This is a genomic window from Enterococcus durans NBRC 100479 = LMG 10746 (genome assembly GCF_001544215.1).
GTDB classification, from domain to species: Bacteria; Bacillota; Bacilli; order Lactobacillales; family Enterococcaceae; genus Enterococcus_B; species Enterococcus_B durans.
In genome coordinates, this window is the sequence record NZ_BCQB01000006.1 from 1 (window position 1) to 57,671 (window position 57,671).

A 57,671-nucleotide genomic window follows, 5' to 3' on the forward strand; every position below is an offset into this window, starting at 1 on the left:
TTTTTTAACTCAATCGTTCGTTCCATTAACCAAACATTCAAAAGTATCTTCTTATAGCATTGGCATAATCAGGTTTGTCCAGAGCCAACTCAACGGCATGATCACGATCATCGCCGGTATCATATCTGCAACTGGGAACATCTTGACATTGATCATTCGGAAACCTGTCGCTACCATCAAGAATCCTCCACATGCTTTAAAATCTAAAATCATATCAGGTGTTGTCAACGGATAAATGAATTTAGCCAATAAGAATAAAATATAGAAAATAATAAATTGCGGAATCGCCACTACCGAAACAACATAACCGAGATTACATGCAAAAATAGCTGCTGTAAAAAAATCCAACACAGATTTTGAGATCAAAATCGTGCTATCCCCAGTCATCCCAGAATCTAAACTACCGTAAATACCTGTTCCACTAGCACAGAACAAAACAATAACTGTTACTAATGTAGTGATAAATTCTTCGTGGGACATCCCTAATCTTTCGCTAGGGAAAATCTTAGAAATTGGTTTTTGCATTAGGGCTGCCCCTTTATTGATTCCGTGTCCTAAATGGATGATCAGTCCAATCGCTGTACCGATAACCAAGGCGAAAATAACTGCGGGCATATTTTTCATCGGTGCAATCGAATAGATTCCCATTCCCATTGAACAGACACCGAAAACCATTGTCAACTGTGCTTTGAAATTTTCACTTAACTTATTACCCGCCAGACCTCCGATCAATCCGCCAAATAATACAGAACCTGCATTAATCAACACTCCTGTTGGCATGCTAAAAAACTCCTCTCATCTTCTTGTATGAAATATTTTTTGAAAATTTTTAGTAAAATATATTTCCCTTTGCAAAAAAGATTTTAACAGAGAGTCGTACTTACACCAATTCAAATTTCATGTTAAAGTATTCTCAATTGGAATAGATAGGGGACATAGTTATGGATATCCGCAAATTTGAAATTTTTCTCGATTTAGTAGAAACAATGAATTTCACTAAAACCGCTGAACGACAATTTACCACTCAAGGAAACATCTCAAAACAAATCCTTTCACTTGAAAAAGAATTAAACGTCAAATTATTTGAGCGTGTCCACCGAAAAATCGAATTAACAGAAGTAGGAAACTTACTGATTCCTTATGTAAAAAATGTAGTTGAACAATACCACGCAATGCAAGAAGTATTGGCAACGTATACGCAAGAAAAAAATCTCGCCCTCCATATCCTGACGATCCCTACAATGATCAACTATGAAGGTTTCACTGAAATCACTGAATTTCTGAAGCAGTATCCAGAATTTACGATCCAGTTGAAAGAAGTAGAAAGTATTGAAATGACCGATGAAGAGTTGAACGAACATAGTGATACCATCCATTTTGTGCGGATTTTTGATGAACCCTCAAAAAATATTGAATGGCTCCCTACTGAAAAAGATTCCTTTGTTGCTGTGTTACCAAAAAGTCATCCATTCGCCAATAGAGAAAAACTTGATTTAAAAGAATTGAAAGATGAAGATTTTCTCGTTCTTGGCCCAAGCACAAATCTTTATCACCCCGTTTTAGACCTTTGCGAAGAAGCAGGATTTGAACCTAAGATTTCCTACAAAGGTTCCCGAATCGATTTGATCATCAATATGGTTGCCAACGATATGGGTATCTCAATCGTCATGGGAAAAACCGTTCAAAACCTCCTGAAAGAAAATACAGTGATCGTCCCCATCACGCCAACTAAAGAAAGTCATCTAGCCTTCACCCGTAAAACCGGCGAGCACACATTAGCTTCAGATAAATTCTGGGAATATGTAAAAAAAGGTTGTGAAAGAAGCGTCTAGCTCCGAGCAAATAAGAACTAGATTTCTAAAATAGCTTCTTATATTTTGGAAATCTAGAACTTATTGCTGAGGAGTTGCTTCTTGAACACCGTGAATAAGGTTGTGAAAAGGCTGGTCTGCATCAAGCAATAAGAATGAACAGAGAAAAACAGCTTCTCATGTTTTTCATCTGATTGAACTTATTGCTGAGGAGTTGCTTCTTGAACACCGTGAATAAGGTTGTGAAAAGAGCGCTTTGACCTGAGCAATAAGGAGAAAAAAAGCGCTACTCCAAACAAAAAAAACAGCCTCAAACAAAAAACACCACCTTGTGTTCCTTGTTTGAAGGCTTATTCTGTTAGACCGATAAATAGCCCTATTCTTTTTTCAACTGGATCACTACCGTCGTGCCCACTTCTGGAATACTACTGTAGCGAATCGTTCCATGATGCAATTCCAAGATTTTCTTTACTAGAGATAATCCTAATCCATTACCAGCCATTTGCCGACTGGTATCTCCTTGATAAAATTTTTCAAACATCCGCTTTTGTGTTTCTTCGGTCATTCCAATTCCAGAGTCCGTCACTTCAAAATACACATCTGTCGCATTTTGAATCAGTTTGATATCAATTTGACCATTGGTTTGATTATATATGATTGCGTTGTCCATAATATTCAACCAAACTTGATATAAAAACTCTTCATTTCCAAAATAGTGAATGGAATCAAGTTCGATATTCAATCTTAAGTTTTCCCATTTTGGCTGTAAGAATACAATGACTTCTCGTATTTGTTCATCTAGTCGAAATGTTTTTTTCTCTAATTGTATCCGCTGATTTTCTAATTTATTCAACTTCAACACATTTTCAGTAAGCTGCGAGAGCTGATTGATGCTTTCGATGATCCGCTGTAAAAAAACTTGTTTATCTTCTTCTGAAATATTCGTTGCCTGTAACAATTGGACATAGCCTTGGATCGTTGCCAGTGGTGTCTTGAACTCATGGGAAACACTAGAAACAAAATCATTTCTCAAAGTCTCGATACTACTTAATTCTTGAACCATCACATTAAAATCTTTATACAGTTGTTGCACTTCTTCCACTTTCGGCTGTTCGTTCATCTGGATCGAAAAATCGCCAGTAGCGACTTTGCTCATGTTTGTTCGCAGTTCACTGATTGGCATCAAGATCCTTCGTCCAACAAAAATCGAGATCCCTGTACCCACGATCATACTGAATCCAGCAAAGACAACTAACGGATATAACGTCGGGCGTTCAGATGGAGAAATCGATTGATGGGATAACAGAAAAATAAAGCCGAGGAAACAGAGCAAGGTCACCAATATCGATACAAAGACGATGCTAGCAAAATAGATCCATAACTGCGAATAAAGTTTCTTTTTCACCTTCCGATCACCGCCTTATATCCTAGACCACGAACAGTTAGGATCCGAAAATCGTCTACATGATCAAATCGCGATCGTAGACGCTTGATATGTACATCGATCGTCCGTTCTTCTGTTTTTGTATCTAGCCCCCAAATATCATCCATCAATTGTTGGCGGGTAAAAATTTTATTAGGATAAGCCAATAACTTATAAAGAAGCAGAAATTCTTTTTGCGGTAATACTGTTGCTTGTTCTGCTATCCTCACTTCATAGGTCTCTTGATCTAGTGTTGTTTTTCCAATAACGAGTTGACTACTGTGATTGATTTTTGCTCTTCTCAACAGTGCTTCTACGCGTGGGACCATCTCATTGACATCTACAGGTTTCGTCATATAATCATCAGTGCCTAAATGAAAGCCGCGTTTTTTATCTTCAAAGTCAGCTTTCGCAGTAATCATCAAGACTGGCACTTCGATCCTGCTTTCTCTTAGATGTTCTAGTAATTCATACCCATCCATTCCAGGCATCATGATGTCGGTGATGATCAACTCGATCTGGTAATTTTCCAATCGTTGAAGCGCTTCTTCTCCATTTGCTGCCGTAATCACTGAAAACCCAGCTCGTTCTAACACTGAGCGATAAAGCAATTGCAAATTTCCATCATCTTCTACTACTAGTATTCGGTTCATATTTTTCCCTCTATTTTGAAAAATTTCTTGTTTTTTTCTGATTGTTCACATTCAGTTAATATTCATTGAGTATACTACGTTCGTTATTCTGATATACTTGTTAGTATACCGAATATTTCAAAAGGAAAGAAGGGCGAATATGCTACAACTAAAAGATATAAAAAAATATTATAAAGTCGGCGAAACAACTACTAAAGCATTAGATGGCGTATCTGTTGCCTTTAGAAAAAAAGAATTCGTTGCTATCTTGGGACCAAGTGGCTCAGGTAAAACGACGATGCTGAATGTCATTGGTGGACTAGATAATTACGATTCAGGTGATATGGTCATCAATGGGAAATCAACAAAAGACTTCAAAGATAGTGACTGGGATGCTTACCGCAATAATTCGATTGGTTTCGTGTTCCAAAGCTATAATTTGATCGGTCACTTAGGGATCATCGAAAATGTCGAACTTGGTATGACTCTTAGTGGTGTATCAAAAGAAGAAAAACGAAAGAAAGCAGAAAATGCATTGCAACGGGTTGGTTTGAGTGCCCACATGCATAAAAAACCAAACCAACTATCTGGTGGTCAAATGCAACGGGTCGCTATCGCACGCGCACTTGCCAATGATCCAGATATCTTGCTTTGTGATGAACCAACTGGAGCTTTAGATACTGAAACAAGTATCCAGATCATGGAATTGATCGAAGAACTATCGAATGAAAAATTAGTTGTCATGGTTACCCATAACCCTGAATTAGCCCATCAATATGCTGACCGTATCATTGAATTTTCTGATGGGAAGATCTTATCCGATTCAAATCCACATATTGAACGACCAAAAGATGATCAATTCAATCTACGTCGCACAAAAATGAGCTTTTGGACAGCGTTGAAACTTTCTTTCAACAATATTCGTACCAAAAAAGGACGGACATTTTTAACTTCATTCGCATCAAGTATCGGGATCATCGGAATTGCTATCGTTCTTGCTTTATCCTCAGGTTTCCAAAAACAAATCGATAAAACACAATCTGAGACAATGGCTAAATTCCCGATCACGATCTCTAAAGTGACAACTAGCCAGACAAATGATTCCACTGGTTTAGGCGCAAGCAAAGCAAGTTATCCAAAAACAGACACGATCACTGCCAAAATCAGTGATGAAGACAAAGCACAACATACGAATAAAATCGATCAAACTTACGTGGACTATGTAACAAATATCGATTCTGATCTAAGTAACAATATTGGTTTCACACGAGCAACTGGCATCAACATGCTTCGCCAAGTGGATGGTAAAGTCCAACCAGTCAGCTTCTCAAACCAAAACCCTGATTCTGAATCATTATCACTGACAAGCACGATGTCTGCAATGACAGGTGTCGGTGTATCGACCTTCCCTACACAACTGGATAATCAAAAAGAAAACTTTTTACAAGCAAACTATTCTCTACTGGATGGAAACTATCCTTCTTCTGCCACAGATGTTGTTTTGATCGTCGATGGGAACAACAATACGAATATCAATGCCTTGAAAAATCTTGGGTTTGATGTCAAGGATGGTCAAAAATTAGATTTTGATAAAATCGTTGGTACGACATTTAAAATTGTAAATAACAACAATTACTATACAAAACTACCAACTGGTAATTTCATTCCAAATACTGACTATGATGCGATGTATGCTAATTCAACCGATGAAGTAAAAATTTCTGGTATTTTACGTGTCAAATCTTCTTCTACAATGAATTTGCTTTCTCCAGGGATTGCTTATAGTGATCAATTAACGACACAAATCGTAAATGAAAACAAAGATTCTGATATCGTCAAAGCGCAAAAAGAAAGTGACACCAATGTATTGACTACTGAAAAAGTAGACGAAACAACGAAACAATCATTGATTAGCTATTTAGGTGGCGACAGTATTCCATCAAGTATCATGATCTATCCAAATAATTTTGGTGACAAAGAACAGATCCTTGATTATTTAGATGATTACAACAAAGGAAAATCAGAAGAAGATAAAATCATTTATTCTGATCTAGCTGGCACAATGACTGAATTGACTGGTGGCTTAATGGATGCGATCACCTATGTATTAGTTGCCTTTGCTGGTATTTCCTTAGTCACAAGTATGATCATGATCAGTATCATTACTTACACTTCTGTTATTGAACGTACAAAAGAAATCGGTGTGCTAAAAGCATTAGGTGCCCGCAAAAAAGATATCACACGTGTCTTCGATGCCGAAACATGTATCTTGGGTATCTCATCAGGAATATTAGGTGTTTTGATTGCTTGGTTGGCTACATTCCCAATCAACAGCATCCTATACAACATGACTGACTTAAAAAATGTTGCACAACTTAACCCAGTTCATGCAATCATCTTAATCGTAGTTTCGACTATCTTGACGATGTTAGGTGGACATGTTCCAGCACGAATGGCTGCTAAGAAAGATGCTGCAATTGCTTTACGAGCAGAATAAGAAGCTAGCTTATCAAGAATAATTTTAAAAAAACAAATGAAATAAAGCGAGTGTATGGCAAAATTTTTGCCATACACTCGCTTTAATTTCGTTTGTTTTTATTGGTGGATATTTTACTGCTTGTTTGGATCGATTTGATGCAGATTTTCAACTAATTCACGATGTTCACGTGGTCCAGTTGACTGTGGCGCCTTATCTAGCCGAGTAATCGCTGCGATTTCTTCTTCCGTCAATCGAAAATCAAAAATCGTAAAATTCTCTTCCATCCGTTCTGGATGAACTGATTTTGGAATCGTGATCACACCAATTTGTGTTTGCCATCTCAAAATGATTTGAGGCACACTTTTTTGATATTTATGTGCGAATTGCAACAACAATTCGTCTTCAAAGATTCCTTCTTTTCCTTGATTGAACGGATTCCAGGCTTCCACTGCAACATCAAAATATTCCGCTGTTTCTCTTTGCAACTGTCTTTGTTTATACGGATGCTGTTCGATTTGATCGATTACGGGTTTCACCTGATTGTTTAAAATCAAGTCAGTCAATCGTCCTGTAGAAAAATTGGAGACTCCGATTGCTTTGACTTTCTTCGCTTCATACAGTTCTTCCATCGCACGCCAAGCACTATAATAATCGTTATATGGTTGATGGATCAAAAAAATGTCTAGATAGTCGACATCTAATTTTTCTAAGGAACGCTCATATGCTTTGTATGCTCCCTCATAAGTTGCATCCGTCACCCACAACTTAGAAGTCAAGATGATTTCTTCTCGAGGAATCCCACTTTTCTTGATTGCACGACCGACTGCTTCTTCATTATAGTAAACAGCAGCTGTATCAATTAACCGATAGCCTATTTTCAGTGCTTCAAGGACTGCTTTTTCACATTCCTCTTGGTCCCAGATTTGATAGACGCCAAATCCTAAGACTGGAACGGTCAATCCATTATTTAATGTTTTATATTCCATCAATAAACCTCTCTATCTACTTGTCAGTACTTCAACGACTTTAATCCCTAAACTATGGGCAGATTGCGGATTTTGCCCTGTCAATAAGCGACCATCCACATGCACAACATCTGTAAAAGCTGCTCCAGCTTGGTAGTTTGCACCTTTTTCTTTTAAGGCATCTTCAGTTAAAAATGGAACTTCCGTTGTTGTACCATTTGCCGCTTCTTCTTCATTACTAAACCCTGTCACAGTCCGTCCTGCTAAGATAGTTTGACCTTCAGCATCTGTGATCGGTAATAAGCCAACTACACCATGGCAAACTGCAGAAACGATCCCGTTATTTTGATAAATAGCCGAACCAATCTTCCCTAAATCAACTGAACCTGGGAAATCCCACATTGTACCGTGTCCACCTGCATAATAAATTGCAGAATAGTCATCCACATTTATTTCAGTTGGACGAAGTGTTTTTCCCAAAGCACGATTACGAAAATCTTCATCTTGATAATAAGTCCAATCGATTGCATCCATATTTGAGATACTTTGTGGTTCAACGGGGACATAACCACCATTAGGACTAACAAAATCAGCTGAGATATTATTTTTGACTAACACATCATAGAAATGAGTCAATTCGCTTAACCACAAACCAGTTGGGCGATCGATACCTGAATATTTTTCAATATTCGTTAAAACAATCAGTACTTTCATTGTTATTCCTTCTTCCTATCTATTTAGATGGTTGATAACGCATGTTCAAGAAATTATACAATGGACTGGGTAGATAAAGCTCTTGATATGCTTCTTCAAACGGCTTCGTCACAAACTCAGCATCCCGATCTTCCACCATTTTTACAGCCCAATCTGGATCAACGATCATCTGTTGGCCAATTGCGACTAATTCAGCATTTGCTAGAACCGTTTCCACATCTTGACGATTACGGACATTACCCACCCCAACTAAAGGAATTTTTCCTTGTAATGTTTCATGGACGTATTCAAGAATCGTTTTATCTGCATATTTTTCAGAATGGGCGACTCGATCATAGGTATTTAATGAAACATGGAGATAATCTAGTTTTGTTTCACGTAAACGTTCCAACAACCAGATCGTATCTTCCAAACGGATACCAGGTGTTTCAAATTCTTCTGGTGAAAAACGGTAACCCACGATAAATGGTTTCTTCGCATATTTTTCGACTGCTTGGAATACACTTTTAAGTAATTCATCAATAAAACGATAGCGATTCTCTATACTTCCGCCCCATTGATCTTCACGACGGTTAGAATGTGGAGAAAAAAATTGTTGGATCAAATAAGTATTCGCTCCGTGCAATTCAACTCCATCAAAACCTGCTTCAATCGCTCTTCTAGTTGCTTCACCGAAAGCAATGATGGTTTCCTTGATTTCATCTTCACTCAAGGCACGTGGGGTTTCCGCATCAGGTCGTTCTGCAGGAATCGCACTTGCTGAAACGATTTGTTCACCAGATAAAGTTGCACGCTTCGTCATCCGACCGCCATGGAAAATTTGGATGATTGCTTTAGCACCCTTCGCTTGGATTGCTTGCGCTAACTCACTCAAACGAGGAATCATTTCATCATGGGCAATACTTAATTCTCCAGGCCAGCCTTTCCCTAGATCTTGGACATTCGCTGCACCAGTGATCACTGCTCCTAATCCATTTGAACGTTCCGCATAATACTTGATTTCATCTTCTGTGATCACACCATTGTAAAAGCTTAGTTGTGTAGTCATTGGTGCCATCATCAAACGATTTTTAAGTGTCGCACCAGAAGGGAATGTCATTGTTTCATTAAAATTTGTCATATTGATTCCTCCATTATAATGTCTCTATTTATTAAAGCACATAATTAGTTGTGCATACAATTATTATGCGTAAAAAATTTTTTATTTTTTTTGTAGTTTATCTGTAGCAGCATTTAAATCTTGTGATAACTGACCACTTACTTCTGTACCTAACACAGCATTGTATGCCTGATGAAGTTCTTCCCAGCTACTGTCGATTTCTTTGATGAATTCCCGACCTTCATCCGTCAAATAAACAAGAGACAAGCGTCCGTCGCTCACTGTTTTGATATACCCTTTATATTCTAATTTTTCAACAAAGCGAGCAATCGTAGACGGCGCAGAATAGAGCATTTGTGCAATATCCTTTTGCGGCAGTCCATCTTTTTCTTTCAAAATCAACAAGATGAATCCATATGTCGGTGCTAGACCAGTCTTTTTGAACGCCTCATCCGCCATTTTGTTCAACATGCGATCTAGTTTTTTCACACTAAAAAACAGACATTCATTTAATGCTTGTTCAATTGGTTTTCCCATTCTTTCTCCCCCTAATATCAGCGTACATATCATAGTATGATTTAAGTTATTTGTCAAAAGGTTGTGAAAAGAGGTTGTGAAAAGACCGTTCAGCTCCGCTGACAATAAGAATGGATTTTTCGAAACAGCTCTCCATATTTTGAAAAATTCAGACTTATTTCAAGGAGTTGGTCTTTGAACACCGTAGATAAGGTTGTGAAAAGAGCGCTTTGACCTGAGCAAATAAGGAGGAAACTCTCGAAACAGCTCTCCCTGTTTTGAGAGTTTTTGATTTATTGTTGAAGGTCAGCTCTTTGAACACCGTGGATAAGGTTGTGAAAGCTTCATTTTGCTCTAAGCATTAGACCAAAAAAACTGGAACACACCTAATACATAGGTAAATCCCAGCTTTTTATTGATTTTCAGTTCGCTAGTTATCATTAGAAATACCAGTAAACAGATGCAAAATACCCAGCTACTACTTGTTCTCTCCAAAAATTGAACAATCAAGCTTATTTATTATCCGCATGTAAGACAAAAGCTTCATAAGGACGTAATACTATTTCGCCTTTAGGAACAGTTTCTTGCGGGTAATTTGTGACTACTAACGAGAAATCACCGTTCGGCACTGTAAATTTTTGTGTTTTGTCTGATATATTGCCTACGACTAGCCACTTCTCGTTAGCAGCCAAACGAAGATAGGCAAATACTTCTTCTGGCGTATCGTGTACTAATTGGTACTCACCCCAGACGATACTGTCATTCTTCTTGCGTAGATCAATCAATTTTTTATACGTATAGAAAATAGACTCTTTATTTTTCAACGCATTTTCTACATTGATTTCTTGATGATTCGGGTTGACGTGCAGCCAAGGTGTCCCTGTTGTAAAACCAGCATTTTCGCTATTGTCCCACTGCATCGGTGTACGCGCATTATCGCGTCCTTTCGCATTGATAGAACGTAGGATCTCTTCTTTTGAATAACCTGCTGCTAGGCGTTCATGATACATATTGATACTTTCGATATCTTCTACTTCACTGAGGTCACTGATGGGATAATTCGTCATCCCAATTTCTTCCCCCTGATAAATATACGGGGTCCCCTTCATCATATGCAGTAGAATGGCAAACATTTTTCCGCTTTCTTCACGGTATTTTTGATCATTCCCCCACCGAGAAATGATTCGTGGCAGATCGTGGTTGTTCCAAAACAGACTATTCCAACCTTCTTCTCCTAAAGAGGTTTGCCATTTAGAGAGTACTTTTTTTAATTCAGAGATACTTAACGGTTGAAGATCCCATTTATCTTTTCCTTTTTGTTGGTCCAACCCGACATGTTCAAATTGGAAGATCATCGACAGTTCATTGCGCTTAGGGTCAGAGTATAACTTGGCAATCTCCGTTGTTGCTCCCCACGTTTCGCCTACTGTCATCAAATCTTTATCGCCAAACGTTGCCTGATTCATTTCTTGCAGATACTCATGTAGCTTAGGCCCATTATTGGTTATTCCCTGATCAGGTAGTTTACCGATCGTATCGATTACGTCCATGCGAAAACCACCAATGCCTTTGTCGATCCAAAAATTCATCATTTGATGGATCTCTTGCCGTACTTTTTCATTCTCCCAATTTAGATCAGGTTGTTTTTTACTATAAAGGTGTAAATAATACTGACCAGTTGCTTCATCTAACTGCCAAGCAGACCCACTGAATATCGAACGCAATTGGTTAGGAACATCATCGTTTAATGGATCTCTCCAAATGTAATAGTCTCTATAAGGATTGTCTTTGTTTTTCCGTGCTTCGACAAACCAGATATGCTCATCTGAAGTATGGTTAACAACTAGATCCATAATGATCTTGATTCCCCGTTTTTTTGCCTCACTGATTAATTGTTCCATATCAGCCATTGTTCCGAACTCTGCCATGATTGCTTGGTAATCACTAATATCATATCCGTTATCATCATTAGGTGATTCGTAAACCGGGGAGAGCCAGATTGTATCGATGCCCAAATAACTCAAATAATCTAATCTTGAAATCACGCCTTGTAAATCACCGATCCCATCACCATTCGTATCCTGGAAACTACGCGGATAGACCTGATAAACAACTGATTGATGCCACCATTTTTTCTCCATATTTTCCTCCACTATCAAAAAAATGTCCTTCTCTCAAGAATTGTAACGCTTTCATAAAAGGGAGTAAATACCGATTTTCTTCGCTTTTTTTGCTAAACTCAATTAAATGTTGCTGGTACGCGATTTCTTTTTGAATGGACATTGCTTGTTACCGATAACAAGTTTTTTCGATCAACCTCTCTTATAGAAAAAGACAAGAAGTTTTTTACTGATCCATAGTTACCACGAAAGAATAGCTATTGATTAGTTGACGAACTGTAAAAAAAGCGTGGGACAAATCTAAAAATCAGGCTTGCTACAGACTCGCGAATAAACGGCGTCCAAAAGTCAGTTTTTTCGGAAATTTAAAAAAAAAAGCGTGAGACAAAAGTAAGAAACACTTTTGTCTCAGCCTTTTCAAACATGAATGGTTCAGAAAGCAACGTCTTCGTAATACCTCTGTCCCAATTTTTTTCTATACTCTTTATTATATATTACACGTTCAATATCCACATAAAACCGATGAAGACGAAGAATAATAGGTACATGATTGGTGAAACTTCTTTTCCGCGTTTTGCAGCAAGCATTGTGATTGGATAGAAAATGAATCCTAATGCAATCCCATCTGAGATACTATAAGTCAATGGCATACCAATCAAAATCAAGAATGAAGGAATAGCGATCTCTAATTTGCCCCATTCGATTTGTCGTAATGATTGTGCCATCAAGACACCAACCATGATCAACGCTGGTGCTGTCACTTGAGAAGTAACGACAGATAATAGTGGTGAGAAGAACAATCCTAACAAGAAGAATATCCCTGTTGTCACAGCTGTGATCCCTGAGCGACCACCGACTGCGATTCCTGCTGATGATTCAACAAATGCCCCAACTGGTGATGTTCCTAATAAAGAACCAGCAAGCATTGCTGTTGAGTCAGAAGCTAATGCTTTTCCAACACGTGGCATTTTGTTGTCTTTCATGAAACCAGCTTGATTGGCAAGGCCAACTAATGTACCTGCCGTATCAAAGAAAGTGACCAATAAGAAAGTTAACACAACCACCCACATTTGTAGAGAATTGATATCCCCTACATGTTTTAGGGCAACCAAGAATGTCGGTTTCAAACTTGGTGCAGCTGAAACGATTTGAGACGGCATTGGAATCAATCCAGTAATCAAGCCTAAAATTGTCGTTGCTGCCATCCCGATAAAAATACCTCCAGGAACACGACGAACAAGTAAAATCGCTGTGATCGCTAGTCCAAAGATAGTAAGCCATGTCGTTCCTACACTTAAGGAACCTAATCCAACTAAAGTTGATTTATTCGAAACGATGATGCCACCTTCACTTAAACCAAGAAAAGCAATAAACAAACCAATTCCACCTGAAATAGCATATTTCAAGTCTGCAGGTATTGCATCGATGATCATTTCACGCAATTTAAAGATCGTGATCAAAATAAAGATCAATGAAGCAACGAAAACTCCTGCTAACGCTGTTTCCCAAGGAATACCCATTCCTAAACAAACAGAATAAGCAAAAAAGGCATTGATCCCTAAAGCTGGCGCCGTTCCAATTGGGTAACGTGCTAAAACACCCATCAAGATACAGCCGATTGCACTTGCCAAAGCAGTAGCAGTAAATACTGCTCCCTCATCCATACCAGAGGCACCTAAAACAGTTGGATTCACAAACAAAATATACGCCATTGAAATAAACGTCGTGAAACCAGCAAGTACCTCTCTTTTAACTGTTGTACCTAGTTTTTCAATCTCGAAGTAGGAAAGTATTTTTTCCTTAATCTTCCATCCCCCTAAAAGCCGAACATTTATAAAAAAGTCCTTTAAAAATTAGTTTTATTAATAAAACAACGAGGTTAATCATATACTAAATAATAACATAAGTAAATAAAAAATTCGGATTTTAAGCAAAATCCGAACATTAATTCTTTATTTTTTCCATTAAGACTTTTAGCGTGAACATTAGCTTTTTATTCAAAACTTAAATTCTTATCGTATGCTCTTATTTTTTCGTGTTTTCGCGAGCAATTCGTCGCTGTTCTTCTGCAATAAACGCCTTATTGTCAATTTCATGTTGCCAACTTGTTACCGTATCATGTGCATGATTCATTGAATTCAATCCACCAAAGCCAGTATCGACCATCTTGCCCCAGCCTTTTGTATGATCTTTGCCAGATTCACTATTTTTCTTTCTTAACTTTTCACTTTTTTCTCCCCGTCGCTCTTTTAAGTACACTTCCATTTTTTCAGTTAGACTCATTTTCTTCTTCCTTTCTTTCCATCTGGCCAATCACAAAATAGTTTCCTTCCGGATCAGAAAAATTAAATGTCAAAACGCCATTGTTATCCATGATTTCACCAGGATTTTCCATTTGTTCATAGATTTCCTCAAATCGATCGGTAAAAAATAGTATTGATGGAGACGTACCTAATACTTCTGGTGAAAAGCGTTGCACAAAAACTTTAGGGAAAATACCTAATTCAAATTCAGAAGAGATTGCTACTATCACACTGTGGAACTCTTCTGGTAATTCAACTGTTTCGCTGACTGTCGCTCCTAGTTTTTCGACAAAAAACTGACTGATTTTTTCAACATCTTCTGCATAGAGCATCACACGAGTTTTACCGATCATTTTATGTCCTCCTTTTATTTCCATTTGTATAGGGAAACTAATTACTTCTATTATATCACGAAAGCGGATTCTACCAAAAAAACCTCTACCAATGCGAGAACACTTTCAAGCATATGGTAGAGAGTTCTTATTGGTGAGGCTTATTTTTTTAATTCATTGTTACTTCTGTTTGATTTTTTGTTAAAGTGTAATGATTGCTTGTCACATGGAATGTTTGATCGATCATTTTCTTTAATTCAAGAATTACTTCGTTCCCACGTTTTGCTTGTTCTGGATTGATTGATTCGATGACCAAAACAGCATGCGCAGTTTCTTCGGTAAGCATTGTCCGCTGTGCTTCTCGCCAATTTAAACAACGGCAAATAGCACCTTCTTCATCATAGTAGATGATTTCTTCTGGCAACGCTGGCGCATCTTTGTCTGCTCCTAGAGGTAAGAATTTTTCTCCACCTTTTGCCTTTCCTAAATGCAGATCTCCTTGGATTTTCGCAATATCTTCCCCACCACATGGCACACCATATTTTAGTGAGATACTATTGTAAATATCTACCAAAGGATTGATTGGGTAAAATTCACGTTCTTGATTGGCCCTTTTCAATAATGCTTCAATAGAAGAGCGTGCCCCTTTTTTTGTTTTGAATTGCGTAAAAGCTTGGCGCCATTGTGCAATCACTTCATTTTGACTAAAGGGTTCTTCTGTTAGATACGTTCTTGCTTCTTTTGCTGCCTGATTCAATAAATGATGATAGGTTTCTTCTTGGTCTTCTTGGACATGATTATCGATACCTTCAACAGTTAAGACCTCGATCGTTGCTTCAGGAAAAACTTCCCAAAAAGTTGAGTCTACAATTACTTTATTCATTCATTTCTCCTCCATTGATTTCTTTGACAAAAATATAATCTGTTTGAGCGTCATCACCCATATAAAAAATATGTTCGCTATGATGCGAAAAACCATGTTTCTTATAAAAGCGCAGGGCTGGGTGATTGTGTTCCCATACGCCTAACCAAATTGCTTCTTTTTGTTGTTCTTGCGCTCGTTGGATAGCAAGCGCCATGAGCGTTGAGCCGATTCCATTAGCTTTAAATGCACTGCGTACATAGATCCGCTCAATTTCTAAAAAATGATCCCCCATTTTTTCTGATTGTGCTTGGTCAACATTCAGTTTCAAATAACCTGCGATCTCGCCATCTACCATTGCCCAGTAAAATTCTGATTGTTCATTTTGCAGTTCTTTCATCAATTTATTGATCTCATATGCTTCATCTAAATAAATCCGCATCAGTTCCTCACTGTTATATTCGCCAAACGTATCTCGATAGGTTTCAATACTGATTATTTGAAGAAGTTCCGCATCTGAAACGGTCATTTTCTTGATTTCGATTTTTTCCACTTGCCTGTTCCTTTCAATAAATTCTTTTGTTGCCCTTTTTTACAAAATTCCAATCCTCACTCACATTTTGTCGAACTTTTTTTAATATCCTTTGCAATTGTTCAACTTCTGCTGATGTCAATCCTTTGAGTGCTACCTGATTGGAATAATGGTGTTCCCGGATGATAAATGGATAGATTTTTTTCCCTTTGTCTGTCGGATAGAGTTTCTTGATTTTTTTATTTGTCTGATCCGCCGCACTTTGGACCATCCCTTTTTCTTCCAACCGTTTGATTGCTCGTGCCGTCGTCGTGCGATCGACTTTGATCATTTCTGCTAGTTTTTCTTGGATGATTCCAGGATGTTCGCAAATACGTACCAAATAAAGGTATTGACCTCTTGTTAATTCGATTTCTTTAAATTCAATATTGCTGATCGAATCTAAGGCTCGAGAAATCATCCCGATTTCTCTAATGATGTCGTCCATCTTGTCCTCCTTTGGTTAAATGTTAGTCTTATTTTACACCATTTAGTTGCAAATGCAACAATTTTTAACCAAAAAAGAAAGTTCAGTCCTGATTATGTGGAAAGAGCATGTGGGGCAAATCTAGAAATCAGGTTTGCTACAGACTCTCGAGTAAACGGCGGGAGCAGAAGCAAGAAACACTTTTGTCTCGACCTCTTTCCTTCACTTTCATTATGCCTGAACGTCTTTTTGATTATTTACCGAGTTGCTTCCTCAATAGCCCCAACTATTGTGAATATTACTTTTTTAACGCAAGAGTTCCCCAATCAATTCTTGTGTTTTGGTCAATCCGTCTACTTGCAAGGAATGAACAATCTTAGATCCTACTACTACTCCATCGCAACACTGCGCAAATCGCCGGACATGTTCTGCTTTTGAAATGCCAAAACCTGCTAAAACAGGAATCGCACTTTTTTCTTTGATTTCTTTTAGATGCTCTGTCAGATTTTGCTGATAGGTTTTATTGACTCCAGTTGTTCCGTTGATCGTTACCGCATAGATAAAGCCTTCTGCTTCTTTTACTAAGGTGTCGATTCGTTCACTCGGACTAGTCAAAGAAACCAATTGGATCAGTGCAATGTCGCCTAGCTCAGGCAAGACCAAGTCACGGTGCTCATAAGGGAGATCCGGGATAATGACCCCTTGGACATGACAATCTTTTAAATCATCTACAAGTTTCTTCACACCGTAATGAAAGAATGAATTACTATATCCCATTAAAATCAATGGGACTGGTGAGCGATAATCTTGTAATACTGCAATGATTTTCTTTAGAGTTACCTGATGTTTGAAAGCATTCAAACCAGCTTCTTGAATAATGGGACCATCTGCTACTGGATCGGAAAAAGGAATCCCTAACTCAATTGCAGTTGCTCCGCTTTTTGCTAACATCTCGATTTCTTCTGATAGATGTTCTAGGCCCTGAGCACCAGCCATGATATAAGGAATGAATAAAGGTTTTGTTGTTTGATTTTCCAAATAAAGGGTTAAAGGTTTCATGCTTGTTCCTCCATTTCTTTGATTTGTTGCACATCTTTGTCCCCACGACCCGATAAGCAAACGACGATCAATTCATCTTTAGCCATAGTTGGTGCTAATTTCATGACATGAGCTAACGCATGGGAACTTTCCAATGCTGGAATGATCCCCTCTTTTTCAGACAAAAGATGGAATGCTTCGACAGCTTCACGATCGGTGATTGCTGCATATTCTGCACGGCCACTAGTATATAAATAAGAATGTTCTGGCCCGATCCCTGGGTAATCCAGGCCTGCCGAAATAGAAAATGCTTCAATGACTTGTCCATCATCATCTTGAAGCAAGTGCATCTTCGCTCCATGCAGCACGCCAACACTTCCTTTATTGATCGACGCAGCATGTTCATTGGTATCCAAGCCATGCCCTGAAGCTTCAACACCAATCAATCGCACTGGATCATTGAGGAAAGGATAAAACAATCCCATTGAATTGCTTCCCCCACCAACACATGCGATCGCCACATCTGGTAACCGGCCTTCTGCTTCTAAAATCTGGCGGCGTGCTTCAGTTCCAATCACGCTTTGGTAATCCCGCACAATTTCAGGGAACGGATGCGGGCCTAAGACTGATCCCATGACGTAATGTGTATCTTCTACATGTTCGACCCAATAGCGTAATGCCTCGTTGACTGCATCTTTGAGTGTCTTGCTGCCAGAAGTCACACTAACTACCTTTGCACCTAATAACTCCATCCGAAAGACATTCAGCTCTTGGCGTTTGACATCTATTTCTCCCATAAAGATCGTACATTCCATCCCGAACAAAGCAGCCGCAGTAGCCGTAGCGACTCCATGTTGCCCTGCTCCTGTTTCTGCTACAACTTTCTTTTTACCCATTCGTTTGGCTAACAGTACTTGTCCTAATGCATTGTTGATTTTATGGGCTCCTGTATGATTCAAGTCTTCCCGTTTCAAATAGATCTTCGCACCACCAAGATGTTCTGTTAATCGTTGTGCAAAATAAAGTGGATTCTCACGTCCTACATATTGCTTTAAATAGTAGGAAAATTCTTTCTGGAATTCCACATCTTTTTTTGTTTCTTCATAAGTTTCTGTCAATTCTTTGACTGCGTACATCAAGGTTTCTGGGACGAACTGTCCACCAAATTCCCCATAAAATCCTTATTCATTCGGTTGTTGGTACATGTTGTTTCCTCCTTTTTTACTGATAGACTGTGTCATGCCTCTTTATCGCGTTGCTTTCAACGGATCCTTTACGTTTCAGCTGTTATCAGCAATTCTCACCGCTTCACAAAATGCGCTGATTTTTGCTAGATCCTTTTTCCCATCTGTCTCGACACCACTTGATACATCCACTACTTTCGGATGGAAATAAGCAATGGCTTCTCCCACATTTTCAGCTGTCAAACCGCCAGCTAACCACAACTTTTCTTTTTCTAACTGCTGTACTGCGACAACTGACCAATCAAAACGCTGACCATTCCCGCCCATATATTAGTAGGTGGGGCATCCAATAAAAGAAAATCTTCACCAGTCGCTACTGTCAATGACACATTTTTAGTCACACTTTTTGCTCGAATAATCGGAACATCCAACTGCTGAAATTTTTTTCTCCATGGATCTGGACGAAATCAAGTTGAGCGATCTTAACAATCTCTTCGACGAATTCTTTTGTAGGTGAAACAAACACCCCGACTTTTTTTACTTTTTCAGGAAGATCTTGCGTAAGTGCACGAACGTTTTCGGGAGTGATTTTTCTTGGACTCTCTGCGAAAACAAATCCGAGATAAGAAGCCCCGGATTGAATTGCTGTATCGATCGCCGTTTTTGTCGTCAATCCACAAATCTTAATCTCAGTCATCTTCTCGACACCTGCAATTCCTTTACTTTTTCTTCCACGTTTCCTGCTCTCATCAGCGTTTCACCTACCAAGATTCCTTGATAATTTTGACTGATTTTCTCAACATCCTGTGCTGTTTTAAAGCCAGACTCACTGATATAAATACATCGACCTTCTGGCTGACTCAAATCAATACTGGTCTGTATGCTGACTTGGAAGGTCTTTAAGTTGCGATTATTGACTCCAATAATCGTAGCGCCGATTTCTTTCGCAGTTGCTAATTCCTGGGCGTCGTGGGTTTCCACTAAGACTTCTAAGCCTAACTCAGTCGCATACTCATGCAATTCCTTCAATCTTACCTTTGGCAAAGTTGCAACAATCAGTAAAATCAGACTTGCACCTGCTTGTTTTGCTCGTACGATCTGCTGTTCATCAATAATGAAATCCTTACATAACACCGGTACATCGACTACTTGAGCAACTGCTGTCAAATCATGGATCGTTCCATTGAAAAAGACAGGATCGGTCAATACAGAGATGGCACTGACACCAGCTGTTTCATATGTTTTCGCCTGTTGCAAAATATCAACCGTTCCATTGATCAGGCCTTTAGAAGGAGAAGCTCGTTTGATTTCTCCAATGATATGGACTTTTTTAGGGTTTCCTTTTACCGCTTGATAAAAGGAAGGCCGCTGCTTCTCTACTCGTTTTTCGACCGGCGTTAAGTTGTTCACTTCATTTGCTTTTTCTTTTAAGATTTTCTCTAAAAAATCCATCCGCTCACCTACTGTTCTTTTAATAAATTTTGTAATGTATCAAATGCTGCACCTGATTGAATCACTTGTTCTGCTTCCTTGATGCCTTCTCTAATTGACTGAACTTTAGCACCTGCTAGAAAACCTAATCCCGCATTTAGGAGAACCGTTTCGTAATACGGTGTTTTCTCACCTTTTAATACCGATAATAGAATCTCTTTATTTTTTTGAACATCGCCTCCGGTAATGGCAGTCAATGGCAGTGACTCCAAGCCCACTTCTTCTGGTGAAAATGAAAACTCACTGACTTTTCCTGACTGATAAAAAGCACAATGGGTCTTGCCGCCCAAATTGGCTTCGTCCATTCCCTGATAGCCATGAAGAACTAGTGCTTGTTTTCTCCCTAACTTTCCTAATGTTTCAGCAGTTGATGCTAGTGAATCTCCTGCATAGGTCCCCATCAGCTGATACTCTAATGGATACGGATTGATCAATGGACCAATCAAGTTAAAGATCGTGGGTGTAGCTAATTCTTTACGCACACTCATGACTGCTCTCATTGCAGGATGCATTGCAGGGGCAAAGAGAAAAGCAATCCCAACGTTTTTTAAAAGATGATCGATTTGTTCTTTGCTGTTAGTGATGGTAACGCCTAATGCTTCCAACACATCTGCACTTCCAGAGCGACTTGAGATACTGCGATTGCCATGTTTTGCCATAGGGATTCCCCCACCTGCAAGAACAAATGCCGCTGTCGTACTGATATTGAAACTTTGTGAATGATCGCCACCAGTACCACAATTATCCATTACCCCAGTTGGTGCTTTTTCCATTGGAATCGCCCGCTTTTGCATCACATGAGCCAAGCCTGTCAATTCTTCTGTACTTGCCCCTTTTACCTTCAATCCGATCAACACACCGCTGATCTGGTTTGCGGTCACTTCTTGATCAAACATTGCAGTCGCTAATTGTTCCATTTCTGCTTGTGATAAATCTTTTTGCTGATAGATACGTTCAAATAGTTGTTGCATCAGTAATCCCTGCTTTCTGTAAAAATTCCGTTAAATAGTCTTCCCCATTTTCAGTACCGATAGATTCTGGATGGAATTGCAGTCCATATATCGGGTATTCCCGATGTTTCATTGCCATGATGTAGCCATCCACTTCTGCGGTGATACAAAGTTCTTCCGGAAAATGTTCTTTTGACACAATCAATGAATGATAACGCATGATTTTCTTGTTGTTGATCACCGATTGCTTTCCATGCATGATTGTGGGTGCAGATACGATCTTTGCACCAAATACTTCACCAATGGCTTGATGCCCCAGACATATTCCTAAAATTGGTTTCGTTTGATAGAACAATTGGATCAATTTTTCTAGATCACCTGCTTCTGCTGGTTTTCCAGGTCCCGGTGAAAGAATGATGCCATCTGCTTTGCGAGCGACTTCCAACAGTCGTTGGTCGTCATTTCGTAAGACGATGATCTCCGTATCTGGAAGTAAATGAACCAAGTTATACGTAAAAGAATCATAATTATCGACTAATAAAATCATTTTCTTACCTCCAATAGCCCTTTCGCTTTTTGTAATGTTTCAAAATACTCGCTTGTCGGATCAGAATCATAAACAATCCCCGCACCTGCTTGCACGTACGCTTTTTTGCCTTTCACTACCATCGTGCGAATAGCAATGGCAAAATCTGCTTGGTTGTCTTGCGAAAAGTAGCCAACTGCGCCTGCATAAATCGAGCGTTTCACTGGCTCCCACTCGTAAATGCGTGTCATTGCGCGAATCTTAGGTGCCCCACTGACCGTTCCTGCCGGCAAAGTTGCTTTCAGCGCATCCATCGCAGAAAAGCCAGTTTTCAATCGGGCTTGCACAAGTGAAACGATATGCATGACAAAGCGGTAACGTTCAACTGTCATGAAAAGAGGAACAGTTACAGAACCATGTTGTGCGACTTTCCCCAGATCATTGCGCCCTAGATCGACTAACATCTGGTGTTCTGCGATTTCTTTCGGATCGCTTATCAATTCTTTTGCTAACTGATCATCCAGCTCTTTACTTGCTCCACGTTTTCGAGTGCCGGCAATCGGGTTCGTTGTCACGATCTCCCCTTTGACTCGAACTAAACTTTCAGGGGAACTCCCGATAATCGTTGCTTGAGGGAATGGTAAAAAATAAAGATAAGAAGAAGGGCTGGTCACTCGTAATTGACGATAGTAATCGAAAGGATCAATCGTAAAATCTACGCTTAATCGTTGCGAAGGAACCACTTGGAATAAATCACCCTCTCTGATTTTTTGTTTTGCTTCTGTAACGATCTGTTCAAATTTTTCTTGTGAAAAATTACTCTTGAATTGTAAGGACAACGAAGGTAGCTCACTTCCTTCTCCTTCATTCATTGTTCTGATTTTTTGCTCGATAGTTTCTAATCGTTGTGCTAACACTTCTTCCGTTTCATGGCTGTAGCTATTGCTCGCAACGATAGTTATTTCTTGCTGTTGATGATCATAGATCACGAATGATTCGTAGAGATAAAATTGCATGTCTGGTAAGCCCAATTCATCTTCTGGAATCGTTCCTATCTCCTCGTAACACGCCGCAATGTCATAGCCTACATAGCCAATAGCCCCACCTTGAAATGGGAGCTCTTCATGTAGTTCTTCTTCAACCAACACGTATTTTTCAAGTTCTTTCAGCGGGTCCTTACAGCGGTACGTCGTTTCATCAAACGAAAACTCTCCTTCTGCATATTTGACGTGATGCGCTGGATCAAATGCAATGACTGAATATCTGCCATTTTCTTTTTCTCTGGGGATGCTTTCCAATAAACAGCTTTTTTCATCTCGCAGGCGATAATACAAATTGATTGGCGTTAAACAATCGCCATTGACTTTCTTCGTTTTTCTCATTTTTTTCTCTTCCTTCCTTTTATGTAAACAAAAAAAGCCCCCAAGTCAGACGAAGTCCAACTTGAGGGCGGATGTACCACGGTGCCACCTCAATCATATGCTAAAAAAGCATATCTCTATCGACCATCTAACAATGGTCTTTCTCTGTAACGGGAGTTCCCGTCATCCCCTACTTTGGTTCAAGGATGCTCGGACAAGTCCATTCACTAAGCAAAAAATACTTCCTTCTCATCATCGGAAATTTTCTGTGATTTTTCTTTTCTTAGCTACTTCTCTTGTCATTGATTTTTTTATCTAAAATACAAAAAAGCCCCCAAGCCAGACAAAGTCCAACTTGAGGGCGGATAATCCACGGTGCCACCTCAATCATATGCTAAAAAAACATATCTCTATCGACCGTCTAACAACGGTCTTTCTCTATAACGGGAGTACCCGGAAGTCCCTACTTGATTCAACACTTCAGTCCAAAAGTCCATTTCACATCATCCACTTACTGATCCGCAGCCCCATCAGCTCTCTGAAAAGATCGATCATGTTACTTCTCTTTTGTAAGACACTTATTTTTGATAATAATACGCTCTCTTATTTTACTTGTCAATACTTTTTTTAGTCAAAATAAGGTAACGGTCCGTTGGCTAAAATTGCCAATTGTTCCTTCGTCGTTCGCTTGATCGATAATGGTGGCAACTCATCTAAAGCAAAAAAAGCACTGTTTGATGTTTCACTATTTTCCACAAATGAGCCGGCTAGGATAGTACAAGAAAAAACGAGCTTATAATATTGAAAAAGTTGCGGAACATCTTTTCTTACATTTGTATCGAACACTGCAAGTAGTTTATCTGCTGTCACGATGAGCCCCGTTTCTTCTTCAACTTCTTTTTCGATATTTTCTTTAGGCGAGAGCCCAACTTCTGCAAATCCCCCCGGCAGTGCCCATTCCTTCGTTTTCTTATCTTCAATCAAGAGAACTTTATCCTCCTGCTTGATGTAGGCTCGAACGTCGATTTTTGGTGTGGGGTATCCTTCGTTTTGCTCTGTTAAACGAAATAGTTCAGCTGAAGTTTCTGTCCCGATCCCACTCAATAATTCAAGTGCTATCGTCCGCAGCTCTTCATATCTTTCTTTATCAAATACGTCTTTTCCATAAAGTAAGCCTGCTTCTGCAATCGTCAATAGTCTTCTGTACTGATCAAATCTGGTCTGCATCTCGTTTCTCCTTTATCAGCATCCTTTTCTCAAGTATAAGGATGTTTGAACCAACTGACAAATCCGTCCACTTGAACGTAGCATAATTTTAACTTTTCCATTACTTCACTTATCCACATGATTTATAAGCTATTGTCTATGGATCGTTTAATCTGTGTAAATTGGTTGAATAAAATCTGCTCTCCAGTGTTTGCCTTCCTGATCATAGTCAAAGTACCATATTTGAGAAAATTGCTGTTGTCTCCTACGGCTACCTGAAATAACCCGTCTATCTCGCCGATCGATCGTGTAATCTAAACAACTGAAATCGATTCGGATCGAGAAGCTTTCTTCATGGATTTTCCGATAATTTTCTAAGCCTTGGATACTTACCTTTTTAGTATGATTCTTGACCCCATCCGCTTCATTTTCCTGCAGTACCCGTTGATGTTCCTCAAATAGCCGTTGTGTATAGCAGTTTCTCACTTTCTCGAGAGTTTCATGATCCCAAGCATTTTGAATGGTCAGAAAGATATTTTCTACTGTTGCACATAATTCTTTTTTTTGTTGTTTCGTTCCTGGCATAGCAGCAAATAGAACATCTTTACGCTTGCGTTCGACTTTATTCCGTTTATAGCGCCTGAAACCATAAGAACCGATGATCGCAAGCGGTGCGATCCACATTCCACGACCCACAGGATAGTTACTTGTTTCATAATCGCTGTAATACCTACCTCCTGTGTTCATATAGCCACGAGAACTCGATCTGTTACCAGTCGAAACTCCTCCAGAACTAAACCCGCCACCGCTACTACCAAAACTACCACCGCCATGTCCACCAGCAACTGCAAAGCAAGCAGTTGGCATAGCAAATAAAGCGAAGAAACATCCTAAACTCACAACTAGACCGATTATCTTTTTCATCATTATCCTCTTTTAACTAAAATAATATAAAAATCATATCCTTTGTTTCTTTGCACGTCAATATGTATTACAATGTATCTAATTTATTGTTCTGGGAACCATTCTCTTCACAGAACAACAGTGTTCAACAATTTAGGGGGAAGTACACATGCTTGCTGATGCATTACTGATCATCGATCTTCAAAATGGCGTCTGTCACCAAGAAGACCACTCAATCGATCATCTCGAACAATTAGTTCTAACTGTTAATTCTTTGATACACAACTATTCCGGGCGACCAATCATCTTTGTTCAACATTGCGATGAAGAATTGGTGGAAGGAACCTTTGCTTGGGAGATCATTCCTGAGATCCACACTGAAAAAGGAACTCATTTTGTCAATAAGATCCATGCCAACTCTTTCTATCAAACAAATCTTCAGGAACTGCTCACGCAATTAACTATCACTTCTTTAGAAGTCTGTGGTGCTCAAACACAATATTGTGTAGATACCACCGTTAAATTTGCTCATGGATTAGGGTATCAGCTACAAATGCGTAAATCTGCTTCTACTACGTATGATACTCCTGTCATGTCTGCAGAAACGCTGATTCGTTTTTATGAAGATATCTGGGATGGCCGTTTTTTGACACTCTACGAAGAGTAGTTCTAGGACTTTCTTATCTCTGACAATGCGTATTGAACAAAAAAAGAATTAAGTTGTATTTACGTAGAAATAACCTCAAAAGTTAGTTGATGTTGCACCCCATGACTCGGATATTAGGCCAGGTTATGGCGCTCTTCAATGAAAGTCTAACTTTTTTGGGTCACTACATTTTTTCCGATCACCTACCATGTATTTAGTTCAACAATCTAAACTTCCAAAACAATTTGAATCCTATGTGTACATTGTACTTGTACGAATCAACAATCTAAGCTAGTATAAAGAAAAGGAGCTATGCGCGAACATAGCCCCCATGTAGAACTGTTAAAAAGACAGTGACTTTGAATTAATAGTTTTTTGAAACCATCTATCTCTCGTCAAAGTGTTAGATGGTTATTTTTTTTGGTCATTACGGTCAATGATCAGCAAAACCAATGTCGCAAAAGCGATCATCAGTTGAATTGCTTCAAAAGTTGACACTTGCTTACTCCCTTCTAGGGATAAAGCGATGAACCATAGGCATCACCCCTTTTTCAAGAGATTAGCCACCATCTTTTCACTTTTCTACTTTAACTTCAGAAGTGATAGCCAAGTTCTCTGTTGCTAGAACAGTAGTCCAAAAAAAGAAGAAAAAAGAAATTAAATTTTCTCCAGAAGAATATCGTTTAAAGATGATGCAATAACAAAAAAAGAATGGGATAAAAGTAAGAAATACTTTTGTCTCATTCTTTAAAAACGAAGAAACGGTGGGAGCAGAAGCAACTCCTTCGGAAATAAACACTTCTGTCCCAGCCTCTCCCAATGATCCAGTTTTATGAGTGCGCTACATTGTTGGTCTAACTTTTGGGGCGCACTTCATTCCCCTAACTTTTTGGGGTTATTTTTATAACAAACTGGATGCTTATATGTTTTACTAATGTTGAACGAGAACACGATCGTTTCCTTGGCTTTTTTTTCCCAACTTTTCACTTCTACCAAAAATATACCAGCTGCCAGCAGATCTGCACTGCCCCCAGGTGAAATTTGTTTCTTTTGGCAAAAACGAAGAAGTTCAGAAAAACTAGGATTCGGTAGCAGACATTTACTAGCATCATAAGCCAGTTTTTGCATCTTGAACAATGTCGTTTCATCGTTACGATGCAACACACAGGTATCTTCAATCGTACTCATCAAGACTAATAACATATGCAACTGCTTTTGCTCTTTTGAATCTGTCGAAAAAGACTCATATGAGGTCAATGCATGTGCCAAATTAGGATAGCCTAAGACAGCTTCTTCGTATGCACCATTGACACTATATTTTTTCTTAACGACAAGTCCATGACTTTTTTGTTTCGTTTGAAATTTAGAGTCTGGAAAAGCAGCTAATTTTCCCACAGTTTCAAATAATTGGGGATAGTCTAAAGATTCATTACCACTGATTTTCTGAGAAATGACACTGCTTAAGAGCCCCATGACCCAAATAGCCCCTTTATGTGTATTCACACCATTGGTTGCTTTAAGCATCGCTTTTTCCGCCTGTCGACCGATTTCTGCAATTTTTTCACGTAATTCTTGGTCGATTGGATGGTTCCACGATACAATAGCCATTTGTTTAAAAAAAGGAGTCAATGACTTAGCTGAGCGAAGAAACAAAGACAGATCCATATCATGATGGGCACCTGTACTGTGGGCATCCACTAAACCAGGCTTGGGGCTCAATTCCACTTCTGCTATCAATGCTTTCTCCACAGAATAAGCAATCTGCGCTGCCACCATTTCCCTTTGTTTTTCTCTCATGACAAAAACTCCTTTCATTTTTTACTTACTAAATACTTTCTTCACGTTAGACCAGATAAGGTGTAAGATCCAGCTTAAAGCAAATGCACAGCTAGCTGTAGCTAAATATGCCACAAGGATCATTATTCCAGAAGGTAATCGCAAGAAACTATCTTTAAAGAATAGTAACAATACTTGGAATACAAAGACATTCGCTAAATACGTACGATATGCGTACACAGATAACCATTTGAAAAGTGGTAATTTAGGTGAATCATTGATGATCATTTTTGAAGCGCCCATGAAGACGGCAAAAATAATAACTAAGCTATACAAACTTTGAATCGTATTCAAGTAAGGAGCGTTAGCAAAACTCAAATCTCCTGGATGTTCTAATAATGAACGAACAGAAAATAGCGCAACGACTAAGCCTACAGGCAAGAACAAGTAACGAACTCGATTCAATACATTGAATACTTCCTTGTGATACATGAAAGCAGCTACGCCATAGATACCATAGATAATAAAACTTAGTACAAATCGATCAAGTAGGTATAAACTTTGATGGTATGGTCCATTCAATACTTGTGATTGATAGAATAAATACCAAACAACGTAGATGGCTGTTGAAACGATCATTGTTGGCCAAACATGCTTTTTATTCGCAAAGAATTTATAGCCTAACCAAACAAAAAACGGCATAAACAATTGGATCTGTAACATCATCACGGTATACCATAAATGTGGCGCTCCGTCACCAGTCACATATTTCAATAAGAAGCTACCTACATTTGTATACGGTGTTTGTTGTTGTACAGCTGGGAATAATCATAGATACGCAGTTGCCCATAATACGTACGGAACAAATAATTCAAAGAATTTTTCTTTTAAAAATCCCCCGTAAGATATATGTTGACTAGTTTTTACCATATTATAAACAATTGCAAAAATAAACATCGGAGCAGTATATTTAACCATCACGTAAAATGTTCCAATAAAAGCAGCTGTCGTTTCATTGTGTGCATTCGCTAATGCAAATGATAAAATAGTTTGCATCATTACGGCAGTTACAGCAGACACTTTTCGGAAATCGCTTACATTGATTTTGATTTTCTTATTTTCAAACATCTCTTTCTCTCACTTCAAATTTATTACCAAATTTCTTTGGTTAATTTTGGACCTTCTGTTGTTTTCAAAAGAATTTTTTTCTCTGGATTTCTCAAATATTCTTTTAAGGAAAAACCACCTTGAGTTGTGATCACTTGGGTATCGAATTGCTCAAAAAAATCAGGGTGTGACTGGATCGCCTTCAATGGCAATCCAGCTGGAGTATCCACATAAAGTAAAAGATCAAAGTCACTTGTTTCTTTTACTGCCGGTATATCCGTTGTCAGTTCAAAACCTAAACTTCCTCCGACTCCCCACTTTGTTCCTGATAAAATTTCTCTTGCAGCATGAAATTGCTGATAAACAGGGAATTGGGCAATGTCTGTTTGACGAAATGATTCACGGTCTGTGATTTCCCACGGATGTATTACTTTTTGAACCATTCGAGTAGGTATTTCTAGTGCAAACCGCTGATTTCTGGCAGTTCCACGCAAGCCGATCGGTAAGGTTTCAGAATAGTCGGTCATTGCTCGGCGGACTGTCGCAAAAACATGATCTGAAAGAGTTACCCAGTCAGGCAAATCATTATTTTCAATTACTTGTTTATCAAAACAAACAATATCATGTGCGTTGATCATTTTTTAAGCATCCCATTCTTCAGCCATTTTGGCACGTACTTTGTTTGTTTCAACACGTCCCATTTTTTTAGCTGTTTCATTTGTATAACGAGCTGTTAGCATCGTATCATTTTTTTCACGTACGTCACTGATAGCAGCATTGATTGCTTTGATGACTTCATTGACATTTTTTTCTGAAGCTTTTTGATCAGTGATATCTTCTAGGAAGCAATGGATCGCTCCTAATTTTGTATAATTGTTGATATCGTAAGCAATAGCAGGAACTTTATCTGCTGCAGCTTCGATTTCTGCAATCGTCCGTTTTGTTACACGAGCAGCACTTGCTTTAGACATTGCTTGAACAGTGATTTCTTTACTGTTTAAAGCAATCAAGCGACTTGATTGTAATCCGTGTGCTAAGAATGCACCAGAAATTGCGTTACCAGCAATCAAACCGATAACTGGATGACCAGCTTGACGTAATTTTGCATATGCAGCAGCGCTGTTTGCAAGAGCGACATGGATCCCGATCAATTCTTCATTATAACCATATGCTTGACTAGGAACATCAATAACGATGACGATTGGACGTTTGATGACTTTATCTTTATCTTCTTCATAAACATGGTTCAAGATTTGTCCCATGCGGAAGCCTTCAACCAATCCAACTTCACCATTGCGGACACGGTACATTGGATTTTTTGGATCAGGAACGATTGATGTAACAATTGCATCTTCTGCAAATTTATCTGATTCACCATAGTAAACTGTACCAACAAATGAAGTAGGATTTTTCATATCAGTCAATGCTTCAAACCATTCGTAACCAACACTTGTAGCTGCTGGTTTGTCGCCTTCTGAAACAGTTGGTAATTCAACTGGTGTTGCTTGATGTTTCGCAATTGCTTCGTTGTATTCAGCGATAGTCATTGGTTTTGAAAGATCAAGTGAATCCAATAAAGAAAGATAGAATTCTGAGCTTTCACTGCGATGTGTATCTTTACGTTCATTGATTGCAGCTACTACTGCTTCTTTGATCGATTCAACACTATCTGTAACCAATTCATCGATGATTTTTGATTCAACACGTTGGCGTGAACCTAAAGTGTTCCAGATCAAATCTTTATCACTTGAATCGAATTCACGTACGCCAGCTTCTTGTTCAATAACTTCTGGTCCATTCAAACCAACTCTTGCTTTTTTCGTTGCAATCAAGTAGCTCATTAGTGCAGAAGTGATTGACATCCCACCAAATGAACCAACGCGGCCAGGAACAAGTCCAATAACTGGAACATATTCTTTTAATGCAATAATCATATTTCCGATTTCAGAAATAGATAATAAACCGTAGTTTGCTTCTTGTAAACGAACACCACCGGTATCTAAAACGATGATTGGAAAGATTTCATTTCCTTTTTTGTTTTCTTCTAAAGCATGTTCCAATGCAGAAACGATTTTCGCACCAGAAACTTCACCGATACCACCACCTTGGAATTTACCTTCCATTGCAATGACTAATGCTTGTTTTCCAGCAATCGTTCCTCGGCTTACGACGATTCCGTCATCACTTTCAGGGACGATACCTTGTGCTAATAAACTTGGTGCGATCAATTGATCAAAAGGATCGATCAATTCATGACCATTGTCTAACAATGCGTTGACACGGTCTCTAGCATTTAATTCTACAAAACTATTTTTCATCAGACAGTTCCTCCATTGCTTGCGTCAATCGTAAATAGACAACACCTGGCGTTGCGCCAAAGTCATTGATGACGATATCTGCTGAAATTGGATAACGATCAAAAAATCGAGTTAGGACATTTGCCCAAACTTCACCAAAACCGTCACTACCTGTACAGATTTTGATTGTTGATTCTTGTTTTGTTGTTGGGAACATCAAGATTTCTAAGTCTCCTGATCCAACTACACCTACATGGATTTTTTTATTAATTGGTTGATTCGTTGGGTACGTATAGGATAATTGTTCCATGAATCTCTCCCCTTTTCATCCGTATTTTATTTGATTCTTTCTATTGCTTCTGTAGAAGAAAGTACAAAAATCAAACATTTCTTTTTGTACTTTCTTTCGGAAGCGGAATGCGTAGCAATGCTCTTTTATGCATGTACTAGCATATTTTTTTCAACTATAAGACAAGTCAAAAAGTTGTTGAAACACTGTCATCAAAATAGTACGACTCGTACTTTCTATGACCAAGTTCTGAATTTCACTGGAGGTTCATACAATCCATCTGACCATTCGATCAAATCATCGACTGTTTGAGCAGCTAACAATGAACGTTTTGCATCACTACGTTTGATTCCTAGATCTTCTGGTAATTTAACGATTCCAGCTGCACGTAATTGATCCAATGATTCTTTTGTGCTTGTCATACCTAATGGAGTAACGCCGCCGACAGCTGCAATGGCTGCTTGACGTTCTTCTTTTGTTTTTGCTTTATAAAGGTAAGCAATACCTTCTTCAGTAACGATATGTGTTGTATCTTCGCTATAGATCATGACTGGTGCATTTGCTAATCCTGCTTGTTTTTGAACAGCTAAAGCATCTAATTCTTCTACAAAGACAGGTTTTTTATTTGAGCCAAATGTTTCAACCATTTGAACAACCAATTTTTGACCTTTTCCTAGTGGATCGCTGTTGTCGCGTAATGATTGCCATGCTGGTGTAGAGTGACGACGTCCGCCAGGGTTATGTCCCATGTTTGGCGCACCACCGAAACCAGATAAACGACCTTTCGTAACAGTAGATGAATTTCCATCATAGTCTAATTGAAGAGTTGATCCAATGAACATATCGATCGCGTATTGACCAGCTGCTTGAGACAACGTACGGTTACTACGCATTGAGCCATCTTTACCAACGAAGAACACATCAGGACGAGCAGCGATATATTTTTCCATCCCTACTTCGCCACCGAAACTGTGGATACTTTCGACCCAACCAGATTCGATTGCCGGAATAATTGTTGGATGTGGATTCAATACCCAGTTTTTAGCAATTTTTCCTTTTAATCCAAGAGATTCGCCGTAAGTTGGCAACAATAGTTCAATTGCTGCTGTATTGAAACCAATCCCATGGTTCAATGATTGTACGCCATGTTCAGCATAGATACCTTTGATTGCCATCATTGCCATCAAGATTTGTAATTCAGTGATGTTTTGAGGATCACGAGTGAATAATGCTTCTAATTGATAAGGTTGATCTGCTTTAACAACAACATCGATCCAATCACCAGGAATATCAACGCGTGGTAATTCGTCAACGACTTCATTTACTTGAACGATAACGATTCCGTCTTTAAAAGCCGCAGCTTCAACGATTGTTGGTGTTTCTTCTGTATTGAAACCTGTATATAGATTACCGTCTTTATCTGCTTTGTCGGCAGCAACTAATACGACATTTGGAATCAAATCAATAAACAAACGTCCATAAAGTTCCAAGTACGTATGGATATCTCCTAATTTCATCGTGCCGTCTTCGATCATTTGTGCAACGCGTAGACTTTGTGCGCCTGCATAAGAAAAATCAATTTTACTTGCGATTCCTTTTTCAAAAACATTCAAATGTTCCGGTCTTGAAATACTAGACATGATCAAGTGAAGGTCATTCACTTTTTCTGCATCTACTTTTTCTAAACTTTCTGATAGGAAACTTGCTTGTTTTTGGTTGTCTCCTTCTAAGACAACTTTATCACCAGGTGTGATCAATGATTCTAGTACTTCAACGATCTTATCAGTTTCAACATATTTACCTTTTAGTAAATGACTGATGCTAGCTAATCGTTGCGCTTTTTTTTCACGCTTTGAAGCCCAATTACGTGTTGGTTTTTCCATAATATTCATCTCCATTTTTGATATAGAAACGTGGTGTCATCAACGCCATGTTGATCTAAATTAAGAGTTCGTATCCCTTGATCTACACCAAATCTTGCGTGAATCAACTTTGTTAAAGTATTGCCGGGTGGAAATTCAATCGTCAAATCCATTCCTAGCTCATGTGCAATCCCCATCATTTGGTTCCATTGAACAGGAAAAGCCAGGTTTTCAAGTAAATCTTTCCGGATCTCTTCTGCATCTTTCGTTGCTCGGCCATCGATATTTTTCAAATACAAACAGTCGGCATCTTTAACAGAAACGGTATCCATGTAAGGCTTGAATTTTTCAACGGTATCATTCATCAATACACAATGGGAAGGAACTGGGACCTTCAATAACTTCGCTGTTCGCGCTTGCTGTGTTTTCGCTGCGGCCAATGTTTTTTCTAAGCCAGTGATACTGCCAGAAATCGTATGTTGCAATGGGCAATTCTCATTTGAAAGATAAACTGGTTCATTGGGATCAAATGTTTCTGCAACGACTTTTTCCGCTTCACTTCTTGTTAGACCGACGATAACGCCCATCGCATAACCGCTTGGGTATGAAGTTTTCATCAAATTTGCTCGGTGATAAACAAGTTCGGCAGCATTTTCAAAGCTTAATGCTCCGCAAGCTACTGCGGCACTGAATGCTCCAATTGAATGTCCTGCTACAAGATCTGGCTTGATTCCTCGTTCTTTCATTTCATCAAGGTAATAAGCCGCTTTTGTTAGCAAAGCTAACTGGATAAAAACCGTATCCTGATAAGATGCTTCTTCATCTACCAGTCGAAATCCAGTCACATTTTCAATACTGTCAATGTATTCAGTTGGCACATCTTTTAACATCCCAAGTGTTTGACTTCCCTGTCCCGGAAATAAAAATCCTGTACTCATGAATGTTCCTCCTTTGGCACTTACTTTTTCCTCTGTTATCATAGTAAAATTCTGCTATAATGAAAAATACCAAAAAAAGAAAAATCCATAACAAAAAGGTATGAATCGGGTGTAGGACATGAAATTACTTCATTTACAGTATTTTAAAAAGGTTTTTGAAACACAGAATGTCACACAAGCAGCAAAAGATTTATTTATTTCCCAACCAGCTTTAAGTAGGGCAATCAAACACCTTGAAAGTGAGTTAGGCGTTCCTTTGTTTTATCACAGCGGGCGTAATATCGAACCAACGATTTACGCAGAAGAGTTTTACCCTTACGCTGTCAAGACATTAGCCACTTTAGACGAAGGGATCAAATTGATTTCTTCTGTGAATGAAAAGATCATCACCTCTGTTATTCTCTACTTAGAAGTCGCTTCGGTCTCGATTCCGAATCTAGTAAAAATTTTTCAAGAAAAACATCCTACGATCCAATTAACGATCATGCAGCATCAGTTACCAGAAGATATCACTGATCCAGTTTTGTATATCACTTCGGAAATAAAACCAGGTATGACAAACGTGCCGATCATGGAAGAGCCTGTTTATGTAGCGATCCCTAAAACACATCCATTAGCTAAAAAAGAAACTTTGCAGTTAGATGATATCCGCCGCACACCGATGCTGATGCTGTCTAAAAATAATGCCTTTCGCCATACATTAGACGTCGCTCTCGAAGCAAAAAATATTGAATTAACGATCAGTTCATCGACTGATGATCCCGCTACCCTTCGCTCCATTCTTAGACAAGGATTAGCGATTAGTTTCTTTCCCAAAATTTCTTGGTCTTATGATGAGAACGATCCATTTGTTTTGAGAGAGATCGAAGACTTACCACTCAGTAGAACGATTTACCTTTCCACGACATTCACAAAAGATCATCCTTTGACTAAAATGATTTCGAAAATATTGAAGGAATTCTATTTAAATTAATTAAAAAAACGAAGCAGCAAGAAAAAATTCTTTGCTACTTCGCTTTTATGGTTTATTTTGTCAATCGTACTCGTAGATTTCCGACTATCGCTCATTGATGAAAAAACAGACACCTTTTCTCTGAGTAATCATCTTTCTAGCATGTCTCGCTTTTCTTTTATTTTCTATTTCTTCTAATTCTTGGGACTTGGTTGACCACTCCAACTGATAGCAACGAGAAAAATAAAGAGCATTCCACATCCTTGTTATCTCTATAGTAGCTTGAGCTGACAGTAATTCGCGTTCCTGCGCCTGATCCACTGCTACTGCCAAACTAGCTACCGCATCAGAAGTACATTCACTTAAACTAGACATCTGATTCCACACGTCATTCTCTTTTTCATCAGCCACTTTGCCTTTTTTTCGATCATACATGACCCCTCCGATATGGCTGGAACTCTTTTGTCTTTCTTTTATTAGACTGTTTGCTTTTATGTAGTTGAAGGATTGTTGCAAATCTGGCGTAATAGGTATATTTTTCATTTTCTCCCCCCTGAACCTAGAATAAATCATTTACCAGAATCCGTGAAAACTATTTTTCCCAAATAATAAAAACTTTATTTTTATTAAAATAACAAAAATACTAATCAAAAAAGTAAGCGATGAGATTTTCTTTTTTCTTTATTGTTAAAGGATATCACTAGTTTTTTACTTTCCTTTCTTTTTTCCTTATACTTAAGAAAAGCTATTTTTTTATAGAGCAAAGAAACAAAACAATAATTAATCCATGTCTTGTTTATAGGCAAAAAGGAGAGCCTTATGTATTCTTTAATGAAAAAAATTATTACTGAAAAAGACATCCAGCGTCAGGTCACCCTACTCGAACTGCTGTTGAACCACCCAAAAATCACAGTCAATGAACTAGCCAATGAAGCAGGCACCACAGAAAGAACTGTATTTTCCGATCTGCAAATGATCCGAACTCAACTTCCAGACGGTTGGGTGATCGATAGTGATCAAGCTGGTATCCACTTAAACCATCAACCAAATTTATTGGCCAACGATCTATGGGAAATCTTTTTGCGGCAATCCATCAGTGTCCAACTTTTAAAAGAACTATTAGTGAATAAACAAGTAAGAATCCCTTCTTTTTTAAATAACAACGGTCTGTCCTATGAAACACTAAAAAGGCATGTGAAAAAATTGAACCTCTCGTTAAGCCCTTACCATTTGCAGATCAAGTTGACACGTCACACGGCGGAAATCACCGGCAAGGAACAAACCATTCGCCTTTTTTATCATCGATTACTTTTGCCATTCACCCATAATGGTTATTTTTTCGAAGATTTCTCTGTACATGAATCACATTATTTCCGTTTTTTAAAGCAGATCGATCAGACTGATTTAGCAGTAGAAACAGAAGAGATTTTTGGTGTCTGTTGGTTTTTCATTAATACGATTCGTATAAAAGCAAATAGTCGAATGGCAACATATAGCCTCTCACCGACTGATCCGTTGTTTCTCCTTTATCTCTCTGATCTACAGACATTATACGAAAACGAAGGGGTTTATTTAAAAAATGAAGAAGCCGTTTTTGCCTTTTCTTGTTTTTTAGATAGTTGGAATTACAATAACAACTATACAACTAAAATTACTGACACTTTATCAAGTTATCCTTTTTCAACAAGTATCCAAGCGTTTGTTCAGGAACTTTCAGATCATTTATCTCTGTCTTCTTTACGGGATACAAAATTAAGTCATAATTTGATTTTGATGTTATTGAAATATCATGAATCACCGTTGCTTATGGAACAACTCCAGTCACAATATCATTATTTCGTGGAAGAATATGAAACTAACTATACCGACTTGTATCCTTACAAAGTACGTTTGCTTGAAAAAATAAAAACACCCGCTCTTCCAATCAATGATGAAACCTATTTTTTCTATCTATTATCCTTACTAACACAGCAAGCACTCTTAACCGTCAAACCGAATCAGGTAATCATCTATTTTCTCTTTCAAGGAGAACCCTCATGGAAAGCATTCTTGCAACAGGAACTAAATGCCTCCTTTGGAAAAAGAGTACAAGTAAAACTAATAGAATACAGTCAACTCGCAGAAATAAAATTCAATAAAAATGATTTATTCGTCTCAAATATCCCAATAGAAGCACCACCAATAGAAGTAATCTACCTCTCAACCATCCCAACAAAAAACGAACTAGACCGCCTCTACAAGAAGACAAAAAGAAGTTATGTATAAAGGTTGTGAAAAGACTGTTCAGCTCCGCTGACAATAAGAATGGTTTTTTTGAAACAGCTCTCCATGTTTTGAAAAATCCAGACTTATTTCAAGGAGTTGGTCTTTGAACACCGTGTATAAAGGTTGTGAAAAGGCTGGTCTGCATCAAGCAATAAGAATGAACAGAGAAAAACAGCTTCTCATGTTTTTCATCTGTTTAGGCTTATTGTTGAAGATGCAAGCCTTTGAACACCGTGAATAAGGTTGTGAAAGAAGCGCCCAGCTCCGAGCAAATAAGAACTAGATTTTTAAAATAGCTTCCCATATTTTGAAAATCTAGGCCTTATTGCTGAGGAGTTGCTTCTTGAACACCGTAAATAAGGTTGTGAAAAGAGCGTTTTGTCCTGAGCAATAAGGAGGAAAAGACCGTTCAGCTCCGCTGACAATAAGAATGGATTTTTCGAAACAGCTCTCCATGTTTTGAAAAATCCATTCTTATTTCAAGGAGTTGGTCTTTGATAAGTTAGACGTTCCACAAAATCTTTTCCATGGATAATTTATTCTCTCATTTTGATCATTTTCTTACTAACTACCTTCTCTACCTCAACGATTATAAATAACATGATGATATTTAATAAGATTGGTAATTGCTGTTGTAGTGAAAGACTGGTTGTCCCAATCAAGTGTTGCATGAAGGGAAGATAAACGACCGCTGCCTGTAGGATGAAAAGGATTCCTAAAGAAATGAACAATGCTTTGTTTTTCAGCATTCTTTTATTCAAGGAAGCATCTACTAATTCTCGGCAATTGATCATGTATAATGCTTGCGCGCCGACGATATTTTGTAAAAGCATGGTTTGCTGTAACGCTTGTCCCTCAAAGCGCATTGCCAGAAAGTAAGCTGGGATCATGATCAGCAAGGAGACATAAAAGATTCGAAAAACATTGTACCTCGTGAGAATTCCTTGCTTTGGATCTCTAGGTGGTCTTGTCATCGTATCTTTCCCTGCCTGTTCGAATCCTAATGCGTAGGATAACGTGATCGTCGTGACCATATTTACCCAGAGAATTTGTACAGGCGTCAACGGTAGTGGTTGGTTAGCCAACAACGCCCAGATAATGATCAATCCTTGTGCTAAAGCTGTTGGTAAGAAGAAGTTGATCGTCTTTTGCAGATTGTCTAAAATTCTCCGTCCTTCTTTGACTGCTTTGGCAATCGTATGGAAATTATCATCTCCCAAAACCATATCTGCTGCTTGTTTACTGACTTCACTACCCTTGATTCCCATAGCGATCCCGACATCTGCCCGCTTCAAAGCTGGAGCGTCATTGACTCCATCACCTGTCATCCCAACGATTTCCTCATTCTTTTGTAGCGCCTCAACGATTCGGAGTTTATGCTCTGGTGTCGTTCTGGCAAAAACATCCACTGTTTGGACCTTCACTGCTAATTCTTCCGCCGAGAGCTGATCCAAGTCGATTCCTTCTAATACAGTAGTGGTATGTTTCAACCCAATCTGCTCTGCAATAGCTTTTGCCGTGTCTTTGTGATCACCTGTGATCATTTTGACCGAAATCCCTGCAGTTTGACATTCCTTGACAGCCTTGATTGCACTTTCTTTAGGCGGATCAATGATGCCAGCAATCCCGACAAACGTTAATTGCTCTAACGCTTCATGTGTTAATGGTTGCTCATTCGGGACCACTTTATAAGCAAACCCGAGTACACGTTGCCCTTTCTGTGCTAAAGCTTTTGCTTTTTCTTGCCATTCTTTTAACTTTTCAGCCGTTAAGTCTGCTTTAGCCAGTAATACTTCCGGTGCTCCTTTGACATAAATGACTTTCCCATCTTGGTGTTCGTGCATCGTAGCCATGTACTTGTAACTGGAGCTAAAAGGCAATTTTCCGTGTAACTTTTCCAAAGAAACTTCTGCATTTTCAGCATAGCGCAACAGCGCTAACTCTGTCGGATTCCCGTTTAACGCTGCTACACGTTGATCTGCTTTTGTTTGTGCTTCCTGACAATTTTTCATGATCGCAATCATTTTTTCTTTCTCATCTGTCAGAGTCTCTACAACACTCATCTCGTTCTTTGTTAAGGTTCCTGTTTTATCCGAACAAATCACGGTCATTGAGCCGAGAGTTTCAACTGATGGTAACCCTTTGATGATTGCTTGCTCTTTCGCCATTTCATTCACACCCAATGAAAGGATCATCGTCAACACAGCTGGCAAACCTTCTGGGATCATTGACACGATCAAAGCAATGATCGTAGAAAAGAGAAAGTTCAATTCCAATCCGTAGCGGAATGTTGTGAAGAAAATCAGGAATAGGCTCAAGAAAATGATTCCGCGAAAAATCTGCTTATTCAACTGATGGATTTTCCTGACAAGCGGCGTAGTCTGTTGTTCTACCGTTTGTAATGCTTGGTTGATCTTGCCGATTTCTGTTGAGTTGGCTGTTTCAACCACTACGCCAATTGCTGACCCCGTTTGTACTAACGTTCCTGAAAATGCCATGTTCACTTGGTCACCAGTAGCAACCGTCTTTTTGATCGTTGCGCTCGTTTTTTCAATAGCTTCCGATTCCCCTGTCAAAGCAGCTTCTTCTACCATGAAGTCATGGACCTCAATCAGTCGAATATCTGCAGGAACGACATCGCCAGCTTTTAAAGCGATAATGTCTCCGATGATCAGCTCTTTGGCCTCAACCAGTTCTTTGATCCCTTCCGTAAAGATCACAGCTTCTTGCCCCATCATCTCTTTTAATCCATTTAGTGATTCTTCTGCTTTACGCTCCTGCCAGTAGCCCACAAAACTATTCACGACGACCACAGCTAAAATGATGCTTCCTTCGATCACATCACCTGTGAAAAATTTCAAAAGAGCCGCAATCAATAGTATGATCATCAGCAAATCGGTAAAGTGCTTGAAAAATTTCCTTAAAGGATGAACTTTCTTTTTGACTTCGATTTGATTGTACCCATGTTTCGCTAAGCGTTTCGTCCGTTCTTCTTGTCCTAATCCATCTTGGGTTGTCTGAAGTGTCTGCATCGCCTGGTCAACTGTTTCTTTATACCACATCATGGCAATCCCTCCTGTTTCGATTTGATACTTTTATTATACGTAGGAGAGCCATGGATGAACGGCGATTATTTCAGAGAACCCTGAAATAAATAATTTTAGAGGAGTTGCTTCTGCTCCCACCGTTTATTCGTTTTTAAAGAATGAGATAAAAGTATTTCTTACTTTTGTTCCACGCTCATTTCTTTTTTATGGCTGACGTGGATTTTTCTATACATCAGATTCAAGCCAATAAACCAACCAAGAGAAATCAATGGAATCATTCGGGTAGCTGATTCAAAAAACAGACTCAATCCCACCATAAGGAAGAAAAGAAACGTTACTTTATCTCGATTTTTTTGTAGCAGATTGATTGGCAATTTAAGATGGGCACAAAGAATCGAAGACCAAACAAATAAAAAGCAAACTGTAGTCATTCCAGCTAATAATTGAAATAACATGCGACTATCTGCAACAAAAAAGTGTAGACACAACCCTAGCAAGAACATACCACCTGTAAATAAAATGCCATGTAGCGGTACACTACGGGAAGAAATAAATAAAAACCATTTGGATAGATTTTTTTCTTTTGCCGTATTATATAAGATACGACTTGTACTGTAGATTGCACTATTCGTGGAGGATAAGGAAGCCACCAAGATGATAAAATTGATCATTCCCGCACCTTTCCTCCAATGGACCATTTGAAGCATCGTGACCAATGGACTTTCTTTTAAATCAAGATTTTGCCAGGGCACAACCAATAAAATCGCTACGATCGTTCCAATATAGAAAAAGAGAATGCGTGCAGGTAAACATTTGATTGCTTTTTTCAAATTTTCTTGTGGGTCGCTTGTTTCCCCTACTGTCAATCCAATCATCTCCACACCGTCAAAGCTAAATAATACCATTGGAAAAGAAGTAGCGATTCCTGTCAGCCCAAATGGGAAAAAGGAATGAATCGTTCCGAAATTCTCTTTGACTCCAATATGAGGTGTCTGAAAATGCCAGATGCTGATGCCGATACCCAACAAAATAAATAGGAAGATCCCAAAAATCTTGATCGTAGAAAAAAATGATTCTAATTCGCCAAACCAGCGTACAGCAACAATATTGACGACGACCAACACACTAAGAACAAGGATTCCGCTAAGTAATGGCGAACTGTCAGGAAACCAAAAGCGAATATACAATCCTATCGCCGTTAATTCCGTCAACCCTGCTGCCATCCAACATAACCAATACGTCCAATTGACAAAAAAAGCCCAACGGTCACCCAGATAGTAATGAATGAAATTACCGATTGATTGAAAGTCGCTATTTGTTAAAAATAGATCACCCATTGCGTGCATCAAACTATAAATAGCAATTCTACAAATAAAATAAGTGAGTAAGACAGCCGGTCCAGCCAATCGGATTGCTTTAGCAGAACCTAAAAATAATCCTGTACCGATCGCACCTCCTAGCGCAATCATTTGGATATTTCGATTCGTTAAAGCTTTCTTCATTGTTGTTCGTTCCATCTTACTCACCTTTTCTTTATTCTTTGTTCAATTTGTCAGTTACTTCTTGCTCCCATGATGGTTTTCTGATTTTTTCGATACCCAAAGGTGCAAAAAATAAGACAAGGCTGATCGCAGTCACTGCAATCAAGTTGATCAATGTGCCTGCTTTCATCGTCAATCCCACAGAAAATACAATCGCTGCAAACAAGATAAGGACAACGATCCAAGCACCTAGATTGCTATTGCTTCCTTTCTTGCCGATTCTAAATGGTCGTTTGTATTCAGGATGAGCCTGTCTTAATTTCAAGATAGCGATCCCCATGATCACATAGACGATACAATAGATAACTGTGGTTGAATTGACTAACATCAAGAAAGCTTGATTGACTCCAGGAATCAATAGATAAAACAATGCAAAAATCGAAATAATTGTTGACTGAGTTAAAATCACTGATTTTGAAACATCAAATTGATTCGTTTTCCAAAAGTTGAATTTTGGTGGGTAAGCTCCTTTTCTGGCACTTGCGGTAACTGTTTTCGCAGGTCCCGAAGCCCAAGCAGACAACTGTACAGCAACTCCGACAAAAACAAGCAGACTGAAAATATTCACGATGATATGTGGTAACCCCAAGATTTGACAATAGATGGAGATAGATTGAGCAATATTGTTTAATTCCATTTGTCCTTTTGGTACCACATTCGCTACAACTAGCGCATTTAGCGTATTCACCAAAAACAAGAAAATCAAAGCAGCAAAAATCCCGTGAATATAAGTTTTCACTGGATTTTTAAGACGAGTAATATAAACAGAAGACATTTCGATCCCAGTAAAAATAAACATGATTGGTGCAAAATAAACAAATGAGCTAGCTGTTTTCGCATCAGGAATCAATTTTTCCCATGAGAAACTTCCTAATGTGCCATGTGGTAAAATACCCACCTTGATCCAAGTAATGATGCCTAATAGAAGCATCATCGCTAAAGGAATATATAGTCCTAGCCAGACACCAATCTTTCCGCCGATCTTTGCCATATCGAATTTCAAATTCAATAAGGTAACGATCCAATAAACAACTAAGATCACAACTAACGTAAACTTGCTATTCAACCCAAGTGGCACGTTGTCGATGATATTTCCAAATAATGGCGCAAGAGCAGAAGCAACCATCACCATTCCAGGAAACATTTGGACCCATAGAAGCCAAGAAACAACAAAGCCCCATTTTCTTCCTAAAGAATTAGATACCCACAACTCTGGCCCGCCATTTTGTGGAAACATCCCGGCAAACTCTCCAGAGATCAATGAAATCGGAAACGCATAGAATAATACCGCCACAAGCATGTAAAACAACATCGTCCAGCCAGTCGCAGCCACATCTGGGATATTTCGGACACTAGCAACAAGCGCACAAGTCATCCCAATAAAGGTCAGCGTGGTAATTTGTTTGGATTTTGAATCCGCCATTTTATTTTTCCTTCTTTCTATCACAGACAAATAAACCGTCTAGCTTTCTGAATGCCACAGGGGGAATGAGATCATAGCAGCAAGAACGCTTTTTATATCAGTCAAAATACACGTGCAATTTTGAAAAATAAATATTGACGTTTTTCTTATAGATACTTACTTTTATGATCTCCTGTGGACAAGCTGGGGAAGTGTCTTTCATTCATTGCTAGACGGTTCACGATTCGTTTTTTTATAGTAATTCGTTCAATTTCTTTTCAATGGCTTTTGTGATCGCATCTGTATAAAATTTAAAAATCTTATCATCATTCAAATAAGGCGTCATGATTGCGGCTCTCAACAAAGTCACTTGTTGTTCTTTTTGCCATTCCTCTTTTGAGAGTCCTAGGCTTTCAATAAATTTCACTGGCGAATCACCATAATCCGCTTTTGTAAAGGTCGTATGTGAAGTAATAAAGCGTTCATCATACACATCTCCATCCATATAAGAAGAGACATCAAACATTTTTTCATTTAAGTCGTTGATCTTCTTCAAATCTGTGCAATCTTGGACTTTGAATACCCAGTCGACCATGTTGAAATCAGGATGATTCAATGGATGAACTTCGATTGTTTTTCCTTTGACTGTAAAGCTTAATTGACCTAAGAATTCTCTGAAACGTTGCGCAGCTTCGATCGATGCACCAATCAATTGCCCATATCCAGTCACATTCAACGGTAAGACCCGATGAGCTGTCCAAACTGCGGCGGCTGTTGCTCCAGCTTTTGATCCTTCTAGAATATATGCACCTAACATATCGGGCGCTTTGACTGATTTTTCAAAAACATAAGGAGCAAAATAAGAAATGATGTTCCGCATGTTTTTATGTTTGATGACGATACCGCCAGCTGCATAAGGAACATACCCCATCTTATGAGGATCGATCGTCACAGAGTCCGCTTCAGTGATTGCCTTAAAGCCATCATAAACACTTTTATCGATTTTCACTTGATGATGAAATACTTGATGTTCCTCGAAGAACTCAGTCAATGATTCATAAGGAACAAATTCACCTGCTTCATTCAAGAATAAGGAACGAGCATAACCACCATATGCTGCATCGACATGGAGATAGAAATAGATTCCTTCTCCTCGTAATTTTTCACGTAATTCTACGATTTTATCAACGCTGTCAACTTGTCCTTCTTCTGTCGTTCCAACAACAGCTACAACACCAAGAATAGGGATTTTTTGTTCTGCTAACTCGCGGATCGTTTTTTCTAATTCCGCCACATCCATGCGATAATCTTCTTGTACTGGGATAGCGATCATTTGATCTAGTCCTACTCCACAAATGTCTAGAGCCTTCATCCATGAATAATGTTTGGTTTGTGGCACTAGCCATTTACCTAATTCTTGGATATGTTTTCCGCTACGAGAAGACGCAGCTTTCACTGCATCCAACTCTTCATCTGTAAATTTTTCGATCATTTCGAGTATTTCTTCAACAGAAAGGTTCAATAATTCCCATTCTGTCTTATTCTCAACTTTTTCTGGGAAGACTTCTTTCACCGCTAATGGAATTGATTTGATGCAACGTGCGTACCACAGACCTTCTAAATTGGCAATCGATCCATCCGCTGTAATATGGCCCCAACCATCTGTCATATTGAATAAATCGGCAAAGTCTTGACCAACCTCTGCTTCCATTTGTGAGGTAGCCATTGAGGATTCTAAGGCAACGTTATTAGGATTCCAAAGCATGGCATAATTATAAGCTAGTAAGGAAGGCATCAACGTTTCTGCATTCATTTGCCCCCAATAACGACCGGCAGAATGCCAAGGAATCGAACCAGCACGCATCCGTTCACTGACTTCATCCAATACTGTCATCATTCGTTCTCGGGTGGCGATGTATCGTGGAGCCAATTTATCTTCCTCGCTGATTGCAGGAAGATCACCAGGAAGGTAGTTTTCTCTCCATCCAAGATGTTCATCGACCATCTTGTTCAATAACATTTTGTAAACTGCACCATTTTCTGCTTTGTCGCCAATAAAGACGGCTTTGATATCCATATCTTTCATGTTTCATTACCTCCATTTTTTTCGTTGGCCAACGTGTTGCAACTGCAGATGTTTCGTGCATCTGTATCACACAGCTGACTATAGACCCAAAAAATGAGATAATTTTTTTTATAACAAGTAAAAAAACAGGCTGATTTCTAAAAAAAAGAAATAAAGTTAGATTTTTCTGAATTTTCTTTGCGCAAAACCGAATATTTCAATCCTATAAATGTCACCAATTACTTCTACAATAAAATCAAATCATTTTAAAAATGAACAATAAAAACCATTCTTATTATTTCATTCGCATCTCCATCTATTCTATTATGCATTTGTTTAATTTTCACATTCATTTTTTCTCTATATTTTTTTATTATTTCATTTTTTATAACAAAAAAAGCCTTAAAAAAGCAAATAAAAAGACATTTCAGAAAAATATTCATGTTTTCACTTTCGAAACATGGCATAATTAATATGCATTTGCTCAATTATTTACAATGTGGAGGAGTCTTAATGATTGAAGCCTATTTAGAAAAAAACATTTTACGTCAATTGTTTCTTTGCGGCCAATTCTACACAACGAAAGAAATCGACTTGGATACGACCTCAAAATTATTACGAGTCTGCAAAACAACTTTATTGAACGATATCAAAGCATTGAAAAAAGAATTAGCACCAGATGTGATCTATGCAACAAGAGATAAAGATCATTATTCTTTATATTTCACGCCAGATGTTCCACGATTCCATTTGATGCAGCAACTAGCTCGCCCTTCTTTATTTCTAAAAACAGTCCAGTTGTATTTAGAAGAAGAGCCAGACTATATCCAATTAACAGAAGTAGAATTTGTTTCTGTCAGCAAAGCCTATTCATTAAAAAAGCAAGTTCTTGACTATTTTTCCGATTGCGGAATCAAGATCGATCATTGTTCCCCAAAATTTACAGAAATCGAACGCAGATTGTTGCTCCTGAATGTCGCTTATCGAACAGGCATCCTAAAAGTACCTACTTTACCGCCAGATTATTGGGACGAAGTCGAAACTTTTATTAACTCTTTAACAGCGAAATGTGGTCGGATCTATGATAAAGAAAATCGGGAAATTCTACGTATGGGGCTATTAGTTAGTTATATCAGTCAGCGTACTTGGCCTCTATCGACGAATGCTCATTTCATCGAAGAAATCCAAAAGCGCCCGATCTATGCTTATGTAAAAGAGATATGGGAAAAAACGAATCTCAAAAATCATTATGTACCCGATGAATTCTATTTTGTCTTAGTGCTATTCAACTTATGTGATTACGGTTTTGATTCTTATGAAGCAATCGAAGAAGATTTCCGCCAATTACATCAAGTCTTTATTGAAGATAGTCAGGAAATCAAAGAGTTGATCCACCGATTTGAAACTCATTTCGATTACCCCTTTCTTGGAAATAAAGCATTCGAGCGTGCATTGATCCGCTTGATGCGCTCTACTTGGGACAACTACCAATTATTTATGCCAGAAAAGTTTTATCTATTATCAGAGGAACAACAACGATTATTGGCAGAGGTACTTCCTTTATTTCAACAATGGCAAGCACAGTTACCTTATGATCTAAGAATCAATAATAATAGTTTAGATGCATTTATTATTGAACTAAGTGGCATTTTACGTCTCGACAAATCTCGCTTTCATATCTATATCGTCACTAACTCAGATGTTCGCTATTTGATTTATCGCGAGGCTTTGGAAAAAGTAACTACCTGTATCCTTCATGTAGAACCCACTATCTATAATCAACTTACCGAAGAGTTGAAAACACTCGCAACAAAAGAAAATACCAAGATTTTGTGTGAACGTACACTTTATACACCAGATGCTATCCCTTTTTCCGGTATCATTCCTGTTTCTGTCGATACCATTGAAAAAGCGATCTTCTTAGCTGTAAAGTGATATTTCAAGCCTTGGTTTAAGATGTCCACTATTGCCTATTTATTTCAGTAACAATCCTTAACAACATCTCAAGGCATAAAAAGAGAGGTTGGGACAGAAGTGTTTAACTCCGAGAAATAAGAAGAAATGAACGAAAATTGCTTTTCAAATTTTTGTGAATTTCGGCTTATTTAAGAAGGAGTTGCTTCTGCTCCCACCGTTTATTCGTTTTTAAAGAGTGGGACAAAAGTGTTTCTTACTTTTGTTCCACTCTCTTTGGTCTATTTTTCGAAACATCTACTTCAACTGCTCCATTGGATTTATAGGAAATGAGAACAATTTTTCCCTTACTTATTGTGTTTCTACTGAACCAATTTCTTTATTCAAAAAATACGAAATGACTGTTCGGATAACCACCAATGCCGCCAATTGAAAGATATCCTGCAATGTCGGTTTGATGATTGACTCAATGATCCCAGCTGAAATCAGGATTTCCAGGCTTAAGAGAATGTAGCCACCCAACATCTTCTTGATCGCATTATTTTGAAAGATTCGTTCTTCTTTCGCCATTTTTTTATCCAATGAGAAAAAGATAAAATCTTTCAATGCTAACCACGCCCCCCATAAAAGAAGCCCAATCGCAAATAGATCGATCAGTAGTACTAACCACTCCAAATAAAGAGCCAATCCATCGATCATCTCAGCTTTCATCTGTCATCCCCTCCTTCGCTCGTTGTTGTTCTTCAATCTCTAAATTCAAGAAATACGAAATGATCGTACGGATCAAAATAATCAAAGCAAGTTTCAAAATATCTGTCCAAGTTGGTTTGATGACAGATTCAATGATATCTGCCACCACTAAAACTTCTAAACTTAATAAAATATAACTAGCCAACAATTTGCGAATCTCTGCATTGCGACTATTTCGCTGTCCATAATCTTTCTTCAAAGTCCGCCAATCAAACAACGTTTTTAATACTAAAAAAACACCGACCACTAAAATAATGATCGAAGCAAGATTTAAAATCGTCATCAGCCAATCCAAGCAAACCATCAACGTTGAATCAAACATATCCCCAACCACCCTTCTCCTTTATGTTACTAACAGAAAGCATCGCCGTCCAATTATATGAAAAAAAGAATAAACAACCCCTCGGTCATCTATTCTTCATCCTCTAGACATTCAAATAACATAGCTCTAAAACTGAATATAGTCTTGTTTCAATTGCCATTTTGTTTTGGAAGCATTCAAAACAACATAGCTCTAAAACCTCGCAGAAAATTTTTTCTGCGTGATTTATCACCGAACTACTCGTCCATAGCAAAACTTTCGTCTTGAATGCTGAATGACTGCTTCAAGTCATTCGTTCTTAAGTTCATTTTAGCATAGTTTTTATGTCAAAAAATAGTCTTTATCTAAAACTCTTTGAGGGACTCCCTCAATTTTACGTGGTTCAAGAAATAAAACATCCATGTTGTACAAAGAGATGTAATTTTGTATCTCCAATAGCTCCTTTAACGTAAAATAAGCGCATGTATTGATGAAAACTAGTAATTTCTTTTTAGAGAGATATTTGTATACTTGCAATATCTCCAACATTTTCTCAAAGATGGTATCACTGTGCGTTTCAATTTTTACACCAAGTGCTTTAAACAGCTCTAATACCGTGATTTCATCACTTTCCAAATCCAATTCATGATCCAATAGCTCGTAGTCGATCAATTCGCTGATCGTAGTGGTCAATTTGTCGATCATTGATTTTACTTCAACTTTTTCATTCAACTGTTGCTCCAGATCTGCATAGATCAATTTTAAAACTGGTGCTGAATTTACATCGAATCCTAAAATATCCGTCACGACCATTATTTCTGTTGCTTTCAATTTTTGATACTGGTCGTTGAATAATTTCAACTCTCCTTCTTCATATCTATAAAGACATTTAGTGAGATTGGCAAATACTGCTACATCTTCAATAACGAAGAATGTACCTTTTTCAATTTTTACTGGTTGATCCAGTATTGGAAAATTAAGATTCATCATCTGCATCCTCCCCAAGAAACACCACACGCTGATCAGAATTAGCTGTACTAACATCCCTCACGCCATTCAAATAAACCATTCGTGCAAATTGTTTTTCCGTAACCGTCAATAACGTGATCAATCCCTTTTTAGGATTATTGGTTCTTAATCGTCCCAACATTGCTTTGTTCGCAGTATCATTCAGCAACAACTTACTGTATACAGAGAACTGGTGCATAATAAACCCTTCACTTAACAAAAATTTTCTAAATCTTCGATAAGCTTTACGGTCGTCACTGGTATCAGTGGGCATGTCAAACATCAATATCATTCTCATATAGCGATAGCTCATATCCTAAATTGAGGAACTCCTTTCAGATCATTGTTTAACACCTTGACTACCTTGTTAGTATAATCAGCCACGATGTTGGTCAAAAACATTTCTTTCTTACCATACAGATACTTTTCCGAGAACAAATCAAACAATCTTCTTTTGATAATCGGAAATTCTTTTTCTCGATACGCAAATACGATTTGATCCACTAAAGGGCGAAACGGTTCCATCAAATCACTTGCGAGATTAAAATCATTGAACTGATTGGCATGCTTCAAGCCAAATTGTGTCATACATCCATTCTTAACGATTTCCCTTGCAAATAGGCTCATTAGTAGAGTATAGCCGTAGTTTAAGCTAGCATTTAATTCTGTAGCGGACTCCCGCGAAAACTTAGCACCAAACAATGTTTGAAAATAGATTCTCGCTGAATGTCCTTCCCGATTTGTGGGATCAAATATTTCTAACCCATTTTTTAAAGTTGATAAAGCTTCCGCTTTTTCATGAAAGCCATTTGCTTGCAAAAGGTTATACTGGTTTTGGATCTTTTGCGCAATAATGTCTGTCCAAACAGTTCCTTTTAACTCCGGCGTCCATTGAATTTGCTTTGGCAGTTGCAAACTGCTGTCATGTCTTCCATAAAATGGCAGCAGTTTCGCCGTTGGTAGTCGTTTATCATCACAGAAGATCACTAAGATTTTTTCATCCATCAGGCGTTTCACCAACATCGTCGTCAATGTGATATCGGTTGTTTCTAACACTAAAATGTCGATTTCCGAAAGATGGATCTTCTCGATTTTTTGTGCATTTTTAAAAATCAAATGATTGTTCGTATAGGTCAACTTCGAATGCGTATTGATGATTACTGTTCGCCATCCCATAGAGTCGCCATCCTTGTCCTAGTTTCTCGTAGTCCAGTAATTGATTGATAGATAATCGTTGATTCCCATATTTCTGTTAAACTTGGATATCGTTTTCTCGGAATGATCACATCAAAAAACTTGAAATCTGCAGGAGCCCCCATCGCATTTAACTGCATGAGATTGATAAAGGATTGCGATAGACTTTGAACAGTTGATTCTTGGTTTTGCTCAAATAATTCAGCGATTTTTTCTGTATTTTTAGCAGCTATCGTATATCTGTTCGAAAAATCGATTACCTGATCTAGGATCTCACGAAATTCAGAGAGATGATCGTTTACATAGTCAAAACTTTCTTTATGGGCAATTTCATCATAGTGTTGGGCATAGAAAAGCAATGTCACCAATTTTTCCGGTAAAATAAATGAATTGGCTTTTTGTGCTTCCTTGTGGCTAGCAACCATTCTTCGCCGTCCATTTTCTAATTCATATAATGTATACTTGGACAATTTGATAAATTTGGTAACATTTGAGTATCCTTTGTTACTTAAAAAGCCAATTGGGTCTTGTTCAAATAAGGACTGCTTCATGATAGTGATTCCTTCGATTGCTTTTGCTTTTTTGCGTGCCTTTCCTTTTTCGTAAATAAACGCAACTGCATAAGCCACCACTGGACTGCCAAATCCACCATATTTCGAAACATCCCAGCCAGCTTTTCTTTGGATCAGTTTATCTGGTTTTCCTTTCGGATTTACCGTTTCTTTGTAAAAACCACCTGTTTGTACTTCGACTTTTTTGACGATATTGACTTGATGTGAGCTGATGACCTTTTTGATCTGCGGAATATGTCTTGCTTTATCCCAGAAAATCTCGCCATTTTCATCATAAGAGTATTCTTCTTTTTCAAAAAATCTTAGAATATTCGAGTAAAATTCTTTTTTCGCCGTTGCTTTATTTTCTGTTGCCAAATTGAATTTAGTATAATTTCCATACACAAATTCAGGTTCAAGTTTTGGATATTTTTTGAGTAACGCAATTGCTACTACCCCGTTCAAATATGCATCGTGTGCATGGTGATGGTTGTTGATTTCTCGCACTTTATGGATGCCAAAAGTTTTTCGAAACTGACTGACTAAGGATGATTTCAAGGTGATGATCCGAATACCTTTATTCTTGCTTTCTTCTGGTTGATTGAAGTATTGATCCAAAATAGCAGCAACATGCTTAGTGATCTGTCTCGTTTCCACTAATTGCCGTTGAATAAATCGCGCCTTGTCTTCAGGTGTCAACTCCAGTTTAGTCAAATAAGCGAATTTTCTTTCACTGATCAAATTGGCTCTCAATAATTTTTCCCAGTACCTTCTCATGCGAATAACGACCTTTTGATCTGGAACATCATCCATTTTCAGGCGATTTTCTTTAGAGGATACCAATACTTTATTATCGATCGAGTTATCCACGATAAAACTTCTCGGAATGATGTGGTCGATATCGTATTCCGAAAGTCGATCAATATCTAAGGCTTCTCCTGTATACATATCTTTACCGTTTTGCAAATAGTAAAGATATAAACGGTCTTTTTGAAGTGCCTGATTGTCTACGGGTTGCTCTTTTAATAGAGGGCTATCAAAGCTTTTTAATGCTTCTTCCAATGCTTTCAAGCGTGGTTTTGAACGATTCGTTCGTTGGTTCTCCCGAGCCATCTCAACTACGATATTTTTGGGGTTGTAGCCAATGATTTCAATCAATTCTTCAACGATCTTAAGTGTTTGCCAGATACCTTTTTTGATTGCTGGGCTGCCTGGGAGCGCCTCGACCACTTCTAGTAATGACTGATTACCTGCCAAAGCCAGTTCGTTTGCTAATTCTTCTTTGAACGATAGACTGTCATCATTGATCAATTGCATAAAGTTGCGATTACGATTGTAAGGAAAATCATCATCATCGATCAGATAATCAAGGATCGTTTTATTCGTTTTTTTGTCTCTGATCCCATTGATCAATCGTTCAGACAAACGTCCCCAACCAGTGTAATGTTTCTTTACTAATTTTTTAAAGAATCCATCCCCCAAGACACTCTGATATTTTTTCAGTTGTGTTCGGATCATTTCACGATCTTCAAAAATAGTGAGTATCTTCACGATATCTTCGAACATTGCGTTCATTTCAGGCTGTTCTAGCAACTCTGCTACCCTTTCTGTATTGGGTTTTGCTAGATCCAAAAAATCATGGTATGTCGCATAGGAGGAATTGAATGCTTTATCAACCCCTAAAATTTCTGCATCTTCAATATTGTAGTTAGCAGAAAGAAACTGTTGTAGTTTCTTCACCGTTACTTTTCGTTGTTTTTGAAAAAGTTCTTTGAAGATTTCACGTTTTTCTTTACTTGAAAATTGGTGTTTTATCCCTCGTTCATCCTTATAGGCTACCTTGGTTAGCTCATTGAATATAGTGTATTTTTGGTAAAGTATACTATGTTTAGGCAACACTTTTTCTGTTGGAAGGTACGTATCATAATTAATCATTCGTTGGATGAATTTCATTGCTGAAGCACTGTAATCAATCACTTCTGTTGCGTTCCATGGCGTTACTTTCTCAGGTGTTTTTCTTTCCAACCACGCAAATGAACTGGTTTCTTCACCTTGTGCCAAAGGACCTACATAGTAAGGAATGCGGAAAGTCAGCAAACGGATCATTTTATCACGTGCTTCTTCTAAAAACGGGTAGTATGGCTTTTGGCGTTCAATGATTGCCTTGAGTTCGGTTAAGTGTACTTGATGAGGAATAACACCATTCGCAGTCGTTCGTTGTTTCAATAAAAAATTTTCCTGATCGACTTTTTCCATGAAACGCTCGCTACCTGCGATACCATTCAATTCTTTTTTGAGAAATTTATAAAAGTCCTCTTGCGTTGTTTTTCCATCAATATAGCCAGCATAGCCGTTTTTTGAACTGTCTTTGAAAAAAATTGCTGTTTTTTCAGGAAGGTTGGCCTTCACGAACTGTTTTAGTTCTTCTAAGTCTTTTTTATGGCTGTCATACCGCTCGATCATTCCCAATGATAATTTTGCTTTTGAATTCTGTTTTTTCGTTGAGAGGATGTCTGAAAGTAAAATAGCGTCATATACCTTTTTTGCCTGAAGAAATACATCACGAAATTCTTCGCCACTTTTTTCTAAGAGACTTTCAAGCTCTTCTTCATAACTTTCTTTCGATAGTTGGATTTTAGCCTCTTCATCCAAGTCAAAAACTTATTTGAAACTTCCTTGATTCCCCACGATCAATTTTAAGAATTGAGCAAGGCATCCATTCGTCTTTTCCGTAGGATAGTACTGAAGTATTTTCTCTACTTTTTTAGTTTTAGAAAGTTTTTCCGTCAGAATCACAGCAATACCTTCGTAGAAAGCACTGGCTTGTTCAAATTGTTCATTATAGATCTCAAGAAAGTCTTTAAATGTTTCTTCCACAGAAGTATTTTCTGTATCCAATTCTCCTTCAAATAAAAAATGTCCACGGTATTTGATGATATGTGCTAAAGCAAGATACACCAATCGGATGTCTGCTTTTTCCGTTGAATCAGCTAATTTCTGACGCAAGTGATAAATTGTTGGGTATGTTTGATAATACGATTTTTCTTCTGCCATTGTGGGGAAGATTGGAAAGCGAGTATACTGTTTGTCCTCTGGATTCAAAAAGCTTTCGTCCAATCGTACAAAAAAATTGGTATCTATTTTCAAGATTTCTTCTGCAAAGATTTTTTGCAATTCCAATATACGGTATCTTCTGCGCATCAATCTTCGGCGTGTTGTCCGTTTACTTCTTCTAGCCTCAGCTGTTTGTCCTTCGTCAAACAAACGTGCACCCCAAAAATTCTTTTTCACCTTTTTCTTCTCGGTATTTCCATGGATAGACATTTTCTTTGCCATCAAGCGATACTCATCTGTGATGACCGCCCAACCTACTGAATTCGTTCTAATGTCTAATCCTATCGTATAATCCTTTGCCATTCACTCTTCACCCTCTCATTTCTGATCAAAACTGCAAAAATTCTGATTACCCACTCTTGGAAGAATCCGCTCCTATATTTTTATTTCTATGTAAACTTTTGTGTTCTACCACTTGTAACCGCTCTAAATTTTGGTATAATGAAATTGTTGGTAGCATTCAAATCAACATAGCAAGTTAAAATAAGGCATTGTCCGTATCCAGCTTTGAAAGCAAGCACTGTTCTCGGTGCTTTTTTATTTTGTTCACCAATCATGACTTTTCAGATAATTTTATATTTATACTATAACACAAACAAATTTTATAATATTTGTTTTTTTTGCATTCAATAGATGAAATATCAAAGACCACGTACCTTTACTGGAATTAAACAACTTATGTTTTTTAACCTCTTTTCCCTCCTTCTTTTTATTTTAAAAAACACCTGAGATAAATAACGAATTGATACTTTCGATGTACCTTTTCTTTTTTACTGATCCTATCTCCTATCCTGCTAGATTTTCTTCCCATTAAAAATGATTTTCCTTCCACACACTTTTTTTATTAAATTCAGACACAATGAACAATCTGTCAAAATCACCTAATTTCTCTTACCCTATCATTTGGCAATTTCTCCAAAAGAAACTATCCTTTTAGTTAGATAGACGTGACAAAAATTCAAAGGAGGATTTTCTTATGAGCAAAAAATTGATCAAAATCGGTGTTGGATTAGGTTTATTGGCATTAGGTGCTGTATATCTAGGAAAGAAAACTGGATTGCTCGAAGACGACAGCCATCTATACGATGAATACGAATCAATCTAACAAATCGAAGAAAGTCGTTAGTCCGTTCACTTGTAAAATACTGGAGGAATCACAATGAGAAAAAGTAAAGCAATTATGATTGGCGCAGGCATCGCCAATATGGCAGCTGCGGTTTATTTGATTCAAGAAGGAAAATGGAATGGTGATCAGATTACGTTTTATTCTTTAGATGATCATGGTTCAAATGATGGCGCTCCAACCGACACTGTCACAGATGAATACTGGAATAAAAATCATCCCTTAGAAAATCAAAAAGGTTATGTCGCTCGTGGTGGACGAATGTTGAACTATCGAACTTATGTGGATCTGATGGATCTATTAAGTCGCATTCCTTCTGCAACGGAACCAGGCATGACTGCGGCAGAAGATACTAGAGATTTTGATGCAAAACATCGGACATTTGACAAAGCACGTTTGATGGAAGGTGGAAAAGGAATCATTGATGGCGGAAAACTTGGTTTCAATAACAAAGACCGTTTGTTATTAACAAAATTGATCGCTATGCCTGATTCAGAAGAAGAAAAATTGGACAATGTGACAATCGAAGAATATTTCAAAGATGACCCCCATTTCTTTGAAACTAACTTCTGGTTCATGTGGGAAACAACATTTGCTTTCCGTACTCGTAGCTCTGCTCAAGAACTCCGTCGCTACATGCACCAAATGATCTATGAATTTACTCAAATCGAGCATCTGGTCGGCGTAAACCGGACTCGCTATAACCAATATGAAAGCATCATGTTACCACTCATCAATTATTTAAAAGCTCAAGGATGTCAAATCATTTTAAATCGTCGTGTGACGGATTGGGAGTTCAAAGAAACACCTATGCAAGATGAAATTACCGTTACAGGATTGAAAATGATCAATACCCTTACCGATGAAGAAGAATATGTAGCAGTCGATAGCGATACAGCTGTTCTTTTCACAAACGGTTCAATCACTGACTCCGCAACACTGGGTGACTATGAAACCCCCGCTGTTGAAAATATGGATTACGGTGCAGCTTCTAGCTTATGGAAAAAAGCAAGCGAACGTTTCTATAATGTAGGAAACCCCGATAAATTTTTCGCAGATCGTGATGCAAGTGAATGGGTCAGCTTCACTTTGACAACAAAGGATCATTTATTATTGAATGAAATCACTCGAATCACTACGCAAGTTCCAGGTAATGCCTTGAATTCCTTTATCTCTACCACACCGATCACACCATTAGGTCAAAAAGACGTCAATATGTCGATCGTTGTGCATCATCAACCACACTTCACTTCACAAAAACCAAATGAAACTGTCATTTGGGGATACTTCTTATACCCAAGACGCCGTGGAGAATTTGTGGATAAACAATATATCAAGATGAATGGGAAAGAAATGTTGGAAGAATTGATCGGCCAACTATCCAAAGTCGATCCTGGTCCAGAAAATATTCGCACAAAAGAAAAAGAAATCTTTGCTAGTGTCGTCAACAATATCCCAGTATATATGCCATACGCGTCTGCTTTATTCAACAATCGGGCAAAAAGCGACCGTCCAAAAGTCATTCCACAACATTCAACAAACTTAGCATTCACTGGTGAATTCGTTGAACAACCTTATCAAATGATCTTTACGGAACAAAGCGCTGTCCGTTCCGGAGAAATAGCAGCCTTCCACTTTGCCGGAATCCCAATGTCCCGTTTAGTCAAAACCCCACGTTACGACAAAGACATTCCAACGCTTATGCGTGCGGCAAAGAAAATGTTTGACTAAAGGTTGTGAAAAGAGCGTTTTGCCCCGAGCACTAGTAAGAAAAAATGAAAAATTGCTCCTCATATTTTGCATTTTTTTGAACTAGGGCCGAGGGGGTGCTCTTTGAACACCGTCTATTCGGGTTATGAAAACATGTTTCACTAAATCGTGAAAAGAGCGTTTTGCCCCGAGCACTAGTAAGAAAAAATGAAAAATTACTCCTCATATTTTGCATTTTTTTGAACTAGGGCCGAGGGGGTGCTCTTTGAACACCGTCTATTTGGGTCAAGGAAAAGATGTTTCCTAAATCGTGAAAAACTAGTGATTCAACTCCCCCATTTTTGAATCTTTTAACTAGTAACGTACTTCTATCCTCTGATTTCTATGGACTGTTATGCAAAGAAGCGAACCTATTCTCTCCAGAATATGCTCGCTTCTTTCATTTTGTTGATTTGTTCTACTATATAATTGCTATATTATTGGAACAAAATACATTTATTCTCTCAGTTACTTTGGAACCGCTCTTTTTTCTTATATCGCGCAAAACTGTATAGCCCAAGGATCACACCAAGGCTAGCAACGATTCCTCCTGAAATGACAAAATAGGAAAGAACGGTTTGAATATAGCTAGCCATCAATACCTGAACAGCTGGGGATCTAAATTCCAGATTTTGCGACAAACGACTCAAGTAAAGAGCACCAGCAACTATGATTAGCACACCGCCTACCACTCCCAGTTGCAAAGAAGTATACCGTATGAAACGACCAATATTTTTTCTTGATAAAAGAATGATAATGAGTTGGCAGACAAGAAAGATACTGAGCATGATCAGAAAAAGAAAATCGCCTTTCTCCATCGTCTCGATCATATTATGAATAAAGTAAAAGAGATAGTAGCTTCCTGCT

General features: G+C 38.2%; 47 protein-coding genes, 4 pseudogenes and 2 other annotated features (1 of these 53 running past the window's edge). Of the genes and pseudogenes, 8 read left to right on the forward strand and 43 right to left on the reverse strand.

Annotated features, from left to right (window positions below; translation table 11 throughout):
* Nucleotides 1-51 precede the first annotated feature (51 nt).
* Nucleotides 52-780: a DUF554 domain-containing protein gene (locus ED2_RS02730; RefSeq protein WP_005880457.1), complete on the reverse strand. Its 729-nt coding sequence runs from the start codon at nt 778-780 to the stop codon at nt 52-54.
* A 161-nt stretch (nt 781-941) separates the two neighbouring features.
* Between ED2_RS02730 and ED2_RS02735 the strand changes: the two genes are divergently transcribed.
* Nucleotides 942-1,832 carry a LysR family transcriptional regulator gene (locus ED2_RS02735; protein ID WP_016177851.1) on the forward strand — a complete coding sequence of 297 codons (891 nt, stop codon included), beginning with the start codon at nt 942-944 and terminating at the stop codon, nt 1,830-1,832.
* Between the two features lie 355 nt (nt 1,833-2,187).
* Here ED2_RS02735 and ED2_RS02740 read toward each other — a convergent pair whose 3' ends face one another.
* Together ED2_RS02740 and ED2_RS02745 are read right to left on the reverse strand one after the other, a co-directional pair.
* Entirely contained in the window at nt 2,188-3,216 is a 1,029-nt protein-coding gene (locus ED2_RS02740) for a HAMP domain-containing sensor histidine kinase (protein WP_016177850.1), read from the reverse strand.
* Nucleotides 3,213-3,887 (reverse strand): response regulator transcription factor, encoded by a 675-nt coding sequence (locus tag ED2_RS02745; RefSeq protein ID WP_060789689.1) that lies wholly within the window; start codon nt 3,885-3,887, stop codon nt 3,213-3,215. The genes ED2_RS02740 and ED2_RS02745 overlap by 4 nt, the downstream gene beginning before the upstream one ends.
* A 139-nt stretch (nt 3,888-4,026) precedes the next feature.
* On the opposite strand from ED2_RS02745, the gene ED2_RS02750 reads away from it, so the two are divergent.
* Nucleotides 4,027-6,363: an ABC transporter ATP-binding protein/permease gene (locus tag ED2_RS02750; RefSeq protein ID WP_005880467.1), complete on the forward strand. Its 2,337-nt coding sequence runs from the start codon at nt 4,027-4,029 to the stop codon at nt 6,361-6,363.
* A 113-nt stretch (nt 6,364-6,476) separates the two neighbouring features.
* Here the strand turns inward: ED2_RS02750 and ED2_RS02755 are convergent, their stop codons facing one another.
* From ED2_RS02755 to ED2_RS02850, 20 genes and pseudogenes are all read right to left on the reverse strand, one after another.
* Complete coding sequence (locus tag ED2_RS02755; RefSeq protein WP_016177848.1) at nt 6,477-7,331, reverse strand: aldo/keto reductase; 855 nt, start codon at nt 7,329-7,331, stop codon at nt 6,477-6,479.
* Between the two features lie 12 nt (nt 7,332-7,343).
* Nucleotides 7,344-8,024, reverse strand: coding sequence for a type 1 glutamine amidotransferase domain-containing protein (locus ED2_RS02760; RefSeq protein WP_005880472.1), 681 nt, complete (start codon nt 8,022-8,024; stop codon nt 7,344-7,346).
* A 19-nt stretch (nt 8,025-8,043) separates the two neighbouring features.
* Entirely contained in the window at nt 8,044-9,144 is a 1,101-nt protein-coding gene (locus ED2_RS02765; protein ID WP_016177847.1) for an NADH-dependent flavin oxidoreductase, read from the reverse strand.
* 81 nt (nt 9,145-9,225) lie between these two features.
* Nucleotides 9,226-9,660, reverse strand: a complete 435-nt coding sequence (locus ED2_RS02770; RefSeq protein ID WP_005880476.1) for a MarR family winged helix-turn-helix transcriptional regulator — start codon at nt 9,658-9,660, stop codon at nt 9,226-9,228.
* A 491-nt stretch (nt 9,661-10,151) separates the two neighbouring features.
* A complete protein-coding gene (locus tag ED2_RS02775; protein WP_016177846.1) occupies nt 10,152-11,780 on the reverse strand; it encodes a glycoside hydrolase family 13 protein in 1,629 nt (542 codons plus the stop codon).
* Nucleotides 11,781-12,253: 473 nt separating this feature from the next.
* Nucleotides 12,254-13,564 carry an NCS2 family permease gene (locus ED2_RS02780; RefSeq protein ID WP_005880480.1) on the reverse strand — a complete coding sequence of 437 codons (1,311 nt, stop codon included), beginning with the start codon at nt 13,562-13,564 and terminating at the stop codon, nt 12,254-12,256.
* Between the two features lie 220 nt (nt 13,565-13,784).
* Complete coding sequence (locus tag ED2_RS02785; RefSeq protein WP_005880482.1) at nt 13,785-14,042, reverse strand: hypothetical protein; 258 nt, start codon at nt 14,040-14,042, stop codon at nt 13,785-13,787.
* On the reverse strand, nt 14,029-14,415 hold the full coding sequence (locus tag ED2_RS02790; RefSeq protein WP_005880485.1) for a VOC family protein: 387 nt from the start codon (nt 14,413-14,415) through the stop codon (nt 14,029-14,031). Before ED2_RS02790 ends, ED2_RS02785 begins: the two co-directional genes overlap by 14 nt.
* Before the next feature lie 148 nt (nt 14,416-14,563).
* Complete coding sequence (locus ED2_RS02795; RefSeq protein ID WP_016177844.1) at nt 14,564-15,277, reverse strand: B3/B4 domain-containing protein; 714 nt, start codon at nt 15,275-15,277, stop codon at nt 14,564-14,566.
* On the reverse strand, nt 15,270-15,809 hold the full coding sequence (locus ED2_RS02800) for a GNAT family N-acetyltransferase (RefSeq protein WP_005880489.1): 540 nt from the start codon (nt 15,807-15,809) through the stop codon (nt 15,270-15,272). Before ED2_RS02800 ends, ED2_RS02795 begins: the two co-directional genes overlap by 8 nt.
* Before the next feature lie 13 nt (nt 15,810-15,822).
* Complete coding sequence (locus tag ED2_RS02805; protein ID WP_016177843.1) at nt 15,823-16,275, reverse strand: MarR family winged helix-turn-helix transcriptional regulator; 453 nt, start codon at nt 16,273-16,275, stop codon at nt 15,823-15,825.
* A 285-nt stretch (nt 16,276-16,560) separates the two neighbouring features.
* Nucleotides 16,561-17,313 (reverse strand): tryptophan synthase subunit alpha, encoded by a 753-nt coding sequence (gene trpA / locus ED2_RS02810; protein WP_016177842.1) that lies wholly within the window; start codon nt 17,311-17,313, stop codon nt 16,561-16,563.
* Nucleotides 17,310-18,497 (reverse strand): annotated as a pseudogene (gene trpB / locus ED2_RS02815) (tryptophan synthase subunit beta). The gene trpA and the pseudogene trpB overlap by 4 nt, the downstream one beginning before the upstream one ends.
* 75 nt (nt 18,498-18,572) lie before the next feature.
* Nucleotides 18,573-19,173, reverse strand: a pseudogene (locus tag ED2_RS15600) (phosphoribosylanthranilate isomerase).
* The gene (gene trpC, locus ED2_RS02825) at nt 19,170-19,928 is read right to left on the reverse strand and encodes an indole-3-glycerol phosphate synthase TrpC (RefSeq protein ID WP_016177838.1); all 759 of its coding nucleotides are present in this window, start codon (nt 19,926-19,928) and stop codon (nt 19,170-19,172) included. The pseudogene ED2_RS15600 and the gene trpC overlap by 4 nt, the downstream one beginning before the upstream one ends.
* Nucleotides 19,929-19,936: 8 nt before the next feature.
* On the reverse strand, nt 19,937-20,938 hold the full coding sequence (gene trpD / locus ED2_RS02830; RefSeq protein WP_005880503.1) for an anthranilate phosphoribosyltransferase: 1,002 nt from the start codon (nt 20,936-20,938) through the stop codon (nt 19,937-19,939).
* Nucleotides 20,922-21,464 carry an anthranilate synthase component II gene (locus tag ED2_RS02835; RefSeq protein ID WP_016177837.1) on the reverse strand — a complete coding sequence of 181 codons (543 nt, stop codon included), beginning with the start codon at nt 21,462-21,464 and terminating at the stop codon, nt 20,922-20,924. The genes trpD and ED2_RS02835 overlap by 17 nt, the downstream gene beginning before the upstream one ends.
* The gene (gene trpE, locus ED2_RS02840; protein ID WP_005880508.1) at nt 21,461-22,825 is read right to left on the reverse strand and encodes an anthranilate synthase component I; all 1,365 of its coding nucleotides are present in this window, start codon (nt 22,823-22,825) and stop codon (nt 21,461-21,463) included. The genes ED2_RS02835 and trpE overlap by 4 nt, the downstream gene beginning before the upstream one ends.
* 60 nt (nt 22,826-22,885) lie before the next feature.
* Nucleotides 22,886-23,116: a binding site (T-box leader), on the reverse strand.
* A 42-nt stretch (nt 23,117-23,158) separates the two neighbouring features.
* Nucleotides 23,159-23,386: a binding site (T-box leader), on the reverse strand.
* A 45-nt stretch (nt 23,387-23,431) separates the two neighbouring features.
* Nucleotides 23,432-24,031: an NUDIX hydrolase gene (locus tag ED2_RS02845; protein ID WP_005880510.1), complete on the reverse strand. Its 600-nt coding sequence runs from the start codon at nt 24,029-24,031 to the stop codon at nt 23,432-23,434.
* Nucleotides 24,032-24,178: 147 nt separating this feature from the next.
* A complete protein-coding gene (locus ED2_RS02850; RefSeq protein WP_016177836.1) occupies nt 24,179-24,934 on the reverse strand; it encodes a TIM44-like domain-containing protein in 756 nt (251 codons plus the stop codon).
* Between the two features lie 148 nt (nt 24,935-25,082).
* Here ED2_RS02850 and ED2_RS02855 point away from each other — a divergent pair, with 148 nt between their 5' ends.
* Nucleotides 25,083-25,580, forward strand: coding sequence for a cysteine hydrolase family protein (locus tag ED2_RS02855; protein WP_005880519.1), 498 nt, complete (start codon nt 25,083-25,085; stop codon nt 25,578-25,580).
* A 390-nt stretch (nt 25,581-25,970) separates the two neighbouring features.
* Here ED2_RS02855 and ED2_RS16265 read toward each other — a convergent pair whose 3' ends face one another.
* The 8 genes and pseudogenes from ED2_RS16265 to ED2_RS02895 all read right to left on the reverse strand — a co-directional run bounded on the left by ED2_RS16265 (nt 25,971) and on the right by ED2_RS02895 (nt 33,828).
* Entirely contained in the window at nt 25,971-26,057 is an 87-nt protein-coding gene (locus ED2_RS16265; protein WP_226103384.1) for a putative holin-like toxin, read from the reverse strand.
* 375 nt (nt 26,058-26,432) lie between these two features.
* A complete protein-coding gene (locus ED2_RS02865) occupies nt 26,433-27,356 on the reverse strand; it encodes a triphosphoribosyl-dephospho-CoA synthase MdcB (protein WP_016177835.1) in 924 nt (307 codons plus the stop codon).
* Between the two features lie 21 nt (nt 27,357-27,377).
* Nucleotides 27,378-28,463, reverse strand: a pseudogene (locus ED2_RS02870) (acyltransferase family protein).
* A gap of 23 nt (nt 28,464-28,486) precedes the next feature.
* Nucleotides 28,487-29,080 (reverse strand): malonate decarboxylase holo-ACP synthase, encoded by a 594-nt coding sequence (locus ED2_RS02875; RefSeq protein WP_005880527.1) that lies wholly within the window; start codon nt 29,078-29,080, stop codon nt 28,487-28,489.
* 3 nt (nt 29,081-29,083) lie between these two features.
* Complete coding sequence (gene mdcD / locus ED2_RS02880; RefSeq protein ID WP_016177832.1) at nt 29,084-30,760, reverse strand: biotin-independent malonate decarboxylase subunit beta; 1,677 nt, start codon at nt 30,758-30,760, stop codon at nt 29,084-29,086.
* Nucleotides 30,750-31,049: a malonate decarboxylase subunit delta gene (locus ED2_RS02885; RefSeq protein WP_005880530.1), complete on the reverse strand. Its 300-nt coding sequence runs from the start codon at nt 31,047-31,049 to the stop codon at nt 30,750-30,752. Before ED2_RS02885 ends, mdcD begins: the two co-directional genes overlap by 11 nt.
* 215 nt (nt 31,050-31,264) lie before the next feature.
* Nucleotides 31,265-32,911, reverse strand: coding sequence for a malonate decarboxylase subunit alpha (gene mdcA / locus ED2_RS02890; RefSeq protein WP_016177831.1), 1,647 nt, complete (start codon nt 32,909-32,911; stop codon nt 31,265-31,267).
* 5 nt (nt 32,912-32,916) lie between these two features.
* Nucleotides 32,917-33,828 (reverse strand): ACP S-malonyltransferase, encoded by a 912-nt coding sequence (locus tag ED2_RS02895; RefSeq protein ID WP_016177830.1) that lies wholly within the window; start codon nt 33,826-33,828, stop codon nt 32,917-32,919.
* A gap of 118 nt (nt 33,829-33,946) precedes the next feature.
* Here ED2_RS02895 and ED2_RS02900 point away from each other — a divergent pair, with 118 nt between their 5' ends.
* Nucleotides 33,947-34,801: a LysR family transcriptional regulator gene (locus tag ED2_RS02900; protein ID WP_005880537.1), complete on the forward strand. Its 855-nt coding sequence runs from the start codon at nt 33,947-33,949 to the stop codon at nt 34,799-34,801.
* 84 nt (nt 34,802-34,885) lie between these two features.
* On the opposite strand, the gene ED2_RS02905 is transcribed toward ED2_RS02900, so the two are convergent.
* Complete coding sequence (locus tag ED2_RS02905; protein WP_005880540.1) at nt 34,886-35,323, reverse strand: hypothetical protein; 438 nt, start codon at nt 35,321-35,323, stop codon at nt 34,886-34,888.
* A 276-nt stretch (nt 35,324-35,599) separates the two neighbouring features.
* Between ED2_RS02905 and mafR the strand changes: the two genes are divergently transcribed.
* Nucleotides 35,600-37,045 carry a global transcriptional activator MafR gene (gene mafR, locus ED2_RS02910; protein WP_016177829.1) on the forward strand — a complete coding sequence of 482 codons (1,446 nt, stop codon included), beginning with the start codon at nt 35,600-35,602 and terminating at the stop codon, nt 37,043-37,045.
* A 536-nt stretch (nt 37,046-37,581) separates the two neighbouring features.
* Here mafR and ED2_RS02915 read toward each other — a convergent pair.
* The 4 genes from ED2_RS02915 to tdc form a co-directional block, all read right to left on the reverse strand.
* Entirely contained in the window at nt 37,582-40,110 is a 2,529-nt protein-coding gene (locus tag ED2_RS02915; protein ID WP_005877870.1) for an HAD-IC family P-type ATPase, read from the reverse strand.
* 158 nt (nt 40,111-40,268) lie between these two features.
* Nucleotides 40,269-41,609 (reverse strand): amino acid permease, encoded by a 1,341-nt coding sequence (locus ED2_RS02920; RefSeq protein WP_016177828.1) that lies wholly within the window; start codon nt 41,607-41,609, stop codon nt 40,269-40,271.
* Nucleotides 41,610-41,625: 16 nt separating this feature from the next.
* Nucleotides 41,626-43,056: an amino acid permease gene (locus tag ED2_RS02925; RefSeq protein ID WP_016177827.1), complete on the reverse strand. Its 1,431-nt coding sequence runs from the start codon at nt 43,054-43,056 to the stop codon at nt 41,626-41,628.
* Between the two features lie 232 nt (nt 43,057-43,288).
* A complete protein-coding gene (tdc, locus tag ED2_RS02930) occupies nt 43,289-45,121 on the reverse strand; it encodes a tyrosine decarboxylase (protein ID WP_005877875.1) in 1,833 nt (610 codons plus the stop codon).
* 492 nt (nt 45,122-45,613) lie between these two features.
* On the opposite strand from tdc, the gene ED2_RS02935 reads away from it, so the two are divergent.
* Nucleotides 45,614-47,035 (forward strand): hypothetical protein, encoded by a 1,422-nt coding sequence (locus tag ED2_RS02935; protein WP_005877877.1) that lies wholly within the window; start codon nt 45,614-45,616, stop codon nt 47,033-47,035.
* 330 nt (nt 47,036-47,365) lie between these two features.
* Here ED2_RS02935 and ED2_RS02940 read toward each other — a convergent pair whose 3' ends face one another.
* The 6 genes and pseudogenes from ED2_RS02940 to cas9 all read right to left on the reverse strand — a co-directional run bounded on the left by ED2_RS02940 (nt 47,366) and on the right by cas9 (nt 54,235).
* Nucleotides 47,366-47,725: a DUF1622 domain-containing protein gene (locus tag ED2_RS02940; RefSeq protein WP_005877879.1), complete on the reverse strand. Its 360-nt coding sequence runs from the start codon at nt 47,723-47,725 to the stop codon at nt 47,366-47,368.
* Nucleotides 47,715-48,086 carry a DUF1622 domain-containing protein gene (locus tag ED2_RS02945; protein WP_005877881.1) on the reverse strand — a complete coding sequence of 124 codons (372 nt, stop codon included), beginning with the start codon at nt 48,084-48,086 and terminating at the stop codon, nt 47,715-47,717. The genes ED2_RS02940 and ED2_RS02945 overlap by 11 nt, the downstream gene beginning before the upstream one ends.
* A gap of 321 nt (nt 48,087-48,407) precedes the next feature.
* Entirely contained in the window at nt 48,408-49,052 is a 645-nt protein-coding gene (csn2, locus tag ED2_RS02950; protein WP_005877883.1) for a type II-A CRISPR-associated protein Csn2, read from the reverse strand.
* Nucleotides 49,042-49,386: a CRISPR-associated endonuclease Cas2 gene (cas2, locus tag ED2_RS02955; protein WP_005877885.1), complete on the reverse strand. Its 345-nt coding sequence runs from the start codon at nt 49,384-49,386 to the stop codon at nt 49,042-49,044. Before cas2 ends, csn2 begins: the two co-directional genes overlap by 11 nt.
* Nucleotides 49,383-50,249 (reverse strand): type II CRISPR-associated endonuclease Cas1, encoded by an 867-nt coding sequence (cas1, locus tag ED2_RS02960; protein ID WP_016177826.1) that lies wholly within the window; start codon nt 50,247-50,249, stop codon nt 49,383-49,385. The genes cas2 and cas1 overlap by 4 nt, the downstream gene beginning before the upstream one ends.
* Nucleotides 50,231-54,235, reverse strand: a pseudogene (cas9, locus tag ED2_RS02965) (type II CRISPR RNA-guided endonuclease Cas9). The gene cas1 and the pseudogene cas9 overlap by 19 nt, the downstream one beginning before the upstream one ends.
* 673 nt (nt 54,236-54,908) lie before the next feature.
* On the opposite strand from cas9, the gene ED2_RS02970 reads away from it, so the two are divergent.
* Nucleotides 54,909-55,037 carry a hypothetical protein gene (locus ED2_RS02970; RefSeq protein ID WP_005877894.1) on the forward strand — a complete coding sequence of 43 codons (129 nt, stop codon included), beginning with the start codon at nt 54,909-54,911 and terminating at the stop codon, nt 55,035-55,037.
* 54 nt (nt 55,038-55,091) lie between these two features.
* Nucleotides 55,092-56,786, forward strand: a complete 1,695-nt coding sequence (locus ED2_RS02975; protein ID WP_005877895.1) for an oleate hydratase — start codon at nt 55,092-55,094, stop codon at nt 56,784-56,786.
* Nucleotides 56,787-57,268: 482 nt separating this feature from the next.
* Here the strand turns inward: ED2_RS02975 and ED2_RS02980 are convergent, their stop codons facing one another.
* Nucleotides 57,269-57,671, reverse strand: partial view of a hypothetical protein gene (locus ED2_RS02980; protein ID WP_005877896.1) — the 3' portion only. It continues 452 nt past the right edge of the window; 403 of the gene's 855 nt are visible here — the last part of the coding sequence; its start codon lies off the right edge, out of view; the stop codon is at nt 57,269-57,271.

Coding starts and splice junctions, on each gene's coding strand:
- ED2_RS02785 (WP_005880482.1), bottom strand. CDS start 14,042: ATGAGTCTAACTGAAAAAATGGAAGTGTACTTAAAAGAGCGACGGGGA.
- ED2_RS02925 (WP_016177827.1), bottom strand. CDS start 43,056: ATGGCGGATTCAAAATCCAAACAAATTACCACGCTGACCTTTATTGGG.
- ED2_RS02855 (WP_005880519.1), top strand. CDS start 25,083: ATGCTTGCTGATGCATTACTGATCATCGATCTTCAAAATGGCGTCTGT.
- ED2_RS02805 (WP_016177843.1), bottom strand. CDS start 16,275: ATGGACGACATCATTAGAGAAATCGGGATGATTTCTCGAGCCTTAGAT.
- ED2_RS02795 (WP_016177844.1), bottom strand. CDS start 15,277: ATGAATAAAGTAATTGTAGACTCAACTTTTTGGGAAGTTTTTCCTGAA.
- ED2_RS02730 (WP_005880457.1), bottom strand. CDS start 780: ATGCCAACAGGAGTGTTGATTAATGCAGGTTCTGTATTATTTGGCGGA.
- cas2 (WP_005877885.1), bottom strand. CDS start 49,386: ATGAGCTATCGCTATATGAGAATGATATTGATGTTTGACATGCCCACT.
- ED2_RS02905 (WP_005880540.1), bottom strand. CDS start 35,323: ATGAAAAATATACCTATTACGCCAGATTTGCAACAATCCTTCAACTAC.
- ED2_RS02900 (WP_005880537.1), top strand. CDS start 33,947: ATGAAATTACTTCATTTACAGTATTTTAAAAAGGTTTTTGAAACACAG.
- ED2_RS02775 (WP_016177846.1), bottom strand. CDS start 11,780: ATGGAGAAAAAATGGTGGCATCAATCAGTTGTTTATCAGGTCTATCCG.
- mdcA (WP_016177831.1), bottom strand. CDS start 32,911: ATGGAAAAACCAACACGTAATTGGGCTTCAAAGCGTGAAAAAAAAGCG.
- ED2_RS02770 (WP_005880476.1), bottom strand. CDS start 9,660: ATGGGAAAACCAATTGAACAAGCATTAAATGAATGTCTGTTTTTTAGT.
- ED2_RS02915 (WP_005877870.1), bottom strand. CDS start 40,110: ATGATGTGGTATAAAGAAACAGTTGACCAGGCGATGCAGACACTTCAG.
- ED2_RS02845 (WP_005880510.1), bottom strand. CDS start 24,031: ATGCAGACCAGATTTGATCAGTACAGAAGACTATTGACGATTGCAGAA.
- cas1 (WP_016177826.1), bottom strand. CDS start 50,249: ATGGGATGGCGAACAGTAATCATCAATACGCATTCGAAGTTGACCTAT.
- ED2_RS02745 (WP_060789689.1), bottom strand. CDS start 3,887: ATGAACCGAATACTAGTAGTAGAAGATGATGGAAATTTGCAATTGCTT.
- ED2_RS02885 (WP_005880530.1), bottom strand. CDS start 31,049: ATGGAACAATTATCCTATACGTACCCAACGAATCAACCAATTAATAAA.
- trpA (WP_016177842.1), bottom strand. CDS start 17,313: ATGAAACCTTTAACCCTTTATTTGGAAAATCAAACAACAAAACCTTTA.
- ED2_RS02970 (WP_005877894.1), top strand. CDS start 54,909: ATGAGCAAAAAATTGATCAAAATCGGTGTTGGATTAGGTTTATTGGCA.
- ED2_RS02935 (WP_005877877.1), top strand. CDS start 45,614: ATGATTGAAGCCTATTTAGAAAAAAACATTTTACGTCAATTGTTTCTT.
- ED2_RS02895 (WP_016177830.1), bottom strand. CDS start 33,828: ATGAGTACAGGATTTTTATTTCCGGGACAGGGAAGTCAAACACTTGGG.
- ED2_RS02760 (WP_005880472.1), bottom strand. CDS start 8,024: ATGAAAGTACTGATTGTTTTAACGAATATTGAAAAATATTCAGGTATC.
- ED2_RS02945 (WP_005877881.1), bottom strand. CDS start 48,086: ATGTTTGATTCAACGTTGATGGTTTGCTTGGATTGGCTGATGACGATT.
- ED2_RS02750 (WP_005880467.1), top strand. CDS start 4,027: ATGCTACAACTAAAAGATATAAAAAAATATTATAAAGTCGGCGAAACA.
- trpE (WP_005880508.1), bottom strand. CDS start 22,825: ATGAGAAAAACGAAGAAAGTCAATGGCGATTGTTTAACGCCAATCAAT.
- mdcD (WP_016177832.1), bottom strand. CDS start 30,760: ATGAAAAATAGTTTTGTAGAATTAAATGCTAGAGACCGTGTCAACGCA.
- trpC (WP_016177838.1), bottom strand. CDS start 19,928: ATGGATTTTTTAGAGAAAATCTTAAAAGAAAAAGCAAATGAAGTGAAC.
- mafR (WP_016177829.1), top strand. CDS start 35,600: ATGTATTCTTTAATGAAAAAAATTATTACTGAAAAAGACATCCAGCGT.
- csn2 (WP_005877883.1), bottom strand. CDS start 49,052: ATGAATCTTAATTTTCCAATACTGGATCAACCAGTAAAAATTGAAAAA.
- tdc (WP_005877875.1), bottom strand. CDS start 45,121: ATGAAAGATATGGATATCAAAGCCGTCTTTATTGGCGACAAAGCAGAA.
- ED2_RS02975 (WP_005877895.1), top strand. CDS start 55,092: ATGAGAAAAAGTAAAGCAATTATGATTGGCGCAGGCATCGCCAATATG.
- ED2_RS02940 (WP_005877879.1), bottom strand. CDS start 47,725: ATGAAAGCTGAGATGATCGATGGATTGGCTCTTTATTTGGAGTGGTTA.
- ED2_RS02920 (WP_016177828.1), bottom strand. CDS start 41,609: ATGGAACGAACAACAATGAAGAAAGCTTTAACGAATCGAAATATCCAA.
- ED2_RS02875 (WP_005880527.1), bottom strand. CDS start 29,080: ATGATCAACGCACATGATATTGTTTGTTTTGATAAACAAGTAATTGAA.
- ED2_RS02755 (WP_016177848.1), bottom strand. CDS start 7,331: ATGGAATATAAAACATTAAATAATGGATTGACCGTTCCAGTCTTAGGA.
- trpD (WP_005880503.1), bottom strand. CDS start 20,938: ATGCAACAACTATTTGAACGTATCTATCAGCAAAAAGATTTATCACAA.
- ED2_RS02835 (WP_016177837.1), bottom strand. CDS start 21,464: ATGATTTTATTAGTCGATAATTATGATTCTTTTACGTATAACTTGGTT.
- ED2_RS02850 (WP_016177836.1), bottom strand. CDS start 24,934: ATGAAAAAGATAATCGGTCTAGTTGTGAGTTTAGGATGTTTCTTCGCT.
- ED2_RS02735 (WP_016177851.1), top strand. CDS start 942: ATGGATATCCGCAAATTTGAAATTTTTCTCGATTTAGTAGAAACAATG.
- ED2_RS02865 (WP_016177835.1), bottom strand. CDS start 27,356: ATGAGAGAAAAACAAAGGGAAATGGTGGCAGCGCAGATTGCTTATTCT.
- ED2_RS02765 (WP_016177847.1), bottom strand. CDS start 9,144: ATGACAAATTTTAATGAAACAATGACATTCCCTTCTGGTGCGACACTT.
- ED2_RS02790 (WP_005880485.1), bottom strand. CDS start 14,415: ATGATCGGTAAAACTCGTGTGATGCTCTATGCAGAAGATGTTGAAAAA.